We start from the raw sequence: 57,671 nt of genomic DNA on the forward strand, positions 1-57,671 counted from the left end.
AAGATGAAAAAAATAAATACAGTTATGCCGGTACAAAAAGTAATATTGTAACCGTTTACACTGATGAAATGGACCGTGCGGAAAAAGCGAGAAAAATCATGAACGATGAAGGAGCAATTAACGTCAACGAATTTACAAAAGAAAGATATCCCGAAACCGCTCAAAAACATAATGATCTAAGTGAAGCGGAGCGCGCCAGAATAATTACCAAAGCAAAAAACAATCTTTATTTTACCGACGCAACCCGGTTTTATGATGCCACAAGCGATGGCATGGAGTCGGATATGGACTCTGAAGGAAGTCGAAATACCTTTTAAAAAAAATTATTTCACAGCAATTTCGTTATTATTGAAATCGTTTTTTTAGCCTGAAAATGATTTCAATGATGAGCCCTAAAAATCCTGCTAAATAAATTTGATGATCAGTTGATGTACTGATTTCTTGCTAACATTGCTTTGATTGATAAACTAAAAAAGAGACTCTAACGAATCTCTTTTTTAGTTAAATACTAATTTATAAAATTTCAGCCTCAGTTATCAAAATCAAAGTGCCAGTTTATCCGTTTCAAAACGTCCCTTTTGGTGTAAATACCGGTATCGCAAACTTATGAGCAATCCGAAAAAAGTCATTCCGACACCGACCAGTGCAGGGTAATTGAATGCATATCCTTTTTCTAACGGAATTCCGCCCAAAAAAGCTCCCAAAGCATTCGCAATATTAAATCCTGCCTGCATAAAAGCGGCTGCCATCATTTCGCTTCTTGGTGCCGCCTTCATCATCATAATATTAATCGGTGCTGCAACAGCCATGGACAGGGCTCCACAAATAAAAGTAAGCACCAGGGAAACACTTTGATATTCTGACAGAAAAAACACTCCCACTAAAGAAAACATCATTGAAAACAATAAAAGGGAGCATGTTTTTTCCGGACCCAACCGGTCAGATAAAAATCCACCGGCCAGGTTTCCGACGACCATTCCTGCACCGGCAAGCACCATTACATAAGCCATGTGAGCACTGTCAATTTTTGACACTTCGGTCATTAAAGGCGTGATATAGCTGAACCACGTAAATAACCCTCCAAATCCGATGGCTGTAATGAGCAAAACCAACCAGGATTGTTTATGTTTTAAAAATTTTAATTCCTCTAAAAAATGAGTCTCTCCTTTTCTTTCTATTTCCGGTAGCCAAAATTTTAAAGACAGAACGGTGGCCACCCCAATGATTCCAACAATCACAAAATACCACCGCCAGTGAAAGATGTGACCAATATAGGTAACGAACGGAACCATCGCGAGATTCGCGACGGTAAGTCCCGTAAACATCAGTGATATATTAAATGCTTCCTTGCCTTTCTGTGCCATTCTTGCAGCAACCACCGTTCCCACTCCGAAGAATGCACCGTGTGGTAAACCTGAAAGAAATCTGATGATCAGCATGGTAGTATAATCGGGCGCAATTGCCGAAAGACCATTAAATAAAGTAAAAATAACCATTAAGGCAATCAATACTTTTTTGGGTGGAAATCTCACTGCATATCCAATGATTAAAGGCGCTCCGATGACCACGCCAAAAGCATACGCCGAGATCAAATGCCCTGCTTGTGGAATGTTGACTTGTAAAGTATCTGCGATGTCCGGCAATAAACCCATTACCGCAAATTCCGTCGTTCCTATTCCTAAACCTCCGATGGCCAGAGGTATTATTCTTTTATCTAACTTCATTCTCCTATTTTCAAGGTGCAAAAATGAGGAAAATATTCAACGATTACTTCAATTTCTGTTATTTAAATCTGATTTGTGTGATTGATGGTATCAGTAAGAAAATTCACAAAATATGTTTTTCCATTTTAATGTTTGCTCTTTCGTAAAGGCCTTCATCCAGCTTAATTTCAGAAAAACCGTATTTACGGTAAAGGTGAATGGCAGATTCTAATTGCGTATTGGAGTATAAAATTAAAGTTTTTAGGTGTTTTTGTTTCGCAAAATCTAAGCAATGCTCCATTAAAAGTGTTCCGATTTTGTAGCCTTGTGCCTTTTCAGAGACGGCCATTTTTCCTAATTCATAAACACTTTCTGTTTTCTTTAACAGGGAAACGGTGCCCACAATTTTATCATTGAGTTTTGCATAAAAAATAAATCCACCTTTATCAATGATCTCTTCTCTTGGATTGGAGAGCGATTTTATATCACTTTCTTCCACCCGAAAGTATTTTTCCAGCCATTCGTAATTAAGGAGTTTGATGGCTTCTTTCAGGTCGTCAGAATATTCTATTATTTCAATTTTATTTTGGATCATGGTTTTTATAAATCGGTTTTTATAAAGGACTGTAAAGCTTCCAACAAAAATAATTTAAAAATGCGGAACGTTAAATATCGGCAGAATCTTTTGGAATTAAAACTGTTCTGCGGAATCGGCGGTTATTTCCGACAGAGATTGCAGCGAGCAAATTACCGGAAATAAAGTTAATGATGTTTTCGGATTAAAGTAGTAGAATTTGCAAGGGAGGAAATGGAAACTGCCAAAGTGGGATATTTAAATTAAAACAAAAATATGGCTAAAATCCTTGTTGCAGATAGATAGATTTTCGAACGTTTTTATTTTATCCCAAATTGTTTAACCATCCAATGATTAGTATGATTATCCACTAAATCTTTTTTAATTTTCTCATCTTTTGTATCTAAATATTTATAGACTTTTAGCGGAACAGAGTTTGGATATTGAATTAAGCTATTTGAAATTATTTCAGCAGACTCTTTCGTTGCTCCAGCAGAGTTTAAAGCTTCCGCTTTATAAATATTAATAATTATAGGAACACTTCCGTAAGTGTTTTTCAATTCGCTTTCTAAATCTTTGATCAAATTAATCTGAAAATTTGGATCAGGCTGTTTTCCAACTGCAGCGGTTTCAGTAATATGGTTTTGGTATAGCAAAAACATAGTTAGTATCTGCAAATTTTTTGCTTTTTTATCAGAATATAACTTTTGAATTCTTTGGGAAATGTCTTCGCTTAATTCCCCTTGATCAGATTGTAATCCTTGTTCGTAGAAATCATTGAAAAGATGATATACTGTTTTGTCAGCTTTGTCAGTTTTTGAATCTTTTTTTATTTTTTCAATAAATGTTTTATAATCTTCAGAATTTTGGGAAAATAAATTGAGGGAAATTAAGAGTAAAAAGAATAGTATTAAATTTTTCATTTTTTAATAAGTTTTACTTGGTGGCGTTCATCTAAAACTACGGGCAACAAAACCATTACCCGGACAAGTCGGACATCTTCGTCATTCATTATCATCTCAAATATAAAGAATAATTCCCACAAAAGATCTAAATTTCATCAACGATAATCATATCGGCACACAAAATCTTCTAATTAACAAAACGCTCCCGCGTGAGGGATCGCAGCGGTTACCCCGGAATAAGCGGTGGGAAAGCTTTGGCATGAGGAGTATGAGCGGAGAGCCCGACCTGAAGGAGGGAATGGTTCCGTCGTCAGACGGGATAATGACCGACTGAAGGGCACGCCCAATTCTGAACTCAGGAACAAATTAACCTGCGAGAACCTTTATTGATATTCGGTCATAATATGTTTTTGTAATTCACTGAAATTTCGTACTTTTGCAGTCTGAAAAATGTGTAGAATACTGTAAAGTGGGTGCACATGACAAGAAAATGACATTGATAACAAATAGATAAAATTAAGCAAAATGCCAAAATTAAAAACTAAATCAGGTGCTAAGAAGCGTTTTAAGCTGACCGGAACCGGAAAGATTAAAAGAAAAGGTGCTTTCAAAAGCCACATCCTGACCAAAAAAGAAACGAAGCAAAAGAGAAATCTTACGCAAACTTCTTATGTTGCAGAAGTGGACAAAAAGAGCGTTTTACGTCAATTAGCTTTAAAATAGTTTTTATAAATCAACCGGTTTATAAGAATTAACAAATTCAGAAAATTTAACCCTGAAACGGTGCAAACAAGTGTAATGAAATAATTTGCCGCCCTTTTCAAAAAAACAAATTTAATTATGCCAAGATCAGTAAATGCAGTAGCTTCAAGAGCTCGCAGAAAAAAAGTAATTAAGCTGGCGAAAGGTTTTTTCGGTAGAAGAAAAAACGTTTGGACCGTCGCTAAAAATGCCGTACAAAAAGCAATGCAATATGCTTACCGCGGTAGAAAAGAAAAGAAAAGAAATTTCAGATCTCTTTGGATCATGCGTATCAACGCTGGTGCAAGAGAACACGGAATGTCTTACTCCCAGTTTATGGGCGCTCTTAAAACGAACAACATCGAATTGAACAGAAAAGTTTTAGCTGATTTAGCAATGAATCACCCTGAAGCGTTCAAAGCAATCGTTGATCAAGTAAAATAAATGTAGAATTATTTGTTATCAATTATAAATCTCATACCACCAGGTATGAGATTTTTTTATGAGATATGCTCAGTTTTATATAAATTTTAAAAACTAAAGGTTGTTGACAAAAAAACACGCTTAAAAACAAATTGACAAAAGCTCTAAATGATGATGTTTTTTTTATAACGCAACGGCGCAACGGTTAGCTGACAATCATGCTGTTTTGCGTGTGTTTTTTAGGACGCAAGGACGTTACACTTAGCAAATGCGCAAGAAGAAACAAAATTAGATCGCTTATTAATCTGTGAGATCTGTGGAATCTGTGAGAAGTAAAAGCCCTTATATTACTTTCTATTTCTTTCCAGCAACACCTCTTCGATCTCAGTTAGAGAAAAAGATTTTGCTTTCAGCAAGATTAAAAAGTGATACAGCAAATCTGCCGCTTCATTTTTAAAAAGATCGGCATTATCATCTTTCGCTTCAATGACCAGTTCTACCGCTTCCTCCCCTACTTTCTGCGCCATTTTATTGATGCCTCTCTGGTACAATTGGTAGGTGTAAGAGTTTTCAACTTTGTCATCAATTCGTTCTGAAACCGTTTCCTCTAATTCATACAAAAATCCACTCGATTTTTTTCCGCCAAAACAACTGAAACTTCCGGTGTGACAAACATTCCCTGCTGGTTTTGCCTGAATTAAAAGCGCATCGGAATCGCAGTCTTCTTTAATGCTTTTTACATAAAGGTAATTTTCAGAGGTTTCTCCTTTTAGCCAAATCCTGTTTTTGGTGCGGCTGAAGAAATGAACCCGTCCGTCTTTCTGAGTTAATTCCAGCGCTTCTGCATTCATATAACCCAACATTAAAACCTGTTGTGTGCGGGAATCCTGAATAACTGCGGGAACCAAACCGTTCCCTTTTTCAAAATCTATATTCATCTGTAATTTTTTATTGTTTTTAAATTAAATGTCATAAGCAAGCATCAGACTTTATTTGTGTTTATTGGTAAACTTGTTAATAACGATTTCACCGTATGGCGAGTTTATTTTGTTTTAAATGCCGTTTAAGGTCAGAAATATTGACTTCATTGAAATGAAAAATACTCGCAGCCAAAGCACCGGTCACTTTTGTTTGGGTGAAAACTTCGGTAAAATCCTCCATTTTTCCTGCGCCGCCGGAAGCGATGACCGGAAGTTGACAAACCCCGGCAACATTCTGCAACATTCGGATATCGAAACCGTTTTTCGTACCGTCAAAATCCATGGAAGTCAGCAATATTTCTCCGGCTCCGAGATCAGTAACGGTTTTCACCCAATCCAGCGTTTTCAGTTCCGTCTGAATTTTTCCACCATTAATGAAAACATAATCTTCACGATTAATATTCTTCGTATCAATCGCCACCACGACACACTGATTCCCGAATTGCTGTGCGAGTTCCCGAACGAGTTCCGGTCTCCGAACTGCCGCAGAATTGATGGAGACTTTATCCGCGCCGGCTTTTAATAAAGCTTCAACATCTTCTACAGAAGAAATTCCGCCACCAATCGTAAAAGGAATATTGATCTCTGAACTCAGTTTTTCAACGAGTTGAATCAAAGTTTTCCTGTTTTCTAAAGTCGCCGTAATATCCAGAAAAACCAATTCATCAGCACCGTCTTTGACATACTTCTTGGCAAGTTCCACAGGATCGCCGGCAATCCGTAAATCTTCAAACTGAATTCCTTTCACCGTTTTTCCGTCTTTGATATCCAGACACGGGATTATTCTCTTTTTCAACATTTAATTAAATTTTTGAAGTTCTTTTAAACTGATTTTTCCCTCGTATAAAGCTTTTCCGATGATCGCTCCGGAACAGCCGATCTGTTTTAAATCCTGCAAATCCTGTATTGAAGAAATTCCGCCGCTTGCAATTAATGAAATTTTGCATTGACTTAAAATCTCTTTATACAATTCAAATGAAGGCCCTTCCAACATTCCGTCTTTTGAAATATCGGTGCAGATGACTTCTTTCAATCCTTTCGTTTCATAAGATTGAATAAAATCCAGAACATCCAGATCAGAATCGGTTAACCAACCGGACGTTTTTATTTTCCGGTCTAAACAGTCTGCGCCTAAAATTAATTTTTCGGCACCAAATTCACTAATCCATTCTTGGCAAAGTCCCAGATTTTCAACGGCAATACTTCCGATTGTCACTTGATTCGCTCCGGCATTGAAAGCACTTTGCAAACTTTCTCGCGTTTTTATGCCACCTCCAAAATCAATAATTAAATTCGTTTGAACTGCGAGCATTTCTAAAGTTTTTAGATTTTGAATGGTTTTCGCTTTCGCCCCATCCAGATCGACCAAATGTAGATATTGGATTCCGTGCTCTTCATATTCTTTGGCGATATCCAAAGGATTTTCATGATAGATTTTTTTGGTGTCGTAATCGCCTTTCGAGAGACGTACGCATTTCCCGTCGATGATATCTATGGCTGGAATGAGTTTCATTTTTATTTTAGTTTTAAAACCACAAAAAGAACAAAAATTTTTTACTCCTTAAAGCAACTCAAAAATCTATAAAAGAATGAGAATAAATACATTCCTTTTGTCAACTTTAGGAGATAAAATGTAAACTTTTACTTCTGTGACTTTGTGGTTAAAGTCTTTTATTTTAATTTTAAAAAATTTTCAAGAATCTTAGAACCAACATCGCCAGATTTTTCAGGGTGAAACTGCGTTCCATAAAAATTGTCTTTTTGCAAAGCCGCAGAGAAAGGTAAAATATAATCGCACTCGGAAGTCGTATTCTCTCCCACTTCACAATAGTAGCTGTGGACAAAATAGAAATTATCTTCTGCGGAAATTCCTTCTAAAAGTTTACCTTCTATCGCCTGTAAATTATTCCAACCCATGTGCGGAACAATATCGGTGGCGGGAAATTCCTTTACTTTCAGATCAAAAATCCCCAGACATTTGGTATTACCTTCTTCCGAAAAATTGCACAACAACTGTTGTCCCAAACAGATTCCCAAAAACGGTTGTTTCAAAGTCGGAATCAACGTATCTAAATTTCTCTGTTTTAAATAATTCATCGCTGTCGAAGCTTCACCAACTCCTGGAAAAATTACTTTTTCAGCATTTCTGATTTCCTCAGAATCTGAAGTGATGATGGTTTCAAAACCTAACTTTCTTACGGCATTTTCCACGGATTTTACATTTCCGGCGCCGTAATCGATGATTGCTATCATAGTATACCTTTGGTACTTGGGATGGAAAAATTGTTTTGATCCTGCTTTACGGCATCGCGTAAAACTTTGGCAAAAGCTTTGAAAATAGATTCAATTTTGTGGTGTTCATTCTCGCCCTCACACTGAATATTGAGATTGCATTTTCCGGTATCCGTAAATGATTTGAAAAAGTGATAAAATAATTCCGTCGGAACATCGCCAATTTTTTCTCTTTTAAAATCTACATTCCAAACGAGCCAGTTTCTACCTCCGAAATCCAGTGCAATCTGCGCCAAACAATCGTCCATCGGCAAAGCAAACGCGTATCTTTCTATTCCTTTTTTGGATCCCAAAGCCTGTTCAAAACAGGTTCCCAGAACCAAAGCCGTATCTTCGATGGTGTGATGTTCATCGACCTGCAGATCGCCATTGACCAAAATTTCCAAATCAAAATTTCCGTGTTTGGAGATCTGTTCCAACATGTGATCAAAGAACGCCAAACCTGTATTAATATTCGATTTTCCGCTTCCATCCAGATTCAGTTCGATGGTAATTTCGGTTTCTTTTGTTTTTCGGCTGATCTTTGCTTTGCGCGGAATCTGTTTTAAATATTGATAAATTTCATCCCAGCTTTCCGTGGTCAAAGTGGCGTCTTCCAAATTTTCCTTTCCAATAAAAATAGATTGTGTGCCTAAATTTTTCGCCAGTTCTACATCCGTTTTTCGGTCGCCAATGACGAAAGAGTTTTTCAGATCGTAATTTCCGTAAATGTATTTCTGCAGTAATCCGGTTCGCGGTTTTCTGTTGGGCGAATTTTCTGTTTCAAAACTGTTGTCAATAAGGAGATCAGCAAAAACAATATTTTCATTGGCTAAAATGGTCAGCATTTTCTCCTGAGGAATTCTGAAATCTTCTTCAGGAAAAGAATCCGTTCCCAAACCGTCCTGATTGGTCACCATGACCAATTCATAGTCGAGTTCGTTGACAATTTTGGCTAAATTCTGAATCACTTTCGGATAAAATTCCAGTTTTTCTAAAGAATCTACCTGTAAATTTATCGGCGGTTCTATAATTAAAGTTCCGTCACGGTCGATGAATAATACTTTTTTCATGATTTATATTTCTGATAATACGTTTAAAACTTTTAAATTCTCTTCAGGTTTCCCGACACTCAGCCGGAGACAATTTTTTAACTGCGGGTGGCGAAGACTTGTATAAATATTGGCTTCATGTAATTTCTGATAAACCTTTTCGGCATCTTTAAATTCCACCAGAAAAAAATTAGCATGTGACGGATATATTTTGACAACCTCTTTATTTTCTGCCAAACCTTTCTTCAATTTTTCTTTCTCTGCTAAAATGGTCTGAATGTTTTCAGCCTGTTCATCTTCTTTTTCCAATTGTTCCAAAGCCAGCCGCTGACTTTCTGAACTGATATTATACGGAGGCTTAAACCGGTTAAAAAACGCAGCAATTTCTACCGATGAAATCCCAACTCCAATTCTTAATCCCGCCATTCCATAAGCTTTAGACAACGTTTTTAAAACAATTAAATTCGGATATTGATTCAGTAAACTGACTGTTGATTCCAGAGGCGAAAACTCGATATATGCTTCGTCCACAACCACGATTCCATTAAAACTTTGAATAAAATACTCCAAATCATCAACCGAATTTCCTGTCGGATTATTGGGCGAACACAGGAACAAAATTTTAGCCTGAGTTTTTGAAATAGCATTTTCAAACTCCTTTTTATCCAACTGAAATTCTGAATTCAGCTGCAGTTTTTCAACTTGCACATTATTCATTTTCGCATAAATTTCGTACATGACAAAACTGGGATTGAAAACCATTACCGAATCTTTCCCCGGATCACAAAATACTCTCATGATCAAATCGATCAGTTCATCACTTCCGTTTCCCAAAAACAAATTTCCGGTTTCAACCTTATTGATTTCCGCCAGTTTTTGTTTTAACCGAACATTTTCAGCATCCGGATAGCGGTTGAAATTTCCGAAAGGATTTTCGTTGGCATCCAGTAAAATGAACTGGTTTTTGTTTTCAACCGGTCGCGAAGTCGAGTAGGATTTCATTCCCACCAAATGCGGTCTGATTGTCTTTTCTAAATTAAATTCCATTTTCTAAAGATTTTAAGCGAAGTGAAACTGCATTTTTGTGGGCCATCAAACCTTCTGCGGCAGCCATAATTTCTATTGTTTTTCCAATATTCTGAATCCCGGTTTTTGATATTTCCTGGATGGTTATTTTCTTGACAAAACTGTCGAGCGAAACACCGCTGTAATTCCTGGCAAAACCGTTGGTCGGCAAAGTGTGATTGGTTCCGCTGGCATAATCTCCGGCAGATTCCGGCGTATAATTTCCGAGGAAAACAGAACCGGCACTGGTGATTTTTGAAACAGAATTTCTGGGATTGTCAACCGCTAAAATTAAATGCTCCGGAGCATAAAAGTTACTCATTTCAATGGATTTATCAAGATTTTCCATTAAGATAAAAGAGCTTTTTTCCAAGGCAGATTTTGCGATTTCGTTTCGCGGAAGATCGGATAACTGTTTTTTAATTTCCTTTAAAGTTTCATTAAAAACAGTTTCATCTGTCGCAATAAAAATCACCTGAGAATCGGTGCCGTGTTCGGCTTGTGACAATAGATCTGCCGCGCAAAATTCCGGATTTGCAGTTTGATCGGCAATCACCAGAACCTCACTGGGACCCGCCGGCAAATCGATTGCCACATTATATTCCATGGCCAATTGTTTCGCCTGCGTAACATACTGATTTCCGGGACCGAAAATTTTATCTGCTTTAGAAATACTTTCTGTTCCAAAAGTTAAAGCTGCGATCGCCTGGGCACCGCCAACTTTAAATATTTTGGAAATTCCACACAGATTTGCCGTGTACAAAATCGCGGGATTGACCGAACCGTCGTTTTGCGGTGGCGTACACAAAATAATTTCTTTACAACCCGCAATCTGAGCCGGAATGGCCAACATTAAAACGGTAGAAAAAAGCGGCGCCGTTCCGCCCGGAATGTACAACCCCACTTTTTCAATCGCTCTGGATTCGCGCCAACAGACGACGCCTTCTGTGGTTTCAATTTCATCGGATTTCTCTTTCTGAGCAAAGTGAAATTGGTAAATATTCTCCTTTGCCTGAGAAACCGCCTCTTTTAATTCCGGTGAAACCTGATTAATTGCCAATTCTATTTCCTCTTTCGCAACCAATAAATTATCGATGTTTACCCGATCGAATTTTTCCGAGAATTTTTTTAATGCTGAATCACCTTCATTTCTAACTTCAATGAAAATTTCCTGAACGGTATTTCTCAAATTAGTTTTTTCAAGAACCGGCCTCTGTAAAAGAGTTTCCCAGGTATTCTGCGCTGGATATTTAATAATATTTTTCATATCTAATCATCTAATGTCTAATATCTAATCGTCTCCTTTCTAATTTTTCACAAAACCATTTTTTCGATTGGGATGACCAGAATTCCTTCGGCTCCACATTTTTTTAATTCATCGATAATTTTCCAGAATTCATTTTCGCGAACTACCGAGTGAATACTGCTCCATCCAGATGCCGCCAGCGGCAAAACGGTTGGAGATTTCATTCCGGGTAAAATTTCAATAATTCTGTCAATAGCATCGTTCGGGGCATTCAGCAAAATGTATTTATTTTCCCGCGAATTGATAACCGCCTGAATTCGGAACAGGAAAGATTCCAATATAACGGAAATATCTTCGGGAAGATTTTGACTGGAAATCAAAACGGCTTCACTCTTTAAAACCTGCTCCACTTCTTTCAAACCATTGTGCAAAAGTGTACTTCCGGAACTCACCAAATCCGCTATCGTGTCTGCTAAACCAATACTTGGCGCAATTTCAACACTTCCTGAAATCTCAACAATTTCTGCCTCAATATTATTTTTTTCGAAATAATTTTTAACAATGTTTGGATAAGAAGTCGCGATTTTCTTTTGGTTGAAAAAGCTGAGATCAGAATAGTCCTGCTCTTTTGGAATAGCCAATGACAACCGGCAGTTGGCAAAACCCAGCTTTCTCACTACCTCTACATTTTTGCCTTGTTCTAGCACTTCATTTTCCCCAATGATCCCGATATCGACGATGCCCTGTTCTACATATTTTGGAATATCATCATCGCGGAGGAAAAGAATTTCCAGCGGAAAATTAGTAGCTGAGTTTTTGAGTTTGCTTTTAAAATCCGGGATTTTTATACCGCATTCTTTTAATAGTTCAAGAGATTTTTCGCTTAACCGTCCGGTTTTCTGGATGGCGATCTTTAATTTGTTCATCTTCAGTTTTGGGATTGGGTCTGAACAAATGTCTTAATTTTTTAAACAAAAAAAACCGTCTTTGCTCAGACGGTTTATTATTATTTTAGCCACTTTGGACCACATTAAATCAACTCGTCTTTAGATGAGATGATAATGATGGAATAAAGCGGTTGTATTTTTCATGTTATTTTAACTGTGCAAATATAGCTGATAAATTTCCGAATGTGCAAGATATATTTTTTATAAAAACATAAACACCTGATAAACAGATACTAAATTTGATAATAATTTATTTCTTCAACTTATTATAAAAATTTTGAAGGGTTTTTAATTCGACTTCATTTTCCACCAATTTCTTCTTTAACTTATCGATATCAAGATGGAGTTCCGATATTTTTTCTTTAAACTTTTCCTTTTCTGCATCTGATTTAGCCTGCATTAATTTCTCATTCGCGTCTGTTTTCTTTTGCAGCAATAATTTCAACCTGGTTTCATATTTTGCTTTTTTACTGAAGTTCAGTTCGAACTGTTCGTCCATCTGTTTTATTTTATCTTTAGTACTCTTGTCCGCACTGCTCTGCATTTCGTTCAGAGCGCTGTTATAACCGGCATTGGAAACCAGTTCTTTGGTTTGCGTTTGTTCGAATCTTTGTTTCTCATCCTGCGAATACAGGAACGTGGACACTATAAAAAAAGCAAATAGTAAAATATTTTTCATCCTGTTTTGTTGATTGTAAAATAATTTCTGTTTTGAATACTTCTTTTGGTTACCTAAAGAATCTGCCGGTAAACACTCATCAAATCCTGCGCAATATTTTCATCATTAAATTTTTGAACGAATACCAAACTTTTTTCTGCCCGACGTTTTCTTTCGGATTCGTTATTCCAGAGAAACAGAATTTTTGCTTTGATATCTTCAACATCATGAGGGTTAATATAAACTGAATCTTTTCCTCCAGCTTCCGGAAGACAACTTACATTACTTGTAATAACCGGTGTTTCAGAGAAAAGAGCTTCGATCACAGGAATCCCGAAACCTTCAAAAAAACTGGAATAAACGAAAATATCTGCGAGTTTAAAAATTGCCGCAAGTTCTTCCATTGAAACATTTTCCAGAAAGATAATCTGGCTCTTCAATTGATGCTTGAGGATATACTTTTCTATTTTCTTAAAGTATTTCGTTTTCTTACCGACGACGACCAAAGGAATTTTTGTTCCGTTAACCGCTTTCACCACATTTAGTAAATTTTTACGTTCTTCGATGGTTCCAACATTCAGGATGAATCTTTCAGGTAAAAGATATTTTTCCTTAACTGAAATTAAAAATTCTTCACTTTGATTTTCCTTGAAAGCGTGATGACAACCTTGGTAAACAACTCGGATTTTTTCTTCCGGAACTTTTAAGAATTTAATAATATCTCTTTTCGTCTGTTCAGAAATGGCAATAATAACATCCGCCTGAACGGAGGCTCTTTTAAATTTCCAGAAATGAATCATCCGGTCGAAAAAAGAATAATACTGCGGATATCTCATGAAAATCAAATCATGAATGGTGACTATTTTTTTAATCGGTTGATCCGTCCATTTTAAAGGCAGTTCACCGGAAAGGCCGTGGAAAATACCGGCGTTTGTTTTTTGCGCGTCTATTCCCATTTTAAATTGCCGCGACATCGTTCCTTTGGAAGTTTCGACAAAAAAAACATTGGGTAAATTTAAAATATCTTTTCCTTTCTCAGATTGATTTTCATTGAAAAGAACATAGTCATTTTCAGGAAAAGAGGTCGCCAAAATCCTTACCAAATCGCGGGAATAGTTTCCTAAACCCGAACTGTTATTAAAGAAACGTTTCCCGTCAAAAGCAATTTTCATGATGAAATATTTTTTTGAAATTCCTGAAAAGTTCCGAACTGACAGCCGGAATTCTTTAGCCAAAATAGAAACTGATCAAACCTTTCGATCATTTCTTTTCCTGAATTTTTGGTTGCAAATCCGGGAAGTTTAAATTTCCCGTCTTTAATTTCTGCAAACTCCCAAGGATGAAAATAAATATTCAGATAGTTGTCTTTTTTCAAAACATCTTTCGCCAGTTTTTTATAGAAACTTAAAGGGAAATTATGGAAACTCAGCCAAAATAACGGAATCCTGAAATTCGGAGAAACAGAAGCCGGAATCTGTAGAACGTCGCTTTCTTTAAAATAGGTTCGCGATACTTTTAAATTATTGTATCTTCCGGGAAGAAAGGTCGGGTTGACCGATGAATTGTAGGAATAACCGGCTTTTTCAACTTCTTTTTCATCCACTTTCATCATTCTCGGCATTCGAAGTCCGGTAATCTCGGTATTAAAAAGTTCCATTAATCTTTCACGGGATTTTTTCAGATCTTCAATTTCAAATTTTGAATGAAACCAAGTATGAGAAGCCAATTCGTGACCTTCTTCTAAAAGCTGCTTTATTAAATCTTTATTATTTTCCGCAAAAACAACCGTTGAAAAAAAAGTAGCTTTCGCGCCATATTTTTTCAGAAGTTCCAATATATTCTGTAGTCCTTTTCTCGAAATTGAAAGCTGTTCCTCAAAGGAAATATCGCCTTTATACTCAAACGGCATATCAAATTCTTCAATATCAAAACTGAGTAAAACCATTGTTAAAAATTTTTGGAACGGATGATATAATTCGGTCTTTCTTTTACCTGTTTGAAGATTTTGCCCAGATAAATGCCGATGATTCCCATAATGATTAACTGTAAACCGCCAAAAAAGACAACGGTCATAATCAAAGAAGCCCAGCCGGAAATTTCAGTTTTCGTAATAAAAGAATGAACCACATAAATTCCGTATCCGAAAATAGAAAAAACAGAGAAAATGAATCCAAGATACGCCGCCAAATACAATGGTTTCACACTAAATGCTGTAATTCCTGTAAAAGCAAACTTCATCATTTTTTTAAGATCATAACTGCTTTCACCAAACGTCCGCTCACCTGCGGTAAAACGAATTCCGGCTCGCCTGAAACCCATCCAGTTCGATAATCCCCGGAGAAAAATATCCGCTTCATTCATATTCCGCACAACACCGACCACCGAAGCATCCATTAATCGAAAGTCAGAACCGCCCCCTTCAGAAAGATTAACATCGGATATTGCGGATAAAAACTTATAATAGATCGTAGACGTTTTTCTTTTAAAAGCAGAAATTTGTTTAGGATAAGTTCGTATCGTGTAAATGATATCAAATCCTTCTTCCCATTTTTTTATCATGTCGGGAATGAGTTCCGGCGGATGTTGCAAATCGGCATCCATTGATATTACAGCGTTTCCGGTAGAGAGATCCATTCCAGCTTTTACGGCGGGTTGATGTCCGAAGTTCCGGGAAAATTCAATAAACTTTACTTCTTCAAAATTCCTGGCCAGTTGTTCGAGTTTTGCCTGAGTCTGGTCGCGGCTTCCATCATTTACAAAGATGATTTCGAAAGTGTAATTTTTAAGTTTAGCAAAAACTTCTTTGACTCTTTGATGAATCAAGACGACATTATCTTCTTCGTTATGAGCGGGAATGACGATGGAAATCTTCTTCACAGCTGAAATTTAATTAATCTAATTGATAATCTTTTTCGAAATCTTTGGTCAGCAATTCGTAAATAATCCGGAACCAAACGATGCAACAAGGTAATGCTTTTAAGGAATATTTCATAATATAATTATCCTTAATGAATTGGGGGAATAAATCCGAAAATGAAAAACAGGTTAAGATGATGACAAAGATTAATAAACCAATTATTAATAGTGATCTTTCTTTTTGCATGATGAACCAAATCATCACTCCCGCAACGGCGATAATAAAAGTCGGCGATTCTGAACCGGAACTGAAGAGAACAATGAACAAAAGGGTCGATGCTAAAATCATCAACTGAAACGAAAGATTTTTATATTGTTTTATCCGTAAATAAGGCAGGGCGAAAACGGCCATTCCAGGAAGGAGAAAAACCAGATTGGAAATATCGGCATGTCCGGAAATCCGTCTGACGATTCCCATCAGAGAATAGTCCTGTCTGTTTCCTAAAACCTGATTCGCTGCATTTTTCTCTGACAGTGACTGAAACCAGTCTGCATAAGACTGAAGCCCAAAATGGGGACTTGAAATCAACATCGGCAATATCAAAAATAAAATACCGAATCCTAAAAAAGATAAGATGAATTTCCATTTATTCTTAATAAAGAAGAAAGAAGAAAGCCCGGCAATTCCGTAGAGTTTGACAAAAAATCCTATTAAAATGGAAATCGCTGACTGGGTTTCTTTCCGTTCGTAAATATAAACCGCCGACAACATTAATAAACCCGTCAAAGCAATATTAAACTGAAGACTCACCGCAGCAGTAATGAATTCCTGCAAACATAACCAGGCAAAAAATGCTTTTTTCGGATTAGAGAACGGCAGTTTATGAATGGCATAAACAAAAACGAAAGTATTGGCAATATTCCATAAGATAATTCCCAACCAATCCGGTAATATGGCGAAAGGCGCAATTAATAGGCTGAATAAAATACCGTAATGATTGGAATCAAAATGGACATCAGGATATAAAAGATAGATGTTTTTCTGTGCCAAAGTATTGGTAAAAACATTTTTGAAGATCATGTAATTATTATACTTTTCCGGTCCGCCGCGGTATTTTGCGATGGCAGATAAAGCAGAAACAAGAAAATAAATCCCAAAAATATATTTGGGATTTGATATGAATTTTAGGAATTTATCTTTCAATTTTAAGCAGTATATAAAGTTTAAACCGCTACATTATTTTCTCTCAAAGCATCGTTAAGAGAGGTTTTTTTATCAGTCGATTCTTTTCTTTGTCCGATGATTAAAGCGCATGGAACCTGAAATTCCCCAGCAGGGAACTGTTTCGTATAACTTCCGGGAATCACTACCGAACGGGCAGGAACTCTTCCTTTAATTTCTACCGGCGTATCACCGGTTACATCGATAATTTTTGTGGATGCCGTTAAAACAACATTTGCGCCCAGAACCGCTTCTCTTTCTACATGAACTCCTTCTACAACGATACATCTTGAACCCACGAAAACATTATCTTCGATAATTACCGGAGCAGCCTGCAAAGGTTCTAAAACCCCACCAATTCCTACTCCACCACTCAAATGAACGTCTTTTCCGATTTGTGCACAGCTGCCAACCGTTGCCCAGGTATCCACCATGGTTCCCGAATCTACATAAGCACCGATATTCACATAAGACGGCATTAAAATAACACCGGGCGCAATATAAGCGCCTTCTCTCGCTACAGCGTGCGGAACGACGCGAACCCCTTTTTCGGCATAGCCTCTTTTCAAAGGCATTTTGTCGTGAAATTCAAACGGACCTACTTCAATGGTTTCCATTTTTTGGATTGGGAAATACATGACCACAGCTTTCTTCACCCATTCGTTCACTTTCCAGCCATTGTCCGTAGGTTCGGCAACTCTGAGTTCGCCTAAATCTAATTGTCGGATTACTTCACGGATTGATGCTTTACTGTCATCATTTTGTAACAGTTCCCGGTTGTCCCAAATATTTTCTATCGTTTGTTGTAACATATTTATTGTTGAATTTTTAATTTTTGAATAAGGGCAAATTTACAAAACTCTTCTGGCGAAAAGGTAAGCATTGTTCCAGTATTTTTCGTTAAGTGAAGAAATAATAACTCCTTTCGAAGTGGAGGAATGAATGAACTTAACCTCGCCATCATTTCCGATATCGTGAACGATTCCGACATGGTTAACTCTATTTCCGCCTGAGGTTGCAAAAAAGACTAAATCACCGGGTTTTGCTTCATTGATTTTAATAGAAATTCCCTGGTTTGACTGTTCTTCAGATCTTCTGGGGAGTTTGTAACTGTTTTCATCAAAAACTTTGGTCACTAATCCCGAGCAATCGAAACCGGCGGAGGTATTCCCTGCATATTTATAGGGTGCACCCAAATATTTTTCAGCATCTTTTAAAATTTTCTTAATTTCAGCATTGACTTTCCCCGAATAATTAGACTCCAAAGTTTTCAAATTATCTGCCTTTTTCACCGTCTTTGTAGGGATTTCTCTTTTTACCACCACATTCCTGGAAGAACCGCAGGAAATGATTACTAATGCGGAAAAAGTAAGCATCAAATATTTCTTCATTTTCTTAATATCACAATTTTCCCAAAAATAGTGAAAATATTCAAATCTTTCTTTTAATTTAAAGACATTTTCCTTTTTGGCAGCCGTTTTCTCATTTTTTTTAAAGAGTCTATCTTTGCATTTGAAAAAAAGGATTTATATTTTTAAAATTCCGAAAAACCTACAATGACTCTAAAGGACTACAAAATCTATTTTAAAGAGCAGGTTTCTGAACTGTACAGCGGTTCTGAAAGTTCAGTTTTGTTCGGTATTTTCGTGCAAAAACTGATGGACCTGAATCAGATTGAACTGCGAAAGGCGATGAATAATGAGGTTCAGGAGAAACAGTCAGAAGATTTTCAAAGGATCATTGATGAATTAAAATCGGGAAAACCTTATCAGCAGATTTTGGGTGAAACCGAATTTTACGGTCTGACATTTTTCGTAGATGAACACGTTCTCATTCCAAGACCTGAAACCGAAGAACTTCTGGAATTGGCGATTGCGAAGATTAAAAGTTCAGGTTTAAATAAGAAAGATTTCAAAATTTTGGATATTGGAACAGGTTCCGGGATTATTCCGATTGTTTTAAAGAAACATTTTCCCAAAGCGGAAGTTTCGGCTATTGATTATTCTGAAAAAGCTTTGAAAACGGCCAGGAGAAATGCAGATTTTCATCAGGCTGAAATTCATTTTATCCATCAGGATTATCTGACCGGAAATTTGACTGAAAATTATGACGTTATTATTTCGAATCCGCCTTATATCGGGATGGAGGAAGAAGATGAAATCGCAGATTCGGTAAAAGAGTTTGAGCCGAAAATGGCGTTATTTTCTCCAACTTCAAACGCATTAATTTTCTATGAAAAAATCGCTGAAGACTGCAAAAATCACCTCGCAGAAAATGGTTTGGTTTTTCTGGAAATCAATCAGAAATTAGGAAAAGAGACGCTGGAACTTTTTACTGATGTTTTGTCGGAAGTGGAGTTGATGAAAGATCTGTCTGGGAATGAGCGGTTTATCTGGGGGATTTCTTGAGTGATTGGGTGATTGGGTATTTGAGTTGTCGAGTCATTGGGTTTTTGAGTTATTGAACAAGTCAATTAACTAATTTTTAATTTAATTTTTTATAAATATTCTATCTTATAATTCAACTCAATGGGATTGTTATTTTCCCTCATCTGCTTTTAAATATTTTCCGTTAACTGTTTTAAATTCATGCCAACAGGATTGCCGTTTTCGTCACCTACTTTGTACTTCATTCCTTTGCTCTTAATTCAGAAAACGGATGTGAATAATAATCTTTTTGTAACTTATTGTAGTTCTCCCAACTTATTTCTTTTCCTTTTCTCAGATTGAGCATTGTATTACCATTATGAATAGGGTCCCGTCTTGAACCGGTATTTTGGGATCAAACCAGGCAATCCAATTTCTACCTCCATATTTCACAGTCGCTTTATAAGACACCATCGCGCCAATTTTTACTTTCACAAATATTTTTAACGCTCTTTATTTTCTTTTTATTTCTATTGGTAAAGCAACAATATCAATTACATTTTCTCCTTGTTTATTTTTTCCTGCCATCCATTTTTTTTGTTGTGTAATATTCTGAATTGTTTTCTTCAATTCTTTATTAAAATTTTCATCACTTCCATAAATTGAAATATTTAGAACTTCTCCATCGTTTTCAATCTTTAAAATTATTTTGGCTTTATAAGTTTTGTTTGTTTCTAAACCAGTCCTATCAATGTTAGCTTTTATTTCCTCAATGAATTTCTTATTTCCTGTCGGATATTGTGCCGGAAATGTAATATTTGGTGGTGGTGGAACATTTAAATCTTGCGGCTGTTTAGACTCAAATTCATTCCTTATTGTTTGCGATATTCCAAAGTGAAAGGATAGAAGTGAGATAATGATAATAATTTTTTGCATATCGTTAGTTTTTAGACGGTTTTTCACCAATTATTTATAGTTTTTCCAAATTTGGAAGTAATGATTTAATCCTTTTTTATCACTATTATATCATAATTCCTATGTCTGGAAACTAAAAAATATTCTGTTCCATATAGCAGCAATTACTTTAACAAATCAATTTCTATTATATTATTATCTCTTCTGATTCTTTCAAGTAGATTTTTCTCTATTTCCCGTATGATTTCTGTGCCTGTTCGAAATTTACCGTCTGCATTTCTTTGATCCGGTATTCTTCCAATTAAGTTCGCGGGGTTCTTTCTATAATTTTGATATACTTTTACATATTGGGGGAAAGTGACATTAACTTCCCTATAATTTTTTACATCTGGATAAATAAAAGCAGTTTCATTATTTTTAATTCCCTTCAATTCGAAAATATGATTTTGCTTTTCATCCTCCACTTTGAAAATCAGTCCAGGTAAATCCTTAAACTTATAGGGTCCATCCTGAATGGGTATATCCGGCGAAAACCAGGCAATCCATTTTCGTCCGCCAAATTCAGAGGTTGCTTTCTGAACTTTGTGATCTAAAATATTTGAAAACTCGTTGATGAGTTCCCACTTAAAGTTAATTTCCTGTTTTATATTGTATCGATCATAGACAAGTCTCTTGATATGCATGATTTGATTCGAATTAGGAGTTTTGATAATCCGATCATAAATCATCTCTTTATTGGGAGGCATCGTCATAAGCCCTTTTTTGCTGTCTGCTAAAAGGGTAGAATCAGAATTATATTGGGCAAAACTAAAATATTCTGATCGATCTTTTCCAATATCCAGAATCATCATTTCAGTTATTACATTTTCCGCAATTGTAGAATCCGGTATAAATTTATATTCGTATACAAACTGTTTTGATTGAGAGGAATACAAAAGGCAAAGAAATAGAAATATTAAGGGGAATTTGTTCATTTTTTTTTCAATTGTTTTGCAATTATTGTCATTTTAAAACTACAAATAATACTTGGATAAAAATGAAAATATCGAAATTGATAAAACTTTAAAAAATGTGCTTTCCACTTATTTTCAAACCAATTAAAATCGATGTTATGTAAAATGTATCATTGTGAAAAAACTGCTTAAAAATACGAAAATTTTATACCGGCAATAAACTTAATAAAGCGGAAAAACATTCTACAAGCCCAGAATAACATTGCCATTCCTGCAAAATAATAACATTGATTGCGGGAAATTACTTTGTTGTTTTTTCTTTTTCCTCAAATAACAAACCACCTGAAATGATAGCCCCGATGGGAGCGGCATCCTATTGTGGAGCGTAGCGGGAACAATAGATATAGCGGACAGTGGGACGGGTTTCTATAAAAAATCGAAATTCCGGTGCTCCTGAAAATTCTAGTTAATTCTCTTCTTTACGAAAACCATATACGACATATACAGCAACGGAAGTGCCATGATTCCTAAGTAAAATGCGTTCTCGATAGCCCGCTCCGGCTGCAAAGCTACGGCATAAATCAAACCGAAAAATGCGCCGCCTAGATGCGCAGCATGTCCGACATTGTCATGCTGTTTCGGATTCAGCATCATGTAAACGGAATAGGCGAAATAGGCGAATCCGAAAATATAGCCCGGAATGGCAATCGGTATAAAGAAAAAGTAAATCCCTAAATCGGGAATCATCGCAATGGAGGCAAATAAAATCCCTGAAACTCCACCACTCGCGCCAATCGCAGAATACCAGGACTGATTCTTGTACAGATAAAGCGAGAAAATATTTCCCAAAAGAATGGAGCCAAAATAAACAAGCAGAAAGCCGAACGCTCCAAATGCCTGAACCACAATTGGGCCGAAGAAATACAGCGTCATCATGTTGAACAGCAAATGCATCAGATCGGCGTGCAGAAAACCTGCAGAAATCAAACGCACATATTCTTTGTTGCGAAGGATGGCCCCGACATTGAATTTGTATTTTTCGAAAAGCGCCTGATTGCTAAAGGCGATATAACTGAAAATCGCGGTGCCTGCAATAATAATCAAAAGAACTGGACTCATATTTTTTTATAAAATAAAAGTTTCGAAATCCGAAACTTTGGTTTAAACAATTTCTGAAGTTAAACTTCTTGCTAATAATTTTTCGTGCATGGGTTTCAGCTTTTCTAAATCCCCGGTTTTTACGGTGCATTTGCCTTTGTAATGAACAAGCATGGTACACTGCTCGGCCTGTTCCAGGGTATGACCACAAATTTCGATCAGTGCTTCAATGACGTAATCAAAAGTATTGATATCGTCATTCCACAAAATCAGTTTATAAACTTCGTCTTCTCTTTCCAGAACCGCAATATCTTCTTCGGTTTCCCGTTTCGGATTTTCGTAATCCTTTATATTGGCCGGAATATTATAATGTAAACCCATTTCTTTAATTTTAAAAATCACTATTCTTTACATTAAATTTCTCCTATTTCATTAGACAAATCATTCATGATGCGTGGTTCGTTGTAGGTTAATTCCACCAGATCCACACTTTTATTCTGCATTTTCAGAATTTTAACATGGTAGTTATTGATATTAAATTCCTCATTTTCAGCTGGAATATCTTCCAGTTCATGCAGGATAAACCCGGCCAACGTGTTGTATTCGCCGTCATCTGACAACGGGAACATTTTGGGTAATTTTTCATTGATTTCATCTAAAGGCTGTGTTGCCTTAACCCAGAAAACATTCTCTCCCACTTTGTCAACAATTCTTTCTTCATCGTCTTCTTCATCCTGTATTTCGCCGACCAATTCCTCTAAAATGTCTTCCAAAGTAACAATTCCTTCGGTACCTCCAAATTCGTCAATAACTACGGCTAAATGCTGCTTTTTCTGCTGGAAGACTTTCAGCAGGTCAGAAATCTTTTTACTCCCGACCACAAAGAATGCATCCCGCATCAAATCTTTTAAATCATCATGATCGATTTCACCTTTTCTCTTCACATATTCACGGATAATTTCTTTGGCGTAAAATATCCCGATGATATTGTCAATAGAATCCTGATAAACCGGAAGTCTGGAATACCCGCCTTCCATAATGATATTAATGATATCCTCGATCGGCAGTTCGATATCAATCGACGAGATATTCTGTCTGGGAATCATGATTTGCTTTGCGGAGTGATCTGTAAAATCGAACGCATTTTTAATGATTTCGTAATTCTCTTCTTCGATTTCCCCTGAGTCAGCAGATTGTTTTACAAGCAACTGCAATTCTTCAGTGGAGTGAATTTCCTGTTCTGAAGCAGGGTGAATTTTCACCAAACGCAGAAAAGCATTCGACATGTGATTCATCGACCAGATAAACGGTTTGAACACGGTATAGAAAACCCGTAAAGGAACCGCAATAAACATAGCGGTCTGCTCAGATTTTCGGATTGCAATTGACTTAGGAATTAATTCACCAAACACGATATGCATGATCGTAATAATCAGGAAGCTCAGAATAAGTGAAATGGTGGTAATCGTACTGTCTGCAACTGCTACATTAAAATAGTGGAAGAGATTTTCGATCACGTGATGCATCGCACTTTCACCCACCCAACCTAAAGCAAGGGATGCTAAGGTAATTCCTAACTGTGTAGCAGAAAGGTATTCATCCAGATGCTTTATCAGATGCTCCGCCTGCTTTGCCATGGCGTTCCCCTCGGCGGCTTTTAATTGAATCTGAGAGTACCGGACTTTAACGATTGAGAATTCTGCGGCTACAAAAAAACCATTCAGTACTACTAAAAATACAGCTAAAAAAAGCTTAATTATGTCAGAATCCATTTAGAAATTTAAAAATATTGCGACAAAGATACGTAAATAAAATAATTAATATTAACTATTCTGAGAATAGGAACTGAAGTTTACTCCAAATAAAAAGCACCGATCAATGATGGTGCTTTTCAGTTTTATAAAAGAAAACTATTGTTTTCTTAAAATTTATGAATTTTTCAATGCTTCTGCACCTCCTACAATTTCCAAAATCTCGTTGGTAATTGCAGCCTGACGGGCCTTATTATAGAATATTTTAAGATCATTTCTCAATGCTTCTGCGTTGTCGGTCGCTTTGTGCATCGCAGTCATTCTGGCACCGTGCTCTGAAGCTACCGAATCCAAAATCGCTTTGTAAACCTGAGTTTTTATCGACTTCGGCATTAATACTTCTAAAATTTCTTTCGCCGTAGGCTCAAAGATATAATCGGTATTGGAAACTTCGGTTTTTTCCGGTAATGCGATCGGCAACAACTGTTCTTTAATAACTTCCTGTGTAGCCGCATTGATGAACTTATTGTAAATCAAATATACTTTGTCAAAACTTCCTTCACGGAAATCTTTCATTACGTTTTCTACAAAATTGGAAACGACCTCGAAGCTCATGCCATCGAAAATAGCACTTTGATTATCGTACACTTTTCTGCTTCTGCGAACCGCGTCATATACTTTTTTACCAACGGTAAGAATTTCGATCTCATGCGCTGCATTTGCAACCGAGAGATTCAATTCTTTGATTACCGCAGAGTTAAATGCGCCGGCAAGACCTTTATTAGAAGTGACAACGATGTAAAGAACTTTGTTCACTTCTCTTTCTTCGGTGTAGCCCGACACGCCTTCTAAATCTACCGTGGAACTTACATTCTCTATAATTTCCTGTAATTTTTCTGAGTAAGGTCTCAACATGACAATTGCATCGGTTGCTTTCTTCAGTTTCGCTGCCGAAACCATTTTCATCGCACTCGTAATCTGCATTGTCGAAGAGATTGAAGTAATTCTTCCTCGTATTTCTTTTAAGTTTGCCATTCTATGAAGTCAATGTTTAAAATTCAGTATTCAAGAATAAAATCCTGAATACTGAAAATTGAATATTTTTTAGTTGTATTTCGATGCTAATTCTACAGCGGCCTGTTTCAGAATATCTGTAATCGAGTTGTCAATTTTTCCGGATTTAATGGCTGCCATTGTTTCAGGATATTTTGATCTCAGGAACGCTACATATTCTATCTGGAATTCTTTCACTTTATTGATTGGGATATTTCTCAACAGGTTTTCTGTTCCAGCATAAATCATCGCAACTTGGCTATCCACAGGAAGTGGAGAGTTTACCGGTTGTTTCAGGATTTCTACGTTTCTTTCCCCTTTAGAAATAACTGCCTGCGTGGAAGCATCTAAGTCTGAACCAAATTTAGCAAATGCTTCCAGTTCTTTATATTGTGCCTGATCCAGTTTCAAAGTTCCGGAAACTTTTTTCATTGATTTAATCTGAGCATTACCTCCAACACGCGATACAGAAATACCTACGTTAATTGCCGGACGGACTCCTGAGTTAAACAAATCGGTTTCAAGGAAAATCTGACCGTCTGTAATCGAAATTACGTTGGTAGGAATATACGCTGAAACGTCCCCTGCCTGAGTTTCGATAATCGGAAGTGCGGTTAAAGAACCTCCTCCTTTTACCAAAGGTCTCAATGAATCCGGTAAATCATTCATCTGTGCTGCAATCGTATCATCTTTGATGATTTTTGCTGCTCTCTCCAATAATCTGGAGTGAAGGTAGAAAACGTCTCCCGGATAAGCTTCACGGCCCGGTGGTCTTCTCAACAAAAGAGAAAGTTCACGGTAAGCCACCGCCTGTTTGGATAAATCATCATAGATAATCAATGCCGGACGACCGGTATCGCGGAAAAACTCACCGATTGCTGCTCCTGCCATTGGTGCATAAACCTGCATCGGTGCCGGATCAGAAGCGTTTGCTGCTACGATTACCGTATATGCTAAAGCGCCTTTATCTTCTAATGTTTTAACAATCTGAGCAACGGTTGAACCTTTTTGTCCAATCGCTACATATATACAGAATACAGGTTCACCTGCATCATAAAATTCTCTTTGATTAATAATCGTGTCAATCGCTACCACAGTTTTCCCTGTCTGACGGTCACCGATGATTAATTCTCTTTGTCCTCTTCCTACAGGAATCATCGAGTCAATCGCAACGATACCGGTTTGTAACGGTTCAGTTACCGGCTGACGGAAAATTACTCCCGGAGCTTTTCTTTCCAATGGCAATTCATACGTTTCACCAGTGATTGGTCCTTTACCGTCAATAGGATTTCCTAAGGTATCTACTACTCTTCCCAACATTCCCTCACCAACTTTGATCGATGAAATTCTTTGAGTTCTGTTAACCGTGTCACCTTCTTTTACTAATTTGGATTCCCCCAAAAGAGCGACCCCAACGTTGTCTTCAGCAAGGTTAAGAACGATTCCTTCAACACCGCTTTGGAATTTTACCAATTCACCGTACTGAACATTTTCTAAACCGTACACTAAAGCGATACCATCACCGATGGTTAATACCGTTCCTACTTCTTCTACATTCGACTGCGTCTCGAAGTTGGCTAGCTGCTGTTTAAGAATTGCAGATACTTCTGCCGGATTTATTTCTGCCATTTTATGGTTGTTTTTGTCTTAATTTAATTGAAATTCTTTTTTCAGTCGGCTTAATTTTGATTTCACCGATGCGTCTACCTGCTGATCGCCCACCCGTAAAATATATCCTCCTAAGATCTCAGGATTGATGATAGATTTTACATCGAACTGGTTATTATGATTAACAAGGCTGGTAGATTTCAGAATATTTTTAATATTTTCATCAGAAAGTGCGGTTGCAGAAGTCAGCGTAATTCTCTGTACTCCATTCATATCATCCACTTTATTAATAAATTCCTGTCCGATATTGATCAACTGTGCTTCCCGGCCATGCTTGATAACCAATTGGATTAAATTTCTGGTCACTGGAGAAAAGCTCTTGAAAATCTCTTCGGAAACACTTATTTTTTTCTTCACCTCGATAATCGGCGAATGGAAAAAGCTCTGCAACTCTTTTGATTTTTCGATGGTATTCACCAAGTCCTTCATGTCACCAAAAACAGAAGCTGTACTTCCTGCTTCCTGGGTGAAATTCAGTAAACCCTGTGCATACCTTTTTGCAACTTTACTTGTACGCATACTAGTTTAAGTTAGAAGTATTAAGGATATTCGCTACCAATGCATCCTGTGCACCATCGTTATCCAGTTTCTGTTTCAAAATAGATTCTGCAATGTTTACAGACAAGGTACCGATTTGGCTTTTGATGTCTGCCATTGCAGCAGATTTCTCAGCCTGAATAGTTTGTCTGGCAGCGTCAATCATTTTATCGCCTTCTGCTTTTGCAATACCTTTGGCTTCCCCTACAATTCTGTCTCTGATATCTCTGGCTTCTTTTAAAATCTGATCACGTTCAACTTTCGCCTCACGGATGATGATTTCGTTTTCAGCTTTCAGGTTTTCAACTTCCTGTCTGGCCAATTTAGCCTGGTTCAAAGAATCTACAATGGTAACTTCTCTTTCGTTAATTGCAGTTAAAATTGGTTTCCATGCAAACTTTGCCAATAAAAACAAAAGGATCAAAAAGGTTAAAGTCATCCAAAACAATAAGCCAATTCCCGGTTCTATCATAATTGTAATTTTTTGTAATTTTTTTTCTATATGGAATTTAAAAAACTCTTAGCAGAGCCAACCGCGCTGCTAAGAATTAGTTTCTGAGGTTTCTTATTTTACGAACGCTCCAAAGATGATCGCGATCAAACCAGCACCCTCGATAAGTCCTGCAGCAATAAGCATTGCTCCCTGGATTTTACCTGCCTGCTCTGGTTGTCTTGCAATAGCATCCATTGCATGTCCACCGATTTTACCAATACCTAGACCAACGCCTAATACTGCTAATCCGATTCCAACGTAAATAAGTCCAGTTCCTTGTGAAATGATTTCCATAATAAAAAAATATATAGGTTAAAAATATTCTAAATTAAATACTAATGCGCTCCTTCGTGTTCGTGCTCCTGTACTGCAATCCCAATAAACAAAGCAGAAAGAACGGTAAAAATATACGCCTGTAAAGCTGCTACCAATAGTTCCAATACTCCGATGAATAAACCAAGTGGAACAGAAGCAAAACCTAAAAGCGGTGTTTTAAAGATAAAGATCAATGACATAATCGCCAACACCATAATGTGACCTGCAGTGATGTTTGCAAAGAGACGCATCATCAAGGCAAATGGTTTGGTGAAAATCCCGATGATTTCAATCGGCACCATAATCGGATATAATAATAATGGCACCGGTGGCATAAAAATATGTTTCCAGTAATCTTTGTTGGCACTGAAGATGGTAATTAATAAAGTAATAATAGCCAAAACCGCAGTGGTCGCAATGTTTCCGGTCAGGTTATAACCAAACGGCGCGAAAGGAATCAAACCAAACATATTATTAAACCAGATAAAGAAAAATACGGTTAATAAATAAGGCATGTATTTTTTATACTTTTTCGCACCAATATTGGGAATCGCCACTTCATCTCTGATAAAAAGAATAACCGGCTCCATAAATCTGCCAAATCCGCTCGGAACTAGAGATTTCCCATACCCTCTTGCCATTCCTATAAAGACAAGCAACATGAAAAAGATGGAAATAAAAATCGCAGCTACATTTTTCGTAATCGAGAAATCATAAAAAGCATTTGCTTCAGTTTGCTTTCCGCTCATTACCGAAAATAATTTGGCCTGTTCCAACCCCTGTGTTGATTTTACAATACCGTTTTCTAAAGTATAACCTTCATGCTCGTGACCATGTGCAATCGCACTCGACATGAACATGTGAAGCCCGTTTTTATCTTTGATAATAACAGGTAAAGGAATAGAAATATGTTTTTCCTCCGCAGTTCCTTCGTTCAAAGTTAAGATATGCCACTCATTAGCGTCGCTAATGTGACTCATAATCATCTCCTTCGCATCGAATTTTTGATTATCCTCTACGATTGTCTGTTCTAAACTCTCAGGGGTCTTGGCTTCAACTTCTTGCTGTGCATAAGTGAAAACACTTGAAAGCGTTAGAAATAAAACGAAAAATAAAGAAGAAATTCTCTTGTTCATAGGTCAAATTTATCGGTTTGCAAATATATTGATTTTATTAAAACCCACCAATATTAAAAATTGATTTTTATCAGTTATTTTCAGGAACGATTTAATAATCGGATTACTTTGAAATATAAGGCAAAAGAAGTCACCAAAAAGATTCCAATAAGAACTAAGAAATTGGTTTGATCGGTCTCTAGATTAATGAGCCAATACCCTACCCAAATAATGTCTTTAAAAATATTGATCATTAAAAATAACATGGCAGGATTTTCTGTTTTCATCAGATATTTTTTGAAAACGTAGAACATAATTACATTTAAGCAAGCTGCTGAAAGGAATAATAAAGCGATAGTCAGGATATTCATTTGGCAAAAATAAGCAACTTTACGATAATTCTACGAAATCCGATATTACGAAATGTGTGATGTCAATAAATTAGTAACAAAAACGAAACTGACATTCACCCTGTCTCCCTGCTGGCAAAGTCCCCGACTTTGAGCAATAATAACAAAACCTACAGGAGCAATTCAATCTAACACCGCTGCCGCACACATCCTCATTTTTATAATAGATCAATTGGATCCAAGGTTTATGGAGAAAACAGTGAGATTTTTATGCGTTGGACCTGTGAATTTGTGAGTTCTTTCACGATTATTATTTATATTTGTAAGTGATATTTCGATTTACTGATCTGTATCGTTCTCCCGACAGCTCACATTCCACTCTCCAAGTGCGCTACTCCATAGCGAGTCCATAGCAACTCCATAACCACACCAGTAATTTTATAGTTAAACCATTAACTTACAGTATATTAATTTAAGGCTTAGATACTCTGTAAGGTCAAGAATCCCAGTCATTACCTACCACTAACAAGCGGGGATGATGGCAGGAACCTCAAAAAACGGTAATCTAAGCGGAGTTTAAGGAAGCCTGGGAATCAGTTTCCTTATTTGCTCTTTTGAAAGACTTAAAAGAAATATCCCTTTTTTGCCCTTTGTGGTTTTTGTGGTTTTTGTGGTTTTTAAAACAAATTTAAACAGACACTAAAAATTAAGATCTAATTAAATTTTTTAAACTAATTTTTGGACACGAAAATCCTTCTTTCTGTAATTTTATTGTCATGAACTCCTCATGAACTATCCATGAAGTATCCATGAAGTATCCATGAAGCATCCATGAAGCATCTCAGGAAGAACTATGGAGTATCGCGAAAAGACATTTTCTCGCTAACCCCTCTTGGTAGCACGTCCGAAATAACAGCAAGAATTGCGCAAATAATCATGCTTTAATCGGATCTATAATCCTATCGATTTCCATTGGGTAAAAATCTGGTAACTCTTCTACTTCTCCTTGCTAAAATTTCAATTTCAATTCCGCAAATATTTATGTATTTTTGCAACTCTTAAAGAAAAATTATGTTCAACAGCTTACAGGATAAATTAGACAAAGCGCTTCAGAATATTTCAGGGCGCGGGAAAATTTCAGAAATCAACGTTGCAGAAACGGTAAAGGAAATCCGCCGCGCGTTGGTGGATGCCGACGTTAATTACAAAGTAGCGAAAGACCTCACCAAGAGAGTTCAGGACAAAGCACTCGGGCAAAATGTACTGACCAGTTTAACGCCGGGACAGTTAATGACCAAAATCGTTCATGACGAACTGGTAGAATTAATGGGAAGCACCCACGAAGGAATTAATCTTTCGGGGAAACCAAGTGTGATCTTAATCGCCGGTTTACAGGGATCGGGTAAAACCACCTTTTCCGGAAAATTAGCGAACTATTTAAAACTGAAAAAAAATAAAAAACCGCTTTTGGTGGCTTGTGACGTTTACCGTCCGGCCGCAATTGAGCAGTTGAAAATATTGGGCTCCCAAACCGGCATTCCTGTTTATACAGAAGAAGGTGCACTGAATCCTTCCTCGATTGCAGAAAATGCGGTGAAGTTTGCGAAAGAAAATGGCCACGATGTCGTCATTGTGGATACGGCAGGCCGTTTGGCGATTGATGAGCAGATGATGAACGAAATAAAATCTGTTCACTATTTCATTAAACCTGATGAGACGCTTTTCGTAGTAGATTCCATGACCGGTCAGGATGCGGTGAATACGGCAAAAGCCTTTAACGAAGCTTTAAACTTTGACGGTGTTGTTTTGACCAAATTAGATGGTGATACGCGTGGTGGTGCCGCTTTGACAATCCGGTCCGTCGTAGAGAAACCGATTAAGTTTATCTCTACCGGAGAAAAAATGGAAGCGCTGGATATTTTCTATCCGGAAAGAATGGCCGACAGAATCCTGGGAATGGGTGACGTGGTTTCATTAGTAGAAAGAGCGCAAGAACAGTTTGACGAAGAAGAAGCCAAAAAACTTCATAAAAAAATTGCCAAGAATGAATTTGGTTTCGATGATTTCTTAAAACAAATCAATCAGATCAAAAAAATGGGGAATATGAAAGATTTGATGGGGATGATTCCTGGCGTGGGCAAAGCCATCAAAGATGTCGATATTCAGGATGACGCCTTTAAACATATTGAAGCGATCATTCATTCGATGACGCCGGAAGAAAGAAGAAGACCTTCTATTATTAATACCCAGAGAAAAAACAGAATTGCCAAAGGAGCAGGAAGAAAAATCGAGGATGTGAATGCTTTGATGAAACAGTTCGACCAAATGGGCAAAATGATGAAGATGATGCAGGGACCACAGGGAAAACAAATGATGGAAATGATGAGCAAAGGAATGCCGAAAGTCCCGGGAATGGGCGGCGGTAATTTATTTGGAAGATAATTTAAACTTTACCTATAAAAAAATCCTGTGTGTTAATAACGTACAGGATTTTTTTTGCATTACAGTCCATATAATGACAAAAGATATTTCTTCTTTAAAAAACTGAACCGGTCTCGGACTTCACAAGGTAATGAAACAAGAAAACGGTCTCACAACGTCAAAACAGTTTTTCTACTTTTAAATGAATTTTATTCAGATTTGTAATCTTTCAGCGACTTGCCTGGTGGCAAGAAAATATTTAAACCTAATCTAAAGTCTATCGCAGAAGTAGTTCCTCTATTTCCAAAACCTAAATTCCCGTTCAGTTTCAGCGAGGCATCCAAGCCGATATCAGAGGTAAGAAAGTAAGTATATCCCGGACCAATTCCTAAGTCTAAACCATTTGCCGAAGCTCCGCCATCTGAAACCGTAGTTCCTCCTATTCCCGCATTGCCTTCCACGAAGAACCTGCCGTGTCTCACTAAACTGTCCACTCCTTCTTCTCCTGAAGAAAAATAATACCTGGACAGCGCTCCTACTCCGTAAGTAAACGTAGTCGGCGACGATTTTGCTCCGGAAACCCCTAATCTAACGTATGGGCCGACTGCCCAATTATCCTTGACAAAAAAAGCAACTTGCGGCGTCACCTGAAAGCTGTAACCCGCTCCCTTATTGAGTCCGAAATTTGCGGCGGCCACTTCACCACCGACCATCCAATTGGCTTTTTGTAACTGTGCATGAGCAGGATTTCCTAAAAAAGCAAACATCCCTGCCATTAAAATTTTTTTCATAATAATTTTTTTTATGATTTAAATTTCCGTTAATAAAATTATGCTTACCTCAATTATGCTGCAAGAATCAAGCCCTGCACTATCATTTTACACATGGATTTTTGCGGGTTTATAATGAATCATATTATTAAAGCAAGATCATATTCTTTGGATTTAAACCAGCTATAAAAAGAAGCCGTCTCATAACTCAATGAAACGGCTTTTTTTGTAGTTTTCTCACGGACTCCTGTCCGAGCTTGGGTTGCGAATATCAAAATCTCAGAGCGCTATTTGAGGTATTGAGACACTTTCCATACTTTCAAAAGAAGTATCAGAATTTATATCCTAATCCTAAATTAAGATAGTTTGCTTTTACCGTATAACCGCTCGGCGCATTTTTCAAATGATTATTTAACTGGAATGAATATCTCGCTTCAACAAAAAGTTTCTGAGTAAATTCATAAGCTCCGCCTAAAGCTAAACCGAAATTGGTAGAATTGTAAAAATCAGGCATCGGGTTTTCTTCCAAATCAAAAAGAAATTGGGGACCGAACTGTAAATTGAACTTTGGATCCACATAATATTTCACCATAACCGGAATCTGCAAAGCACTTGAATTACCAATATTCGCATAATTTACAGCCGGTTGAATTTTGAAATTATTCCCTGCGCTGAATTCCGCAAAAAAACCTGCATAGAAACCAGTCTGAGAATCTGTTTCTGTTACCCCCGGAGTTTTGACTTTTGCAAAAGCAGTCAGCATCCCTGCGTTGGCACCGAAAGTTGTTTGTTGAGCGTTAAGCCCTGTAAAAAGTGCAACTGCACCTGCTAAAAATAATTTTTTCATAGTTTTTTCTAAAGTTAATATGCAAAATTAAAATAATTCCGGAATTCGCAAAATTATTCTATCATAAAAAAGCCACTCAACAGAGTGGCTGGTGTTATAAAATTAAAAGAAATTACTGGCCAAAAGAGTATGCATATCCTAAATTAATAGCGCCCGCATTATATCCGGTTTTAGAAACCCCCAAATATCCTACATACACTTCACTTGGCCCGAAATGGTAAGCCGCTTTTGGCTGGAAGTAAAATCCACCTGTACTGTCTCCATTTGAAAAGAGAAAACCATAACCAAGATCAACACCCAAACTGAACTGCGGTGAGATTTTGTATTCTGCTGCTGCCGCAAGTGGAATCATACTTAGAGTATCATAACCACTTTTACCAATCCAGGCAGAATATCCTGTGGCAAGTCCCAAATTAAATTCCGATGCAACCGGCCAAAGGTAAGCTGCATCTGCGCCGATTAATACACTACTCGAAGAACTGGAATCACCAACAGGCAACCCGATATGGGCACCCAATTTAAAATTTCCTGCTGTCTGAGCATTTACTGCTCCAAAAAGTGCAATAGCACCCACTAACAATACTTTTTTCATGGTTTTTAATTTTAATTGTTTAGTAAATGTAAAACTATTTTTTAAAAATAACAAAGCTTTAACAAATATTTTATACCGTAAACAATATTCTGATTAAAATAATTTTATCTCGAAAAAACGCAATCACTGTATTCCAAAGGAATTTTTTATTGTATTTAAACAAGCATTTCAGTTTTTTCTATTCGTAGAGTATTTTTTAATGTTGCCAAATTAAAAATAGAACTCACAGCGATTTTATTGAGATCTTCCCTGATTTTACTTTTTTTAAAGTAAGAAAGAGATTGATCTGGAAAATATTCCCTATTCTTCACGCTGTCTTATTTCCTCTTTTACGTACGCATTGATGATTTTACGTACGACCGGATGTCTCACCACATCTTCGTCCGTAAGATGCACGAAGCCAATTTCGCCTACATCTTTCAGGATTCGCATGGCTTCCTTTAAACCGGATTTTTGCCGCATCGGTAAGTCAATCTGCGTTGGATCACCCGTGATGATGAATTTAGCATTCATGCCCATCCTGGTAAGAAACATCTTCATTTGGGAATGGGTCGTGTTCTGTGCCTCATCCAGAATAACGAACGCTTCGTCCAGCGTCCGTCCTCTCATGAAAGCGAGCGGCGCTACTTCAATAATGTTTTTTTCGATAAAACCCTCCAGCTTTTCATGCGGAATCATATCGCGAAGGGCATCATAAAGCGGCTGCAAATAAGGATCTAATTTTTCTTTTAAATCCCCGGGCAGAAAACCAAGACTTTCACCGGCTTCTACGGCGGGTCTGGTCAAAATTATCCTCTTCACTTCTTTATCCCGCAAAGCCCGTACGGCCAGTGCAACGCTGGTATATGTTTTTCCTGTTCCGGCCGGACCGATTGCAAATACCATATCTTTTGTCTGAGAGGCTCTTACCAATTTTTTCAGATTGGTGGTTTTTGCCTTTATGATTTTACCGTTCACTCCTTTTACAATAATATCCTGATCGAAAACAATTTCCTTTTCGGCTTCATCTTTCAGACTCAAGATGTTTTCAAAATCCTGTAACGTAATTGAATTGTATTTCGAAATAAAACTCACTACATCATCCAGCTTCGTTTTCAGCACATCGAGTGCATCCCGAGTTCCCAACGCGGAGATCGACTGGTCTCTTCCGGTAATTTTCAGGGTCGGAAATTTTGATTTTAATAAATTAAAATATTGGTTATTGACTCCATAAAAAGTTTTGGCATCGATGCCTTCAATCTCGTATTTCAGTTCAAACATTGATTAGCAGTTTTAATTTTTATTTTTATTAAAAGTATTATTTTTTATTCAAATATCGGGCTAACTTTTCCACAATAAGGCGTTAAATATTTTTTTTAGACTAAATTTGTGCTTTCCTAAAAATAAACATGTCAGTTATCACCTTCACTTCAGATTACGGATTGGTCGATCACAGAGTTGCTGCTGTGAAAGGCACAATTTTGAATTTAAAGGAAGACGTCACCATTGTCGACATTACCCATCAGATACAGGCATACAATCTATTGCAGACCGCGTATATTGTGAGAAATGCCTACTCTTATTTTCCAAAAGGTACGGTACACATTATCTCGGTGGACAGTTTCTACACCAAAGAAAGAAAATGCATTCTTTATAAAGCAGATGATCATTATTTCATCGCTGCGGATAATGGCGTTTTGAGTTTGATTTTCTATGACATCAATCCAGAAGCGGTATATGAGATCACCTTTAATAACCGTTTTGATGATGAAGTCTCATTTACCTCAACCGATATTTTTGCGCCGGTTGCGGTGCATCTTCAAAATGGCGGTTTGCCCGAAGTTATTGGGCGACCTTATAAAAATCCAAAGCAACTATCCTTTCCGCGTGCGGTCTTTATTGAAAGTGAAAAAATGCTGATTGGTGAAATTATGTATATCGATAATTTCGGAAATGTAGTCTCAAATATTACTAAAAAATTCTTTGAGAAAAGCGGAATCGGTTATGAAAACTTTATTTTAAAGTTCAGAAATTTAGCGCTGTCCAGAATACATAATCAATACACGGATCTGGTACACGACTGGACGAAGGAGCAGGAATTTCACGGGAAAGCGGCTGCGGTATTTAACGACGCCGGCTTACTGGAATTGACCATCTATAAAGGAAATGGCGAAAGCGGTGCCAGAACGCTTTTCGGTTTGCAGGTCGGTGAAAGCATTTATATCGAATATCAATAGAAAACCGGTGGTTGCTCCAGACACAGAAAATTCACTTTTTTAAAACCTATTAAAACCGGATTTCCAGTTTATAAGATAATTCCTTTATCTTTGTCTCTAAATTTTTCAGATGCTTTATACCGTTATCAAAGCTGTTCACATCATTTTTATGGTCAGTTATTTTGCAGGGATTTTTTATCTCGCCCGCATTTTCGTTTATTATAAAGATACCGATGATTTTGAGGAAAATAAAAAACAGGTTCTTCGTGAACAATATGTTTTTATGGCGCGCAGATTATGGAATATCATCACCGTTCCGGCCGGAATTATTATGCTGGTAACAGGTTTAACAATGATTTTCCTCAACTTTGGTTTAATGAAAACTCCGTGGTTTCATCTGAAACTGACTTTCTTAGTCGGACTTGCAGTTTATCATTACTGGTGCTGGAAAAAAGTTTTACAAATCAAAAATCTTCAAGGCAATATTCTACCGATTGAAAATATTAAACTTCGGCAGGCGAATGAAATTGCTACTTTTATATTATTTTTAGTGGTCTTCACCGTAATTTTAAAATCAATGGTCATCGAATATTGGTGGCAATTAATTGCCGGATTTACCGTTCTGGTATTTTTGATTATGACGACGGTGAAGTTGGTGAATAAAAAGAATAAACAACGGTGAATGGTGAGTAGTCAATCAATAGTGAATGGTCAATCGTGAATGGTGAACTTTTAAAGCCTCGAACCTCGCATCACGCAACTCAACCTCAAACTTAGCAATAACCTCAACGTAATACATGATTGCAATATTTAAAAAAGAACTTTGGACTTATTTCGGAAACTGGAGCGCCTGGTTAATTATTGGTGCTTTCAGTTTAATCGGCACGCTTTTCTTATTTTTCTTTGATAATGATTCCAATATTTTCGAGATTGGGTCGGCGACTTTACAGAGTTATTTTGTGCTCGTTCCCTGGCTTTTGATGTTCATTATTCCGGCAATTTCTATGAAGACGCTGGCAGAAGAGCAGCAATCCGGAACGCTGAACTGGCTTTTTTCGCAACCTCTTGCAATATCGGATATCGTCATCGGTAAATTTCTGTCGGTTTGGTTGGTCGGCATTTTATGTTTGCTTCCTTCGCTGGTTTATTTATACACCGTTTATGTTTTAGGAGTTCCGGAAGGGAATATCGATTTAGGAGCCGCTTTCGGAAGTTATTTTGGTTTAATCATTTTAATTGCCGCTTTTTCCGCAGTGGGAATCTTAGCTTCATCGCTCTCGCAAAACCAAATTATGGCTTACCTGCTCGGCGTTTTCCTGTCCTTCTTTTTGTATTTCGGGATTGAGCAGTTGGCCAGTTATAAAATATTGGGTGGCGCTGATTATTTCCTTTCTAATATTGGCTTTTATCAACATTTTCTGGCCTTTACCAGAGGGTTGATCGATACGAGAGATTTATTTTACTTCCTTCTGGTGATTGCGGGTTGTCTGTTTCTCGCTAAAATTTTTGTAGAAAAGAAAAAGTAACTGAAAGTATTTACCGCTTTTAAAAATGAACAAAAAAAACCTCCTCTACAGTATAATTGCTCTGTTTTTATTAATGGGAACTTTCGGGATTTTTTCGAAACGTTTCGATTTAACCCAGGAGAAAAGATACACGCTTTCTGCTTCTACCATTAAAGTTTTGAAGTCTGTTGCCAAACCTTTGACATTTGAAGTCTATCTGGAAGGTGATTTTCCGGCGAGTTTCCGTCAGTTACAGAACGAAACAAAATTCATTCTGGAAGAATTCCGAAAAGTGAATCCAAAAATAGATTACCGGTTCATCGATCCCATTAAGACGAAAATGTCGAAAGATACTTTGGCAGCCATGGGAATGCAACCTTCCATCTTACCGGATATGAAAGAAGGCAGGATTTCTGAAATTGTCATGTTTCCCTATGCGGTCCTTAAATATGATTCGCACGGAACCTCAATTCCGTTAATCGTGAATTTAACCGGAATTGATGCTTCAGAACAGTTGAGTAAATCGATTGAAAACCTGGAATATAATTTTGTTTCGAATATTAAAAACATCACTCAGGATCATAAAAAAAACATTGGTATTCTCATCAATCAGGATGAACTTCGTCCTGAAGAATTCCGTGGGTTTATGGAAATGGCTTTGGAAAATTATAATGCCGGACCGATTATTCCAAAAAATCAAATGGAATTGACTTACGCTGATGTTCCGCAACTTCAGCACATGGATGCTTTGGTCATCGCAAAACCAAGAAAAGCTTTTACCGAAAATGAAAAGGTAATTCTGGATCAATACATCATGAACGGTGGAAAAACCCTCTGGATGATCGATGCCGTGAATGCTGAAATGGACACCCTTTTTCACGCCAAAAAAATCATGGCTTATCCCATGGATGTCAACTTAACCGATTTCTTTTTTAATTATGGAATTCGGCTTAATGCAGGTTTGGTAAAGGATATGAAAAAATCTGCACTTTTGCGGGTTCAATCTGGTGAAGTTGCCGGGAATCCACAATACAGCAGTTTTCTGTGGCCTTACTTTCCTTTAGGAATTGCAGAAAATAAAAACCCGGTTACCAAAAATATCAATCCTGTTAAATTTGAATTTCCGACTTCGATTGATACCTTAGGACGCAAAAATATTAAGACAAAAGTTTTGTTTGAATCAAGCGAAAGAACGAATATCAAACAGGTTCCCAATTATGTGGCGCTTGCAGAAATCGTCCGGACCGATTCCCTGAGCGAAGTTGATAAAACAGCTCAACCCAAAATATATGCGGTTAGTTTAGAAGGTAAATTCAGTTCCGCTTATGCAACACGAAGCGAAAGAAAAATTTATCCTAATTTCAAAGCACAAAGTCCGGAAAACAAGATGATTATTATTGCCGACGGTGATGTTGGAAGAAATCAAATCTACAAAGGAAAACCGCTCCCACTGGGTGAAGATTTACTCACCAAACAATCGTATGGCAACGAACAGTTTCTGAGAAATGCCCTCGATTTCCTTTTAGACGATTCTAATTTAATGGAATTAAGAAACAGAAACATCGAAGCAAGATTACTCGACCGGCAAAGAATTGACGAAGAAAAAACCGACTGGCAATGGTTCAATTTATTGCTTCCATTGGCAATTATTGGATTGTTGGGCGGATTCTTTTACTGGTGGAGAAAAAGAAAATTTGGATAAATAAAAACCTTCAAGAATAAATATTGAAGGTTTTTGGCTAAAATATACCGCAAATTACAGATGACGCCGTCTTTAACAACTTCTTAAAACCAAGAAGTCATTTAAAATTAGTAATTCTTGGCAACCTTAAATATCTTTAATAAAATCCTCATATTCATAAAACACCCGCTCGAATCCATCCATTTTTTCGACAAAAAACTCGAAAATCTCCTGCCAGGTATTTTTATTATAAATCGAAACATTTTCTTTGGTGATCCAAAACCGGGAAATCACTTTTCCGTTTTCCAAAGTGTAAAATTCATCTTTTTGAACTGAACCTAATTCCTCTTCCAGAATAGATTCCAGTGACCACATTTTTTCGAAATAAGCATTGCGAAAGAGTTCGTCGTTTATTTCTATATCCAGTGAAACTTCGGCTTTCTTTGGATCAGCATTAAATTTAAAGGCGAAATCTTTAATTTTGGTATTATACAAAATCCACTTTCTGGGAAAACTTTTCCCAAAGGCGATCCAGAATTCTTTTCTAAGTTGCTGTGCTTCTTCTTTACTAAACATTGAAATAATTTAAGAACTGCGAAACTAATCAAAATATCATATTGTATCGAGTTACAGTGTATTATTTTTTTTGGAGCGTACCAATTACACGGATTTACAAAGATTTTTCTGTTTAAAAAATATTTCAGTTCAGTTTTGCCGGCAAATTATTCGTGCATTCGTGGCCGAAAAGTTTCCTAATATTTGACAATATATTGTAAGAATTTAGACGACTGATTGTAAGTCTTTTATCTTTCATCTATATTCTTCGATCTACTTATATTTGATCTGTTCCTCTTTAAGGCTTCTAAAAACTTTTTACTTATTTTTGCGTTATGCTTTCCAAAAAATCACAGTACGCGCTAAGAGCCCTTTCCTACCTCGTCGGCAAAAACGATGAAGGTCCGGTCTTGATTTCAGATATTGCCACCGCGAAAAAAATCCCGTTAAAATTTCTGGAAAACATTCTGCTGGAGCTGAAAAAAGCCGATATCCTTGACAGTAAAAAAGGAAAAGGCGGCGGTTATTTTTTTAGTGCAAATCCGGCTGAAATATCGCTTGCGACGGTAATCCGGTTGGTTAACGGTCCGATCTCGATGATTCCGTGTGTGAGCATTCATTTTCATGAACAGTGTCTTAACTGCAATCAGGAACACTGCGGTTTGCACGATGTTTTGATCGAAGTCCGCGACGCTTCTCTGGCTATTTTAGAAAAGAAAACACTGCTGGATATCGTGGATTAAAGCTTTAGCTTTTTATTTGCCTTATTAGTCCACTAATTTGGTGGAATAATAAATTTGTCGCAAATTTGTTGACATTAATGAATGAAATAATGTTTACAGCAGAAGAAATTCAACATTTAGAAGCGCTAGATCTCCAACAAAGTCTTTTCAAACTGTGCGAAATTATTCCAGACGGAATCATCTTTTCAACTTCTTTAGGGCAGGAAGATCAGATCATTACCGATGTCATTTTTAAAAATAAATTACCGGTTAAGGTTTTCACGCTGGATACAGGAAGATTATTTTATGAACATTATGACCTTCTTTCCAACAACAATTCCAAATACAAAATCAAAACGGAAGTCTATTTTCCCGAAGCCACTGATGTTGAAAATTATGTGAACGAGAAAGGAATTAACGGCTTTTTTCATTCTGTAGAAAACAGAAAAGAATGCTGCTACATCCGAAAAGTAAAACCGCTGAACCGTGCGCTGGAAGGCGCCAAAGTATGGATTACCGGTCTTAGAAGCGAACAGTCTGAAAACCGACAAACTTTAAAAATGCTGGATTGGGACGAATCCCGACAACTCTATAAATTCAATCCTCTTCTTCACTGGAATTATGATGCTGTTTTAAAATATATCGAAGACCATCAAATTATGGATTTACCGCTTCATAAAAAAGGCTTCGTCAGCGTGGGCTGCAAACCGTGTACGCGGGCAATCGAGCCGGGTGAAAATCCGCGTGCCGGAAGATGGTGGTGGGAAGAATCTCAGAAAGAATGCGGTCTGCATTCAGAAAAATAAAAATTGTAAAATACGATGAAGGCAAAATATCAATTAAATGATTTGGAGCAGTTAGAAGCAGAAAGCATTTACATCATGCGGGAAGTTGCGGCCCAATTTGAAAAACCCGCTTTATTATTCAGCGGTGGAAAAGATTCGATTACGTTGGTTCATTTGGCAATGAAAGCTTTTGCTCCGATGAAAATCCCTTTTCCTTTGGTTCATATCGATACGGGACATAACTTCCCTGAAGCACTGGCTTACCGAGATTTTTTAGCCAAAGAAATCGGTGCCGAATTGATTGTCAGGAAAGTGGAAGATACCATTCACAAACAGAAACTGACGGAACCTAAAGGAAAATTTGCTTCCAGAAACTGGCTGCAAACCCATACTTTACTGGAAACCATTGAAGAATTTCAATTTGATGCCTGCATTGGTGGCGCACGACGCGATGAAGAAAAAGCCCGAGCCAAAGAACGGTTTTTCTCTGTTCGTGATGATTTCGGACAATGGGATCCCAAACTGCAAAGACCCGAATTATGGAAAATCTACAACGGACGAATTCATAAAGGCGAAAATGTGCGGGTCTTCCCAATTTCGAACTGGACCGAACTCGATGTCTGGAATTATATTAAAAAAGAAAAGATTCAACTTCCTTCTATTTACTTTTCCCACGAAAGAGAAGTTTTGGAATATGAAGGTCAGTTAATTGCAGTTTCCGATTTTATTCAAATTGATGAAGATGATGTTATTTCTACAAAAACGGTTCGATACAGAACTGTTGGTGATATGACCTGTACGGCAGCCGTAGAAAGCAATGCTTCTACTTTGGATGAAGTGGTTCAGGAAATTACCGCGTCAAGAATTTCGGAAAGAGGCGAAACCAGAATCGATGATAAAGTCACCGAAGCCGCCATGGAAGACCGGAAAAAAGGAGGATACTTTTAATAAACAATGAGTAATAGGCAATAAGCAATGTATTTATTACTGATTACCAATTGCTTAGTACTGATAAAAACAAAACATGGATATATTAAGATTAATGACCGCCGGAAGCGTTGATGATGGCAAAAGTACCTTAATTGGCCGACTTTTATACGACAGCAAAAGTATTCTCGTGGATCAGCTGGAAGCACTGGAAAAACAGTCAAAAAATAAAAATTCCGATGGAATCGATTTGGCAATTCTTACCGACGGTTTGCGGGCCGAACGGGAACAGGGAATCACCATCGACGTGGCGTACCGCTATTTCTCGACGCCGAACAGAAAATTCATTATTGCTGATGCTCCGGGACACGTTCAATACACTCGAAATATGATTACCGGCGCGTCGAATTCCGATTTGATGATTATTTTAATTGATGCAAGACAAGGCGTGATCGAGCAAACCAGAAGACACAGTATCATCGCTTCTTTGTTGCAAATCAAACACATTGTAATCGCAGTGAATAAAATGGATCTGGTGGATTATTCGGAAGAAGTTTTTGAAAATATTAAAACCGGTTACATTGAAATTGCCCAGAAACTCAACCTCATCAATATTCAGTTCTTTCCTATTTCGGCTTTAGATGGCGACAATATTGTGGATCGCTCCAGCAAAATGACTTGGTTTAAGGAAAATTCGCTGTTAGAATATCTGGAACAGGTAGAAATTAACAAAGAAATTAATCTGAAAGATACCCGGTTTCAAGTTCAGTTTGTCATTCGTCCGCAAACCGATGAACTCCACGATTACCGGGGTTACGCGGGAGAAGTCGTTAGCGGAATTTATAAAAAAGGAGACCGCATAAAAATCCTGCCGCAAAATATAGAAACCACCATTTCTAAAGTGGAAACCGGCGGAAAAGAAGTGGATGAAGTTTTTGCACCACAACCTGCGGTGATCCATATCGAAGATGATATTGATATTTCGCGGGGCGATTATTTTGTTCATACCGATCAGATTCCCACTGTTGACAATGAATTTCAGGCTTTGGTTTGCTGGATGGATCATAAAGAATTGGTTCCGGGGAATAAATATTTTCTTCAGCACCGAAGCAAACTGGTCAAAGCGATCGTTAAAGAAATCGACTATCAATTAGACGTTAATACTTTAGAAAAAACACCAGTCAACGATTCGGTAAAACTCAATGAAGTGGTTCGGGTGACCATCAAAACAGCAAGTCCATTGGTTTTTGATTCTTTTGAAAAAAACAAAGGAACCGGAAGTGCCATTTTGATCGACGAAACCAGCAATGCAACCGTAGGAGGCGTAATGATTCTGTAACCCGTGAGCGAAGTTCAACCCAATAATATGAATCCTCTGTTTCTGAATCTGGAACGGATTCCGGTGTTATTGGTGGGACACGACGATTTAATTTTTCGGGCTGTAAAGCAGATTTGCCGAAATGCTGCTCATTGTAAAATCAAAATTTATGATGAAGAAATGTCAGAGGAAATCATCAGATTTTCGGCGGAAAAATCCAATATCAAACTTTTTTATCAAAAAATTAAAGAAGAGGATTTAGAGAACTTTGGATTATTAATAATTTCGACCGAAGATCACGAATACGAAGAACAACTTATTCATCTTTCTCAAAATAAAAACATTTTAATTGATGTCATCGGCAAACCAAAAATCAGTGATTTTTCGTTGGTTTCCGTTATTAAAAAGGAGAACATAAAACTCGGAATTTCTTCAAATGATTATTCGCCGGAAGTTCAAAAAAGAATCAATAAAATTATCGAACACAGCATTCCTTCCGATATCGAAGAGTTTATCGGTAAACTGAAATTCGCCCACAAGCACCCTTTAATGAACCGAGAAGAAGAACTGAAAACACTCGACAATATTACCGCGGAATATCTGGATCAAAAACAAAAACATCCTCTTGCTGATTCTGAATTTGAAAATTTAGAAAAAATAACGAAAGCGGTTCGGCGCCGTGCCAATATTTATCTGGGAATCATCGGCGTGATGGTTTTAATTGGAGTTTTGTCTTATATTCTTGTCGAATTCCAATTGTTTCCGGACATCAATGAATTCCTGAATCGCGACAACCATATTTTCTATAAAATGCTGGCGGTCGGTTTTGTAGCAGAATTGGTGGTAGGAAGTACCGGAATGGGTTATGGGATTATCTGTACCACGATTCTTTTGATGCTCAATATTGCGCCACCGATCATCAGTGCGAGTATTCACTCTGCCGAAACATTTACCTCAGCCGCGGGAAGCATCAGTCATTACCGATTGAAAAACGTAAACATGAAACTGGTAAAAGCATTGGCTATTCCGGCAATTATCGGGGCAATTATTGGAGCGTTATCGCTAACTTATTTTGGGGAACATTATGCCCACATTGTAAAACCGTTGATTTCCTGCTATACTTTATATCTTGGAATTAATATCTTGCGAAATGCCTTCAAAAAAAACAAAAAAAACACTCAAAAATCCGGTCGAAATATCAGCATTTTAGGATTGACCGGTGGATTTATCGATTCTTTTACGGGCGGTGGTTGGGGACCAATGGTTACGGGAAGTTTACTAAAAGACGGACGAACTCCAAGATATGTGATTGGAAGTTCTACCCTATCGAAATTCATTCTAACGATTACCAGTGCGATTACCTTCGTAGTGACCATCGGAATTCAGCATTGGAATATTGTACTCGGATTATTGATTGGCGGAATTGTTACCGCGCCATTTGCTGCTTTGTTAACGAGCAGAATTCCCATTAAAAAAATGTTCGTGGTGATTGGGATTCTTATTATTGTTTTGAGTTTAATTTCGATTGTAAAATCACTTTTTTAAATATTACTTCGGAAGACATTCATTATTTAGTACCCGTCACACAACGCGTTATCAAACTGAAATCAGACCAGGGCGCAAATCTTATTTTGTAGAATACACGCAGATACCACTGGGAAAACACCAAAAAACAAGAATTGACACATTGCAAAAATCAATTTATCAGTTCCATCCGATAAAATAAATAACTTTCCCAAAGAGAAACCTAAACTAAATATTTTATAACTTTGAACATAATAAATATGATTAAAGTAATGGACACTACAATAGATATCCGAAAAAAAATCCACGAATTTATCGATCATGCAGACGAAAGAATACTCCGTATTTTTCACGCAATTATTACTATGGAAGAAGTTGAAGAACACGTATTGAGTGCAGAATACAAAGAAATTTTGGATGAACGCCTGAAAGAACACCACGAAAATCCAACTTCGGGAAAACCTTGGGAAAAAGTAAAACAGGAACTGAAAAAAGAATATGGAATATGATCTGATTATAAAGCCAAAAGCCCAGAATGATATAAAAAAAGCACTTGATTGGTATAAAGCAGAAGGCGGAAATTTACCGGAAAAATTGCTTGATAAAATCGATGAAAGCTTAGAGAAAATACAGCAAAACCCGGAACATTATCAGAAAAGATATCACGAAATAAGAATCATTTTTACAAAGAAATTTTCTTAAGGAATTTATTACACCGTTGAAGAAAATACAATTTATATCCACGCAATTTTACACACGAAACAAAATCCAAAAACAGCTGAAAAGCGTGTAAAATAAAAAGTCTACCGCCTGAATTTTCCAATAACATTCTGCCTCCGCCTCTAAAAAAAGACTTTAGGCAGCAAGAAAAAAGCGGGCTAAGCCCGCCCGCTGTATTTATCATTTTATTTTAGTCAATGCAATGCTGTCGGTTTTATTTCCTTTATCATACTTTTTAATGTAAATCAATTTTCCTTTTTCATTATAGTATTTCCAGTCGCCATGATAGTACCAGTGTATAAAATTATCGGCAACTTCGGTAGTAGATTGTCCTTTGATCTTGATTTTTCCGTTTGGATAAAAAAATTGTGTCTTAATTTTATCTTTGCGGTAAACCTCCTTCTGATCTATTTTATCATCAATAAAAGTACGCCAGATACCAACCTTGTCTCCCTTTCTGTATTTTCCTTTTGAAACAAAATCTCCCTGTTCGGTAGAATTGGTTTCTACCCATTTGCCATTTCTTTTCTGAATCTTAGCTTCCTTTATATATTGATTACTTTTACCCGGAACGCAGGATACCAGAGAAACCGTAATTAATAAAAGAAAATAATTGATTTTCATAGCATCAGATCACTCCCAAATCTTTTCCTACCTTTTCAAAAGCTGCAATCGCTTTGTCTAAGTGTTCTCTGGTATGGGAAGCAGAAAGTTGCACACGGATTCTCGCTTTTCCTTTTGGTACCACGGGATAGAAAAATCCGATGACATAAATTCCTTCATCCATTAATTTTTCGGCCATTTTTTGGGCCAAAGGGGCATCGTACAGCATCACCGGGACAATCGCCGCATCACCGTTGGGAATATCAAAACCTTTGGTTTTCATTTCTTTTCTGAAATATTCGGCATTTTCCATTACCTGATCTCTCAACGAAGTGTCGTCGGAAATCATATCCAAAACTTTAATCGCAGCACCAACGATTCCCGGAGCCAAAGAATTTGAGAACAAATAAGGTCTTGAACGCTGTCTCAGCATATCGATAATTTCTTTTTTACCGGAAGTAAATCCTCCAAGCGCGCCGCCTAAAGCTTTTCCTAAAGTTGAAGTAATGATGTCAACTCTTCCCATCACTTCATTGGCTTCGTGCGTTCCACGTCCAGTTTTACCGATGAATCCGGTGGCGTGTGAATCGTCAACCATTACCAAAGCATCGTATTTATCTGCCAAATCACATACTCCCTTTAAATCGGCCACAATTCCGTCCATTGAGAAAACACCATCGGTCACGATGATTTTGAAACGGTGATTCTTTTTGGAAGCCTCAATTAACTGCTCTTCCAAATCGGCCATATTGTTATTTTTGTAACGGTATCTCGCTGCTTTACAAAGTCGAACACCATCTATAATTGAAGCGTGATTCAGTTCATCAGAAATAATGGCATCCTGATCGGTAAACAAAGGTTCGAAAACGCCGCCGTTGGCATCAAAACACGCTGCATATAAAATGGTATCTTCCAATCCCAAAAACGCTGAAATCTTTGCTTCCAATTCTTTATGAATATCCTGAGTTCCACAGATGAAACGCACCGAAGACATTCCGTAGCCGTGACTTTCGATCATATCCTGGGAAGCTTTCATCACTTCTTTATTGTTTGACAATCCCAAATAGTTATTGGCACAGAAATTCAGGAGTGTTTTCCCGTTGGCTTCAATCACCGCAGATTGCTGTGAGGTTATGATCCTTTCGGTTTTAAACAAGCCGTCATTTTTAATATTTTGAAGTTCGTTCTGTAAATTTTCCAGATAATTTTTAGAAATCATATTTAATTATTTTGAAATGCTAAAATACGAAAAAAAGCCCTCCTGCGAGTGCTTTTATCATTTTGTTATTAATAACATAAAGTTAAATGGACCTTGATTATTCTTTAATAAATTTCAAATTCTTTTCAGCAATTTTTAAAAGATAAACTCCTTTCGGAAGGGCGTTTACACCAATTGATTTTTTTGAACTAAGTATTCCTGATTTCACCCATTTCCCATCGAGGCTGAAAATTTCATACGATTCATCTTTGGTAATTCCCGCTACTGAAAGTTGGTCTTTCGCCGGATTTGGATAAATTCTGATTTCATTTATGGCCGTATCATTTATGGAAAGAATCGAAGTATCTTTTGTTACTGTGGAACCTTTGGTAATAATCTGATTTTCATAATTAAATTGTACTGAAGCCACATTGAAAGTAAGCGCTTCTGCAAAACTTTGATTATTTGAATCGTTATTTAAAACCAAATAAGCAATTTCCCCACCAGTTCCGGTCACTTTAATCGGCAAAGGCATTTCAAAGAAACTGCCCGACGAATGACTTTGCGTCTGGCCCACTTTAAAACGAATGATTTTATCCGCAGTTTGATTCCATTTTATTTGATAGGAAGGATATCCCTGGCCGTAAATCCAGTCGTTGAAAAATTCGGAAAAATCTTTTCCGGTAGATTGTAATAATGAATTCTTTAAATCATCTGTTCTCACATAATTATAGGCGAGATTTGGACGGGAATGATACTCTTTTAAAGCTTGATAAAAAGCGGAATCACCTAGAATCCACTTCATCATTCTTAAAACATATCCGCCTTTTGAATAACTCAACCGACTGTCAAAAACTGCGTTGGTATTTCCTAAATTACCGTCAGCAACATAAACACTTCCGCCTGATGACTGGGTAATATAATCCATTTGCGACTGCAAATAATTCATAAATTCAGTGTTAGTCATTAATAATTTTTCGTTGGCGAGATGTTCACCGTAAGTCGCAAAACCTTCATTAAGCCAGATATCGTTCCAGGCGCCGCAAGTTACTTTATCTCCAAACCATTGGTGGGCTAATTCATGAGCGATAATTCCCTTGCCGAAAGATCCCATTGACGACATGGTAGAATGCTCCATTCCGCCTCCCCAGCCGAATTGCATGTGCCCGTATTTCTCATTCCTGTAAGGATAAGGTCCAAAAAATTCTTCGAACGTATTCATGATATTTTTGGTCCAGTTGATATTGGCCATTGCGGTGTTATTATTCGCTGTAGAAGGATAAACGTAATTCACAAACGGGAAAGGCGGTATTCCCATCGTATCATTTATCTTGGTATAATTCGTAATTCCCAAAGCAACTAAATACGCCGGAATCGGATAATTCGTTTGCCAGAAAGTTAGTTTTTTATTACCGGCTACCATTGTTTCGGAAAACAATTTACCATTCGAAGCGACATTATATTGCGCCGGAGTTGTAATTCTGATATCAACTTTCTCTATTTTATCATTCATACTCTGCTTAGTGGGAAACCATTCCTGTGCGCCGTAAGGCTCAGAAAGCGTGTAGAGCACCGGAGTTCCAGATTGCGTAGAAATTGTAAAAGCATCACCAGCACTTCCAATAGTATCTGGAGTGCCGGAATATTTAATCGATAAAGAATCTAAAGTAGCCGAGCTGAGTGCGGCTGGAAAATCGATTTTTACTTCCTTCGTTGGCAATTGAGTAAAGGCCAAGTTTGTACCGTGGTATTTCACTTCAGAAACCGTCAACACATTAGAAAAATCAAAATAAATACTGGTAATGTTTTGATTGGGAACAAAATGACTGGTCACCGTTCCACTTATAAAATATTGAGCAGGATCAAGATCCAAATCCAGTCTTTGATATTTCAAATCATAATTCAAAGTGTTTGGGTTCACGTTGTAATTAATCATTTTCGAATAGCGCTGCGTTTCATTTCGGATCATGCTTTTTCTTTCTGCCTCTTCGTTTTGCGCAAAAAGGTGTGCAAAACATAACATTAACGCAATTATATAAAATTGTTTCACTGATTAAATTATTTACCGATAAAGGTAAAAAAAACCTTTCAATAATTATTGAAAGGCTGCTATTTTAGTCAAATAAACAATCAGAGATTCAAAGTCGGCTCCAGGATTTGCTCCATTTTACTTTTAACCTGATCTACAGAACCTCCATAATTATTAATGAGCAGTGAAAACACCAGTGTTTTACCGGAATTTGTTTTCATATATCCGGCTAAGGTTTTTACTTTATTTAAAGTGCCTGTTTTGGCAAAGATCTGTCCGTTTCCGGTAGTGTTGAACATTCTTTTCAAAGTTCCCGTCTGTCCGCCGATTGGCAAGGTTTCCTGGAAGGTTTTGTAATATTTTTCGTTCATCAAATTCGCTAAAAACTTCACCTGAGAAATTGGAGTTACCACATTTGCTCTTGAAAGTCCGCTTCCATCGAAGTAATTTAAACCATCCGTTTCGAAACCGACTGATTTTAAATGGTTATTCACCACCATTCTTCCCGCTTCCAAAGTCTGATCACCCAGTTTCTGAAAACCCACCATTCTCAACGTTGCTTCTGCCAATGCATTATCGCTGTGCTGATTGGTATACATGATGATTTCTGCTAAAGTTGGCGATTGATAAGAAGTGATTACTTCCCGTTTCTCAGGATTTGGATCTGTACTTTTTGTGACCACTTTTCCCGCCACCGACAAGCCACTTTTCAGCATGGCTGCACGCAGGCTGTTCGCCAGATAAGCCGGAGCATCCGGTAATTTGGTCGTCAGATAGCCGCCATCAAATTTATCGGCATACACCATTTGACCGATGTATGGCGAGATATAATAATAGTTTTTGTTTTCTGAAAAAGGATTTGATTTTTTGGCAATCAGTTTTTCATTTTGGGGATTGATTTCGTGGGTCGTTCCAACGGGTAAATAATAATTTCCGTTTTCAAGCCAAACAATATTTTCCGGTAATGACTGGGATTTATTTAATTTAAAAACACCGGTCTGAATGATAATATCGCCATTGATTTTCTTAATTCCTTTTTCTCTGGCAGCCGAAATAAATTCAGAAATAATCTGACTATAGGAACTAGCGCCCGCTTTATTGGTTCCCAGCGAAGGATCGCCGCTTCCTACGATGTACAAATTACCTTTAAGAACTCCGTCTTCGATTTCACCGGAATATTCCAGCTGAGTGATCCACCTGAAGTTTTCACCCAAAAGATTCATCGCCGTTTCTGTGGTCAGCAATTTAGTAGTAGAAGCAGGAATCAGAGAAGCGTTCTCATTATAAGAACTGATAATTTTCTTTGTTTTGGGATCATACACTACAAAACCCCAGTTTGCGTTTCGCAAAACAGGATCATTCATCATCGAATTCAGCTTGATATCTACGAGTTCTTTTGCGCTGAGAAGTTTTTCAGCGGACTCTTTAGAAATATTCGAATTTTGACTGTCGTAAGATTGAGGATAATTGGTAGAAGCGAAGGTTCCCTGCCCAAATGCAAATGCAGAAACTGCGATTGCAGAAGAAACCAGAATTTTTTTGATGTTAATCATTTAATTTTATTATTTGATTATCTATGAATGCTTTTGCATGAAAGAATACGATTCTGCCGCAAAACATTTCTTTAACGTTCAAAAGTATAAAATATTGTTGAAGCACAGTGATTTAACGGTACTAAAAAGGTGGTAACTACTGTTAAACTTTGTTAAAAGTCAACAAAAATCACCTTTTTTATAGAATGGTAAGCGGAAATCTCATCAAACTCCGCCAAACTTTTGCTGACCAAATCTTTATACTCCGCATATTTTTTACCGCGCGGTAATTTTAGTAAAAGTTGGTATTGATACATTAAATTCAGTTTTCCAATGGGTGATTTTTCAGGACCCAGAATGCATTCTTCCGGTAAATATTTCCTGAGAATTGATCCTAAAAACTGAGAAGCACGATTGACCTTATCTTCACGGCGGTGCTTCAGTTCAATCATAATTAATTTGACGAAAGGCGGATACAGAAACTTCTTTCGCTCCGTCAACAAATGTTTATAAATATTGGGCGAATCGTGCTCTTTTAATAACTGAAAAATCGAATGTTGCGGATTATAGGTTTGAATTAAAACCTTACCGTTTCCTGAAAGCCGACCTGCTCTTCCCGAAACCTGAGTGATCAGCTGAAATGCCCTTTCTTCTGCGCGAAAATCCTGTACATATAATAAGGAGTCTGCTTTTGGGATTGCGACCAGTTCAATATTCTCAAAATCTAACCCTTTGGAAATCATCTGCGTACCGACAATAATATCCGTTTCGCCTTCTTCTATTTTTTCGTATAATTTCTCGTAAGCAAATTTCTTGCGCATGGAATCCACATCCATCCGATCAACTTCTGCGTCGGGAAAAATTTTCGAAACTTCTTCGTGAATCTGTTCTACCCCAACTCCTCTTACATTCAATTTCTCAGAATGGCATTTCGGACAGGCTTTCGGTTTCGCCGCTTTTTGCCCGCAATAATGACATTTCATTTCATTATTATATTTGTGATAGGTCATCACGACATCACAATTTGAACAGTAATTTACATAACCACAGGTTTCACATTCCACCACATTGGCGTAACCACGGCGATTGTGGAGAATCATGGTTTGCTTTTTATGATCGAGTTCTTTTCTTATTTCATCAATTAAATGAAGAGAAAAACTTCCGACTAATTTTTTAGTATCCTGCGCTTCTTTAAAATTAATCAGTTCAAATTCCGGAATTTTCACATTCCCAAAACGTTCGCCTAAATAAATATAAGTCAGTTTTTCTTTTTTTGCGGCGTAATACGATTCTACAGATGGCGTCGCAGAACCTAATATTACGTTGGCACTGTAAAATTTCGCTAAAACCTGAGCAGCATCTTTTGCATTAAAAAAAGGAGAAATTTCCCGTGGTTTATAACTCGAATCATGTTCTTCATCCACCACAATTAATCCTAAATTGTGATAAGGCAAAAACAGAGCATTCCTCGTTCCGATAAGGATTTTAATATCATTATTTTTAATTCTGCGCCATACTTCTACCTTTTCGAAATCGGTCAGTTTCTGATGGTAATACCCCAACTGCCTTCCATATTTCTTCTCTAAACGCTGAACAATCTGTTTGGTCAGAGAAATCTCTGGAAGCAGAAATAAAACGTTTTTCCCATCATCCACCGTTTCTTCAATTTTTTCTAAATAAACGTGGGTTTTCCCGGAGGAAGTAACGCCATGAAGCAAAACATTTTTTCCCTGTTCAAAGGCCTCATCAATTTCAGATTTTGCCTGAAGTTGAATATTACTCAGTTTTTCTAAATCTTCGGTTTCACCTTCGTAACTTTCCAGACGGTCTTTCTGTAGGTAATATTCCTGAACTAAATCTTTTTCAATCAACGATTTTAATTGAGCGTTGGCAAAGTTTCCTTCATGGAAAACTTCCGATTTTTTAATGGGTTTTTCAGGATGTTCTGTTTGTTTTTCTAAAATTAAAAGAAATAATTCCTGTTGTTTACCCGACCGTCTCAGTGATAAAAGAATTTCGGGAAGATTTGCATTTTTTACTGTTTCTTCATTAATCTTTAAATAAGCAACTTCTTTGGCTTTATATTTTTCCGCAATTTTCTCATCGATTTCGATATACTGTAAATCGATTAATGATTTAATGGTTTTTACAATATCCCTTTTGGGAATAAAAGCTTCAATTTCCGTCAAATTTATGAGTTGCCGAACTTCCAAAGCCTGAATAAGATACATTTCATTCACATCTAAATTCTCGAAATCAATGGTGACATTCGGTTTTAATTTCAGATACGTTTCACTTTCCAATTTTAAAGAACCCGGAAATGAAAAACGATAAATTTCGCCAAGATTACAGAGGTAATAACCCGATAGCCAATCCCAAAACTGGATTTGTTCTTTCGGTAAAATCGGGGAATCATCTAAAATATTGATAATTTCTTTGGGCACAAATGTTTCTGGTTCCTGATCATGAAGATCGAAAACAATCCCTGTATAGATTTTTTTTCCGCCAAAAGCAACCAAAACCCGCATTCCAATCTGAATGGAAGATACAAGTTCATCGGGAACTTTGTAAGTAAAAGTTCCTTTTAAATTTAAGGGAAGGATGACTTGGGCGAAAGTTGGTGTGATGATTTTGGTGAGGTGTTGATTTGGTGATGTGACGATGTAATAATTTTCCTACAATTCGATTTACAAATTTAGAAATAAATTTCGGCTAAAACCAATGGGTTTTATTTAATAAAAAAGGACCGGAATAAATTCCAATCCTTTTATTAGTAACGTTGACGCGGATTCCAACGTTTTTTTTGGAGTTGCATCGGAACGAATTCGAATTTTTTTTTCAGCTGCACCGGAATAAGTTACGACGCTGGAATATCGGCCGTTCCTACGGAACTCTGAATTTATTTTCCTTTTCTTCGGTCTAATTCTTTTTGAATCAAACCTAATTCTCTACCTGTTTGTCCGGCAACGGAAGTATTTTCCTGCGCTCTTCTCGTTAAATATGGAACCACATCTTTTACGGGTCCGTACGGAAGATATTTGCACACATTGTATTTTTCTGCACCTAAGTAATAGGTAATATTGTCACTCATTCCGTACAACTGTCCGAAATATATCTGTGGATGATCGTGAGGCAAGCCCATCGCTTTCATTTTATCCATCACGAGTTCTGTTGATTTCTCGTTGTGCGTTCCGAAAAACGCAGAAACTTTATTCAGATTATTTAAAACAAAATCGACCGCTGCATTATAATTTTCGTCAGAAGCCTGTTTGGTAGGCTGAATCGGATCAGGATATTTCATGGCTGCGGCACGTGCTCTTTCTTTCTCCATATAAGCGCCGCGTACAAATTTGTAGCCCAGGAAATAATTTTTCTCTTTGGCTCTTTCCAAATCTTTGGCCAGATATTCTAATCTTCCGGTTCGGTACATTTGAACGGTATTCCAGATAATGGCTTTTTCTTTATTGAATTTTTCCATCATTTCATTCACCAAAGCGTCGGTAGCATCCTGCATCCAGGTTTCTTCGGCATCGATCATCAATATTACATTTCTGTCAAAAGCCATTTGACAGACTTCGTCATATCTTTTGACGACTCTCGCCCACTCTTCTTTTTGTGAAGTCGTTAATTCTACTTTTTTCCCTACTTCTTCGTAAATTTCAATGCGGCCAAAACCTGTTGGTTTAAAAACCACGAACGGAATCGCTGGGTTTCCTTCAGCAAATTTGATATTCTGCTTGATTTCGGTACATGTATCATTAAAAACTTTTTCTTCTGCTTTTCCTTCAATGGCATAATCAAAAATACTTCCCACATGATGCTTAAACATCTGCTTCACTACTTTCATGCTTTCTTCGTGGGTTTCGCCACCACAAAACTGCTCGAACAAAGTCTGCTTCACAATATCGGTTACGAACGGAAAATTATTCTTGACTGTAAAATTCAGCGCAGAAATTCCAATATTTGTAATTACCGGTTGTTCAATGGCCTTGAACATCCAATACGCTTTTTTCAGCTGAGAATCTGTTTTGTCTGCAAACGCAATTTGGGTATTGTTGAAAATGCTCATCATATTTTTTTAAATTAGAGCAAATTTAATAATACTGAATGGATTGATAAAACTAAATTAAAGTTTAATTTTGTGATAAATTTCAGTATCAATGATTTCAATTTTAGATCACGATTTCTCGCAACTCAACAATTTTCTCACTATCTTACAACCTACTCAACTTTTAATTTTAGTGGATGAAAATACCCACGAATATTGTCTCCCAACGCTTCTTGGCAATCTGGAAACCGAAATTCCTTTTGAAATCATTGAAATCGAAGCGGGTGAAGAACTGAAAACGTTGGAAACGGCAGCCCAGCTTTGGGAAATCTTGACCGAATTTGAAACCGACCGGAAAGCATTGATGATCAATTTGGGCGGCGGCGTAATCACCGATATGGGTGGATTTATCGCCTCAACTTACAAAAGAGGAATTCCCTTCATCAATATTCCGACGACGCTTTTAGGAATGTGCGATGCTTCAATTGGTGGAAAAACAGGAATTGACCACCAGTTCCTGAAAAACATTATCGGAACGTTCGCTCATCCGGAACATATTTTTGTCTTTCCGGAATTTCTGAACACCTTACCTTTTGAGCAACTGAGAAGCGGTTTTGCCGAAATGCTGAAACATGGATTGATTGCAGATCAAAATCATTGGAAAGATTTAATTTCGATTAAAGATCTAACGGCAGAAAATATATTTCCTTTCATTGAAAGGTCGATGAATATTAAGCAGAATGTAGTGGGACAGGATTTCAGGGAACAAAACATCCGGAAAACGCTGAATTTCGGTCATACCATAGGTCATGCGGTTGAAAGTTTATTTCTCTTAAAAGGAAAACCCATCACGCATGGTGAGGCCGTTGCAATGGGCATGATCTGCGAAACGAGAATTTCAAAACTTCAAGATTTAATTTCAGAGGAAACCGAAACTCAGATTATTTCTTCTCTAAGAAAGTTTTATCCTCATTTGGATATCACTGAATTTTCACCGGAAGAAATTTTAAATTTAATGAAAAATGACAAAAAGAATTCTTTTGGAAATATTAATTTTTCTTTAATTAAAAGAATCGGAAATGCAACTTTTGATTGTTCTATTCCTATCGAAAACATAAAAGAGGCTTTAATTTATTATCAAAAATTAGATTAATTAGTAAATTTCGCTAAATTAGATCCCTAACCTCAATGAGATTGGGGATCTTTTATTTTAATTTTAAACTGTTAATCAACAATCACTTACGATAAATACGATTTAAACCATCGTTTAATTTATATAAATTCATTCTGATTTTGGCACACCATTTGAAAGTACTGACTCGTAAAACAAAATTTAAAATGTAATGATAATCAGGATTTACTTATTTTAGAAATTAAAACATTAATTTTTTGAACAAAATAAAATCCTATTATCAAAAACGTAAAATTAATCAGAAAAATTTAACATTATGAAAAAGTTAGTATTAAGTGCAGCAATTGCAATAAGTTCATTGACATTCGCACAACAGTTTGGTATTAAAGCAGGCATGAACGTATCATCACTTTCTACTGAAGAAGGTTTAAGCGATCAAGGTTCTAAAATTGGATTCAATGCAGGGGTATTCATGAACGCTCCTTTAGCAGAAAACTTCAGTATTCAGCCAGAGCTTTTGTATTCACAAATGGGTGAAAAATACAATCAAACCATTTCAGGAACTACATACGCCAGATCAAAACATTTAGATTATGTTACTTTACCGGTAATGTTCCAGTACAATGCAACACCTTCGTTTTATTTAGAGGCAGGCCCGGAATTCGGTTTGTTGGTAAGTGCTAAAAACAAATTCACAAACGAATCAGCCAACACCACTATTGGGGAATCTGCAAACTACAAAGATGATTTGAATGCATTTAACTTCGGTGTAGGTCTTGGTGCAGGTTACTACTTCACTCCGAATGTAGGTTTAACTGCAAGATATGTCGCTGGTGTAACAGATATTGCAAAAGAAAGACCTAGTGGGTCAAGCGCAGTTAGAAACAACGTATTCCAAGTAGGTTTGGCTTATAAATTCTAAGAACACATTTTATACATATTATTAAGAAAGGTTGGGAAATAATTCCCAACCTTTTTTTATTCATCTTTAAAATCTGGATTTGGCCCTACCGGAACGGGATATTTTTCAGTGAAGCAACCAAAACAATGGTCGGAACTGCCGAGGATATCTTTGAGATTAGCCATGCTCAAAAATTCGAGGGAATCAACTCCCAGATATTTCCGTAATTCTTCTACACTCATATTGGCCGAAATCAAATCGTCTTTTGTTGGCGTATCTATTCCTAGATAGCACGGTGCAATAATCGGCGGCGAAACACTTCGGAAGTGAATTTCCCTTACACCCGCATCTTTCAGAATTTTTACCAACCGCTTGGAAGTCGTGCCGCGAACAATTGAATCATCGATGA

General features: G+C 37.1%; 60 protein-coding genes (2 of these 60 cut by a window edge). 18 read left to right on the forward strand and 42 right to left on the reverse strand.

Annotation, left to right across the window (positions count from 1 at the left end; translation table 11 throughout):
• Positions 1–317, forward strand: the 3' portion of a protein-coding gene (locus tag NBC122_RS12835; protein WP_133440757.1) for a hypothetical protein. 208 nt of this gene lie to the left of the window's left edge; 317 of the gene's 525 nt are visible here — the last part of the coding sequence; its start codon lies beyond the left edge, outside the window; the stop codon is at positions 315–317.
• 225 nt (positions 318–542) lie between these two features.
• On the opposite strand, the gene NBC122_RS12840 is transcribed toward NBC122_RS12835, so the two are convergent.
• The 3 genes from NBC122_RS12840 to NBC122_RS12850 all read right to left on the reverse strand — a co-directional run bounded on the left by NBC122_RS12840 (position 543) and on the right by NBC122_RS12850 (position 3,200).
• Complete coding sequence (locus tag NBC122_RS12840) at positions 543–1,724, reverse strand: MFS transporter (RefSeq protein WP_133440758.1); 1,182 nt, start codon at positions 1,722–1,724, stop codon at positions 543–545.
• 103 nt (positions 1,725–1,827) lie between these two features.
• Positions 1,828–2,298 carry a GNAT family N-acetyltransferase gene (locus NBC122_RS12845; protein WP_133440759.1) on the reverse strand — a complete coding sequence of 157 codons (471 nt, stop codon included), beginning with the start codon at positions 2,296–2,298 and terminating at the stop codon, positions 1,828–1,830.
• Between the two features lie 299 nt (positions 2,299–2,597).
• Positions 2,598–3,200 carry a hypothetical protein gene (locus tag NBC122_RS12850; RefSeq protein ID WP_133440760.1) on the reverse strand — a complete coding sequence of 201 codons (603 nt, stop codon included), beginning with the start codon at positions 3,198–3,200 and terminating at the stop codon, positions 2,598–2,600.
• Between the two features lie 507 nt (positions 3,201–3,707).
• On the opposite strand from NBC122_RS12850, the gene rpmI reads away from it, so the two are divergent.
• On the forward strand, positions 3,708–3,905 hold the full coding sequence (gene rpmI / locus NBC122_RS12855) for a 50S ribosomal protein L35 (RefSeq protein ID WP_027377392.1): 198 nt from the start codon (positions 3,708–3,710) through the stop codon (positions 3,903–3,905).
• Between the two features lie 117 nt (positions 3,906–4,022).
• Positions 4,023–4,367 (forward strand): 50S ribosomal protein L20, encoded by a 345-nt coding sequence (rplT, locus tag NBC122_RS12860; RefSeq protein ID WP_133440761.1) that lies wholly within the window; start codon positions 4,023–4,025, stop codon positions 4,365–4,367.
• 326 nt (positions 4,368–4,693) lie between these two features.
• On the opposite strand, the gene hisIE is transcribed toward rplT, so the two are convergent.
• From hisIE to NBC122_RS12935, 15 genes are all read right to left on the reverse strand, one after another.
• On the reverse strand, positions 4,694–5,284 hold the full coding sequence (hisIE, locus tag NBC122_RS12865; RefSeq protein ID WP_133440762.1) for a bifunctional phosphoribosyl-AMP cyclohydrolase/phosphoribosyl-ATP diphosphatase HisIE: 591 nt from the start codon (positions 5,282–5,284) through the stop codon (positions 4,694–4,696).
• Positions 5,285–5,372: 88 nt separating this feature from the next.
• Entirely contained in the window at positions 5,373–6,125 is a 753-nt protein-coding gene (gene hisF, locus NBC122_RS12870; RefSeq protein WP_133440763.1) for an imidazole glycerol phosphate synthase subunit HisF, read from the reverse strand.
• Positions 6,126–6,839 (reverse strand): 1-(5-phosphoribosyl)-5-[(5-phosphoribosylamino)methylideneamino]imidazole-4-carboxamide isomerase, encoded by a 714-nt coding sequence (gene hisA, locus NBC122_RS12875; RefSeq protein ID WP_133440764.1) that lies wholly within the window; start codon positions 6,837–6,839, stop codon positions 6,126–6,128.
• Positions 6,840–6,997: 158 nt separating this feature from the next.
• Entirely contained in the window at positions 6,998–7,579 is a 582-nt protein-coding gene (hisH, locus tag NBC122_RS12880; RefSeq protein ID WP_133440765.1) for an imidazole glycerol phosphate synthase subunit HisH, read from the reverse strand.
• The gene (gene hisB / locus NBC122_RS12885) at positions 7,576–8,670 is read right to left on the reverse strand and encodes a bifunctional histidinol-phosphatase/imidazoleglycerol-phosphate dehydratase HisB (protein ID WP_133440766.1); all 1,095 of its coding nucleotides are present in this window, start codon (positions 8,668–8,670) and stop codon (positions 7,576–7,578) included. Before hisB ends, hisH begins: the two co-directional genes overlap by 4 nt.
• Positions 8,671–8,673: 3 nt before the next feature.
• Positions 8,674–9,696, reverse strand: a complete 1,023-nt coding sequence (gene hisC / locus NBC122_RS12890; RefSeq protein WP_133440767.1) for a histidinol-phosphate transaminase — start codon at positions 9,694–9,696, stop codon at positions 8,674–8,676.
• Entirely contained in the window at positions 9,686–10,981 is a 1,296-nt protein-coding gene (gene hisD, locus NBC122_RS12895; RefSeq protein ID WP_133440768.1) for a histidinol dehydrogenase, read from the reverse strand. The genes hisC and hisD overlap by 11 nt, the downstream gene beginning before the upstream one ends.
• A 47-nt stretch (positions 10,982–11,028) precedes the next feature.
• Positions 11,029–11,886 carry an ATP phosphoribosyltransferase gene (gene hisG, locus NBC122_RS12900; protein WP_133440769.1) on the reverse strand — a complete coding sequence of 286 codons (858 nt, stop codon included), beginning with the start codon at positions 11,884–11,886 and terminating at the stop codon, positions 11,029–11,031.
• A gap of 271 nt (positions 11,887–12,157) precedes the next feature.
• Positions 12,158–12,586 carry a hypothetical protein gene (locus tag NBC122_RS12905; RefSeq protein ID WP_133440770.1) on the reverse strand — a complete coding sequence of 143 codons (429 nt, stop codon included), beginning with the start codon at positions 12,584–12,586 and terminating at the stop codon, positions 12,158–12,160.
• Between the two features lie 53 nt (positions 12,587–12,639).
• Complete coding sequence (locus NBC122_RS12910) at positions 12,640–13,737, reverse strand: glycosyltransferase family 4 protein (RefSeq protein ID WP_133440771.1); 1,098 nt, start codon at positions 13,735–13,737, stop codon at positions 12,640–12,642.
• Positions 13,734–14,510, reverse strand: coding sequence for a polysaccharide deacetylase family protein (locus NBC122_RS12915; protein WP_133440772.1), 777 nt, complete (start codon positions 14,508–14,510; stop codon positions 13,734–13,736). The genes NBC122_RS12910 and NBC122_RS12915 overlap by 4 nt, the downstream gene beginning before the upstream one ends.
• A gap of 2 nt (positions 14,511–14,512) precedes the next feature.
• On the reverse strand, positions 14,513–15,442 hold the full coding sequence (locus NBC122_RS12920) for a glycosyltransferase family 2 protein (RefSeq protein ID WP_133440773.1): 930 nt from the start codon (positions 15,440–15,442) through the stop codon (positions 14,513–14,515).
• 13 nt (positions 15,443–15,455) lie between these two features.
• Complete coding sequence (locus tag NBC122_RS12925; protein ID WP_133440774.1) at positions 15,456–16,625, reverse strand: glycosyltransferase family 87 protein; 1,170 nt, start codon at positions 16,623–16,625, stop codon at positions 15,456–15,458.
• Between the two features lie 20 nt (positions 16,626–16,645).
• Positions 16,646–17,455 (reverse strand): 2,3,4,5-tetrahydropyridine-2,6-dicarboxylate N-succinyltransferase, encoded by an 810-nt coding sequence (locus NBC122_RS12930; RefSeq protein ID WP_133440775.1) that lies wholly within the window; start codon positions 17,453–17,455, stop codon positions 16,646–16,648.
• 39 nt (positions 17,456–17,494) lie between these two features.
• A complete protein-coding gene (locus tag NBC122_RS12935; RefSeq protein ID WP_133440776.1) occupies positions 17,495–18,034 on the reverse strand; it encodes a C40 family peptidase in 540 nt (179 codons plus the stop codon).
• Between the two features lie 165 nt (positions 18,035–18,199).
• Between NBC122_RS12935 and prmC the strand changes: the two genes are divergently transcribed.
• Positions 18,200–19,051 carry a peptide chain release factor N(5)-glutamine methyltransferase gene (prmC, locus tag NBC122_RS12940; RefSeq protein ID WP_133440777.1) on the forward strand — a complete coding sequence of 284 codons (852 nt, stop codon included), beginning with the start codon at positions 18,200–18,202 and terminating at the stop codon, positions 19,049–19,051.
• A 471-nt stretch (positions 19,052–19,522) separates the two neighbouring features.
• Here prmC and NBC122_RS12945 read toward each other — a convergent pair whose 3' ends face one another.
• The 12 genes from NBC122_RS12945 to NBC122_RS13000 form a co-directional block, all read right to left on the reverse strand.
• Positions 19,523–19,945 (reverse strand): hypothetical protein, encoded by a 423-nt coding sequence (locus NBC122_RS12945; RefSeq protein ID WP_133440778.1) that lies wholly within the window; start codon positions 19,943–19,945, stop codon positions 19,523–19,525.
• A 143-nt stretch (positions 19,946–20,088) separates the two neighbouring features.
• Positions 20,089–20,898, reverse strand: coding sequence for a GLPGLI family protein (locus NBC122_RS12950; RefSeq protein ID WP_133440779.1), 810 nt, complete (start codon positions 20,896–20,898; stop codon positions 20,089–20,091).
• A 441-nt stretch (positions 20,899–21,339) separates the two neighbouring features.
• Positions 21,340–21,996 carry a rhomboid family intramembrane serine protease gene (locus NBC122_RS12955; protein WP_133440780.1) on the reverse strand — a complete coding sequence of 219 codons (657 nt, stop codon included), beginning with the start codon at positions 21,994–21,996 and terminating at the stop codon, positions 21,340–21,342.
• Positions 21,997–22,038: 42 nt separating this feature from the next.
• A complete protein-coding gene (locus NBC122_RS12960) occupies positions 22,039–22,356 on the reverse strand; it encodes an ATP-dependent Clp protease adaptor ClpS (RefSeq protein WP_133440781.1) in 318 nt (105 codons plus the stop codon).
• 32 nt (positions 22,357–22,388) lie between these two features.
• On the reverse strand, positions 22,389–23,747 hold the full coding sequence (locus NBC122_RS12965) for a hemolysin family protein (protein WP_133440782.1): 1,359 nt from the start codon (positions 23,745–23,747) through the stop codon (positions 22,389–22,391).
• Positions 23,748–23,903: 156 nt separating this feature from the next.
• Positions 23,904–24,761 carry an ATP synthase F1 subunit gamma gene (gene atpG / locus NBC122_RS12970; RefSeq protein ID WP_133440783.1) on the reverse strand — a complete coding sequence of 286 codons (858 nt, stop codon included), beginning with the start codon at positions 24,759–24,761 and terminating at the stop codon, positions 23,904–23,906.
• Between the two features lie 69 nt (positions 24,762–24,830).
• Complete coding sequence (gene atpA, locus NBC122_RS12975) at positions 24,831–26,408, reverse strand: F0F1 ATP synthase subunit alpha (RefSeq protein WP_133440784.1); 1,578 nt, start codon at positions 26,406–26,408, stop codon at positions 24,831–24,833.
• An 18-nt stretch (positions 26,409–26,426) separates the two neighbouring features.
• On the reverse strand, positions 26,427–26,966 hold the full coding sequence (gene atpH / locus NBC122_RS12980) for an ATP synthase F1 subunit delta (RefSeq protein WP_133440785.1): 540 nt from the start codon (positions 26,964–26,966) through the stop codon (positions 26,427–26,429).
• A 1-nt stretch (position 26,967) separates the two neighbouring features.
• A complete protein-coding gene (gene atpF / locus NBC122_RS12985) occupies positions 26,968–27,456 on the reverse strand; it encodes a F0F1 ATP synthase subunit B (RefSeq protein WP_133440786.1) in 489 nt (162 codons plus the stop codon).
• A 93-nt stretch (positions 27,457–27,549) separates the two neighbouring features.
• Entirely contained in the window at positions 27,550–27,771 is a 222-nt protein-coding gene (locus NBC122_RS12990; RefSeq protein WP_034716508.1) for an ATP synthase F0 subunit C, read from the reverse strand.
• A gap of 41 nt (positions 27,772–27,812) precedes the next feature.
• A complete protein-coding gene (atpB, locus tag NBC122_RS12995) occupies positions 27,813–28,928 on the reverse strand; it encodes a F0F1 ATP synthase subunit A (protein WP_133440787.1) in 1,116 nt (371 codons plus the stop codon).
• An 80-nt stretch (positions 28,929–29,008) separates the two neighbouring features.
• Positions 29,009–29,278, reverse strand: a complete 270-nt coding sequence (locus tag NBC122_RS13000) for a hypothetical protein (RefSeq protein WP_133440788.1) — start codon at positions 29,276–29,278, stop codon at positions 29,009–29,011.
• Positions 29,279–30,328: 1,050 nt separating this feature from the next.
• Here NBC122_RS13000 and ffh point away from each other — a divergent pair.
• Positions 30,329–31,699: a signal recognition particle protein gene (ffh, locus tag NBC122_RS13005; protein ID WP_133440789.1), complete on the forward strand. Its 1,371-nt coding sequence runs from the start codon at positions 30,329–30,331 to the stop codon at positions 31,697–31,699.
• Between the two features lie 188 nt (positions 31,700–31,887).
• Here ffh and NBC122_RS13010 read toward each other — a convergent pair whose 3' ends face one another.
• From NBC122_RS13010 to NBC122_RS13025, 4 genes are all read right to left on the reverse strand, one after another.
• Entirely contained in the window at positions 31,888–32,469 is a 582-nt protein-coding gene (locus tag NBC122_RS13010) for a hypothetical protein (protein ID WP_246012375.1), read from the reverse strand.
• Positions 32,470–32,779: 310 nt separating this feature from the next.
• Complete coding sequence (locus NBC122_RS13015) at positions 32,780–33,295, reverse strand: porin family protein (RefSeq protein WP_133440791.1); 516 nt, start codon at positions 33,293–33,295, stop codon at positions 32,780–32,782.
• A 112-nt stretch (positions 33,296–33,407) separates the two neighbouring features.
• Positions 33,408–33,887: a hypothetical protein gene (locus tag NBC122_RS13020; RefSeq protein WP_133440792.1), complete on the reverse strand. Its 480-nt coding sequence runs from the start codon at positions 33,885–33,887 to the stop codon at positions 33,408–33,410.
• Positions 33,888–34,187: 300 nt separating this feature from the next.
• On the reverse strand, positions 34,188–35,147 hold the full coding sequence (locus NBC122_RS13025; protein WP_133440793.1) for a PhoH family protein: 960 nt from the start codon (positions 35,145–35,147) through the stop codon (positions 34,188–34,190).
• Between the two features lie 128 nt (positions 35,148–35,275).
• On the opposite strand from NBC122_RS13025, the gene NBC122_RS13030 reads away from it, so the two are divergent.
• The 4 genes from NBC122_RS13030 (at position 35,276) to gldG (ending at position 39,289) form a co-directional block, all read left to right on the forward strand.
• Positions 35,276–36,103, forward strand: a complete 828-nt coding sequence (locus tag NBC122_RS13030) for an SAM hydrolase/SAM-dependent halogenase family protein (RefSeq protein ID WP_133440794.1) — start codon at positions 35,276–35,278, stop codon at positions 36,101–36,103.
• A gap of 109 nt (positions 36,104–36,212) precedes the next feature.
• Positions 36,213–36,764 (forward strand): CopD family protein, encoded by a 552-nt coding sequence (locus tag NBC122_RS13035; protein WP_133440795.1) that lies wholly within the window; start codon positions 36,213–36,215, stop codon positions 36,762–36,764.
• 115 nt (positions 36,765–36,879) lie between these two features.
• Entirely contained in the window at positions 36,880–37,608 is a 729-nt protein-coding gene (locus tag NBC122_RS13040) for an ABC transporter permease subunit (RefSeq protein ID WP_133440796.1), read from the forward strand.
• A 25-nt stretch (positions 37,609–37,633) separates the two neighbouring features.
• A complete protein-coding gene (gene gldG / locus NBC122_RS13045; RefSeq protein ID WP_133440797.1) occupies positions 37,634–39,289 on the forward strand; it encodes a gliding motility-associated ABC transporter substrate-binding protein GldG in 1,656 nt (551 codons plus the stop codon).
• A gap of 126 nt (positions 39,290–39,415) precedes the next feature.
• Here the strand turns inward: gldG and NBC122_RS13050 are convergent, their stop codons facing one another.
• On the reverse strand, positions 39,416–39,844 hold the full coding sequence (locus NBC122_RS13050; RefSeq protein WP_133440798.1) for a DUF4268 domain-containing protein: 429 nt from the start codon (positions 39,842–39,844) through the stop codon (positions 39,416–39,418).
• 314 nt (positions 39,845–40,158) lie between these two features.
• Between NBC122_RS13050 and NBC122_RS13055 the strand changes: the two genes are divergently transcribed.
• From NBC122_RS13055 to NBC122_RS13085, 7 genes are all read left to right on the forward strand, one after another.
• Positions 40,159–40,566 carry an RrF2 family transcriptional regulator gene (locus tag NBC122_RS13055; RefSeq protein ID WP_133440799.1) on the forward strand — a complete coding sequence of 136 codons (408 nt, stop codon included), beginning with the start codon at positions 40,159–40,161 and terminating at the stop codon, positions 40,564–40,566.
• Between the two features lie 77 nt (positions 40,567–40,643).
• Positions 40,644–41,351, forward strand: a complete 708-nt coding sequence (locus tag NBC122_RS13060; RefSeq protein WP_221343579.1) for a phosphoadenylyl-sulfate reductase — start codon at positions 40,644–40,646, stop codon at positions 41,349–41,351.
• Positions 41,352–41,366: 15 nt separating this feature from the next.
• Positions 41,367–42,278, forward strand: coding sequence for a sulfate adenylyltransferase subunit CysD (gene cysD, locus NBC122_RS13065; RefSeq protein ID WP_133440800.1), 912 nt, complete (start codon positions 41,367–41,369; stop codon positions 42,276–42,278).
• A 76-nt stretch (positions 42,279–42,354) separates the two neighbouring features.
• A complete protein-coding gene (locus NBC122_RS13070) occupies positions 42,355–43,596 on the forward strand; it encodes a sulfate adenylyltransferase subunit 1 (RefSeq protein WP_133440801.1) in 1,242 nt (413 codons plus the stop codon).
• A 27-nt stretch (positions 43,597–43,623) separates the two neighbouring features.
• Entirely contained in the window at positions 43,624–45,120 is a 1,497-nt protein-coding gene (locus NBC122_RS13075; RefSeq protein ID WP_133440802.1) for a TSUP family transporter, read from the forward strand.
• 251 nt (positions 45,121–45,371) lie between these two features.
• The gene (locus NBC122_RS13080) at positions 45,372–45,608 is read left to right on the forward strand and encodes an addiction module protein (RefSeq protein WP_133440803.1); all 237 of its coding nucleotides are present in this window, start codon (positions 45,372–45,374) and stop codon (positions 45,606–45,608) included.
• Positions 45,598–45,801, forward strand: coding sequence for a type II toxin-antitoxin system RelE/ParE family toxin (locus NBC122_RS13085; protein ID WP_246012377.1), 204 nt, complete (start codon positions 45,598–45,600; stop codon positions 45,799–45,801). The genes NBC122_RS13080 and NBC122_RS13085 overlap by 11 nt, the downstream gene beginning before the upstream one ends.
• Positions 45,802–45,999: 198 nt before the next feature.
• Here NBC122_RS13085 and NBC122_RS13090 read toward each other — a convergent pair whose 3' ends face one another.
• The 6 genes from NBC122_RS13090 to NBC122_RS13115 all read right to left on the reverse strand — a co-directional run bounded on the left by NBC122_RS13090 (position 46,000) and on the right by NBC122_RS13115 (position 55,250).
• Complete coding sequence (locus NBC122_RS13090) at positions 46,000–46,443, reverse strand: toxin-antitoxin system YwqK family antitoxin (protein WP_133440804.1); 444 nt, start codon at positions 46,441–46,443, stop codon at positions 46,000–46,002.
• 4 nt (positions 46,444–46,447) lie between these two features.
• Positions 46,448–47,641, reverse strand: coding sequence for a glycine C-acetyltransferase (gene kbl / locus NBC122_RS13095; RefSeq protein WP_133440805.1), 1,194 nt, complete (start codon positions 47,639–47,641; stop codon positions 46,448–46,450).
• 97 nt (positions 47,642–47,738) lie between these two features.
• Entirely contained in the window at positions 47,739–49,643 is a 1,905-nt protein-coding gene (locus NBC122_RS13100; protein ID WP_246012378.1) for a M1 family aminopeptidase, read from the reverse strand.
• 107 nt (positions 49,644–49,750) lie between these two features.
• The gene (gene dacB, locus NBC122_RS13105; protein WP_133440807.1) at positions 49,751–51,202 is read right to left on the reverse strand and encodes a D-alanyl-D-alanine carboxypeptidase/D-alanyl-D-alanine endopeptidase; all 1,452 of its coding nucleotides are present in this window, start codon (positions 51,200–51,202) and stop codon (positions 49,751–49,753) included.
• A gap of 152 nt (positions 51,203–51,354) precedes the next feature.
• A complete protein-coding gene (gene priA / locus NBC122_RS13110) occupies positions 51,355–53,808 on the reverse strand; it encodes a replication restart helicase PriA (protein ID WP_165983244.1) in 2,454 nt (817 codons plus the stop codon).
• Between the two features lie 272 nt (positions 53,809–54,080).
• Positions 54,081–55,250: a proline dehydrogenase family protein gene (locus NBC122_RS13115; RefSeq protein WP_133441130.1), complete on the reverse strand. Its 1,170-nt coding sequence runs from the start codon at positions 55,248–55,250 to the stop codon at positions 54,081–54,083.
• Between the two features lie 91 nt (positions 55,251–55,341).
• Between NBC122_RS13115 and aroB the strand changes: the two genes are divergently transcribed.
• Complete coding sequence (aroB, locus tag NBC122_RS13120; RefSeq protein WP_133440809.1) at positions 55,342–56,382, forward strand: 3-dehydroquinate synthase; 1,041 nt, start codon at positions 55,342–55,344, stop codon at positions 56,380–56,382.
• A 295-nt stretch (positions 56,383–56,677) separates the two neighbouring features.
• Positions 56,678–57,283, forward strand: coding sequence for a porin family protein (locus NBC122_RS13125; RefSeq protein WP_133440810.1), 606 nt, complete (start codon positions 56,678–56,680; stop codon positions 57,281–57,283).
• A gap of 56 nt (positions 57,284–57,339) precedes the next feature.
• On the opposite strand, the gene purF is transcribed toward NBC122_RS13125, so the two are convergent.
• Positions 57,340–57,671 carry the 3' portion of an amidophosphoribosyltransferase gene (gene purF, locus NBC122_RS13130; protein WP_133440811.1) on the reverse strand. It continues 1,159 nt past the right edge of the window, so 332 of the gene's 1,491 nt are visible here — the last part of the coding sequence; its start codon lies off the right edge, out of view; the stop codon is at positions 57,340–57,342.

This window comes from Chryseobacterium salivictor, assembly GCF_004359195.1.
Classification (GTDB): domain Bacteria; phylum Bacteroidota; class Bacteroidia; order Flavobacteriales; family Weeksellaceae; genus Kaistella; species Kaistella salivictor.

What these genes read in the sequence shown, in the direction of transcription:
- rpmI (WP_027377392.1), top strand. Translation starts at nt 3,708, where the DNA reads ATGCCAAAATTAAAAACTAAATCAGGTGCTAAGAAGCGTTTTAAGCTG.
- kbl (WP_133440805.1), bottom strand. Translation starts at nt 47,641, where the DNA reads ATGATTTCTAAAAATTATCTGGAAAATTTACAGAACGAACTTCAAAAT.
- NBC122_RS13050 (WP_133440798.1), bottom strand. Translation starts at nt 39,844, where the DNA reads ATGTTTAGTAAAGAAGAAGCACAGCAACTTAGAAAAGAATTCTGGATC.
- hisF (WP_133440763.1), bottom strand. Translation starts at nt 6,125, where the DNA reads ATGTTGAAAAAGAGAATAATCCCGTGTCTGGATATCAAAGACGGAAAA.
- NBC122_RS12840 (WP_133440758.1), bottom strand. Translation starts at nt 1,724, where the DNA reads ATGAAGTTAGATAAAAGAATAATACCTCTGGCCATCGGAGGTTTAGGA.
- atpB (WP_133440787.1), bottom strand. Translation starts at nt 28,928, where the DNA reads ATGAACAAGAGAATTTCTTCTTTATTTTTCGTTTTATTTCTAACGCTT.
- NBC122_RS13080 (WP_133440803.1), top strand. Translation starts at nt 45,372, where the DNA reads ATGGACACTACAATAGATATCCGAAAAAAAATCCACGAATTTATCGAT.
- hisB (WP_133440766.1), bottom strand. Translation starts at nt 8,670, where the DNA reads ATGAAAAAAGTATTATTCATCGACCGTGACGGAACTTTAATTATAGAA.
- NBC122_RS12935 (WP_133440776.1), bottom strand. Translation starts at nt 18,034, where the DNA reads ATGAAGAAATATTTGATGCTTACTTTTTCCGCATTAGTAATCATTTCC.
- NBC122_RS13085 (WP_246012377.1), top strand. Translation starts at nt 45,598, where the DNA reads ATGGAATATGATCTGATTATAAAGCCAAAAGCCCAGAATGATATAAAA.
- gldG (WP_133440797.1), top strand. Translation starts at nt 37,634, where the DNA reads ATGAACAAAAAAAACCTCCTCTACAGTATAATTGCTCTGTTTTTATTA.
- NBC122_RS12915 (WP_133440772.1), bottom strand. Translation starts at nt 14,510, where the DNA reads ATGGTTTTACTCAGTTTTGATATTGAAGAATTTGATATGCCGTTTGAG.
- NBC122_RS12965 (WP_133440782.1), bottom strand. Translation starts at nt 23,747, where the DNA reads ATGGATTCTGACATAATTAAGCTTTTTTTAGCTGTATTTTTAGTAGTA.
- NBC122_RS12905 (WP_133440770.1), bottom strand. Translation starts at nt 12,586, where the DNA reads ATGAAAAATATTTTACTATTTGCTTTTTTTATAGTGTCCACGTTCCTG.
- prmC (WP_133440777.1), top strand. Translation starts at nt 18,200, where the DNA reads ATGACTCTAAAGGACTACAAAATCTATTTTAAAGAGCAGGTTTCTGAA.
- NBC122_RS12960 (WP_133440781.1), bottom strand. Translation starts at nt 22,356, where the DNA reads ATGGGTTTACATTATAATATTCCGGCCAATATAAAGGATTACGAAAAT.
- NBC122_RS12930 (WP_133440775.1), bottom strand. Translation starts at nt 17,455, where the DNA reads ATGTTACAACAAACGATAGAAAATATTTGGGACAACCGGGAACTGTTA.
- NBC122_RS12950 (WP_133440779.1), bottom strand. Translation starts at nt 20,898, where the DNA reads ATGAACAAATTCCCCTTAATATTTCTATTTCTTTGCCTTTTGTATTCC.
- hisG (WP_133440769.1), bottom strand. Translation starts at nt 11,886, where the DNA reads ATGAACAAATTAAAGATCGCCATCCAGAAAACCGGACGGTTAAGCGAA.
- hisH (WP_133440765.1), bottom strand. Translation starts at nt 7,579, where the DNA reads ATGATAGCAATCATCGATTACGGCGCCGGAAATGTAAAATCCGTGGAA.
- NBC122_RS13070 (WP_133440801.1), top strand. Translation starts at nt 42,355, where the DNA reads ATGGATATATTAAGATTAATGACCGCCGGAAGCGTTGATGATGGCAAA.
- NBC122_RS13100 (WP_246012378.1), bottom strand. Translation starts at nt 49,643, where the DNA reads ATGTTATGTTTTGCACACCTTTTTGCGCAAAACGAAGAGGCAGAAAGA.
- NBC122_RS13040 (WP_133440796.1), top strand. Translation starts at nt 36,880, where the DNA reads ATGATTGCAATATTTAAAAAAGAACTTTGGACTTATTTCGGAAACTGG.
- NBC122_RS13055 (WP_133440799.1), top strand. Translation starts at nt 40,159, where the DNA reads ATGCTTTCCAAAAAATCACAGTACGCGCTAAGAGCCCTTTCCTACCTC.
- NBC122_RS12990 (WP_034716508.1), bottom strand. Translation starts at nt 27,771, where the DNA reads ATGGAAATCATTTCACAAGGAACTGGACTTATTTACGTTGGAATCGGA.
- atpF (WP_133440786.1), bottom strand. Translation starts at nt 27,456, where the DNA reads ATGATAGAACCGGGAATTGGCTTATTGTTTTGGATGACTTTAACCTTT.
- NBC122_RS12955 (WP_133440780.1), bottom strand. Translation starts at nt 21,996, where the DNA reads ATGAGTCCAGTTCTTTTGATTATTATTGCAGGCACCGCGATTTTCAGT.
- dacB (WP_133440807.1), bottom strand. Translation starts at nt 51,202, where the DNA reads ATGATTAACATCAAAAAAATTCTGGTTTCTTCTGCAATCGCAGTTTCT.
- NBC122_RS12945 (WP_133440778.1), bottom strand. Translation starts at nt 19,945, where the DNA reads ATGCAAAAAATTATTATCATTATCTCACTTCTATCCTTTCACTTTGGA.
- NBC122_RS12850 (WP_133440760.1), bottom strand. Translation starts at nt 3,200, where the DNA reads ATGAAAAATTTAATACTATTCTTTTTACTCTTAATTTCCCTCAATTTA.
- hisA (WP_133440764.1), bottom strand. Translation starts at nt 6,839, where the DNA reads ATGAAACTCATTCCAGCCATAGATATCATCGACGGGAAATGCGTACGT.
- atpA (WP_133440784.1), bottom strand. Translation starts at nt 26,408, where the DNA reads ATGGCAGAAATAAATCCGGCAGAAGTATCTGCAATTCTTAAACAGCAG.
- NBC122_RS13020 (WP_133440792.1), bottom strand. Translation starts at nt 33,887, where the DNA reads ATGAAAAAAGTATTGTTAGTGGGTGCTATTGCACTTTTTGGAGCAGTA.
- NBC122_RS12910 (WP_133440771.1), bottom strand. Translation starts at nt 13,737, where the DNA reads ATGAAAATTGCTTTTGACGGGAAACGTTTCTTTAATAACAGTTCGGGT.
- NBC122_RS13075 (WP_133440802.1), top strand. Translation starts at nt 43,624, where the DNA reads ATGAATCCTCTGTTTCTGAATCTGGAACGGATTCCGGTGTTATTGGTG.
- atpH (WP_133440785.1), bottom strand. Translation starts at nt 26,966, where the DNA reads ATGCGTACAAGTAAAGTTGCAAAAAGGTATGCACAGGGTTTACTGAAT.
- NBC122_RS12845 (WP_133440759.1), bottom strand. Translation starts at nt 2,298, where the DNA reads ATGATCCAAAATAAAATTGAAATAATAGAATATTCTGACGACCTGAAA.
- NBC122_RS13015 (WP_133440791.1), bottom strand. Translation starts at nt 33,295, where the DNA reads ATGAAAAAATTATTTTTAGCAGGTGCAGTTGCACTTTTTACAGGGCTT.
- NBC122_RS13000 (WP_133440788.1), bottom strand. Translation starts at nt 29,278, where the DNA reads ATGAATATCCTGACTATCGCTTTATTATTCCTTTCAGCAGCTTGCTTA.
- hisIE (WP_133440762.1), bottom strand. Translation starts at nt 5,284, where the DNA reads ATGAATATAGATTTTGAAAAAGGGAACGGTTTGGTTCCCGCAGTTATT.
- ffh (WP_133440789.1), top strand. Translation starts at nt 30,329, where the DNA reads ATGTTCAACAGCTTACAGGATAAATTAGACAAAGCGCTTCAGAATATT.
- atpG (WP_133440783.1), bottom strand. Translation starts at nt 24,761, where the DNA reads ATGGCAAACTTAAAAGAAATACGAGGAAGAATTACTTCAATCTCTTCG.
- NBC122_RS13030 (WP_133440794.1), top strand. Translation starts at nt 35,276, where the DNA reads ATGTCAGTTATCACCTTCACTTCAGATTACGGATTGGTCGATCACAGA.
- NBC122_RS13115 (WP_133441130.1), bottom strand. Translation starts at nt 55,250, where the DNA reads ATGAGCATTTTCAACAATACCCAAATTGCGTTTGCAGACAAAACAGAT.
- NBC122_RS13090 (WP_133440804.1), bottom strand. Translation starts at nt 46,443, where the DNA reads ATGAAAATCAATTATTTTCTTTTATTAATTACGGTTTCTCTGGTATCC.
- NBC122_RS13025 (WP_133440793.1), bottom strand. Translation starts at nt 35,147, where the DNA reads ATGTTTGAACTGAAATACGAGATTGAAGGCATCGATGCCAAAACTTTT.
- hisD (WP_133440768.1), bottom strand. Translation starts at nt 10,981, where the DNA reads ATGAAAAATATTATTAAATATCCAGCGCAGAATACCTGGGAAACTCTT.
- NBC122_RS13035 (WP_133440795.1), top strand. Translation starts at nt 36,213, where the DNA reads ATGCTTTATACCGTTATCAAAGCTGTTCACATCATTTTTATGGTCAGT.
- cysD (WP_133440800.1), top strand. Translation starts at nt 41,367, where the DNA reads ATGAAGGCAAAATATCAATTAAATGATTTGGAGCAGTTAGAAGCAGAA.
- hisC (WP_133440767.1), bottom strand. Translation starts at nt 9,696, where the DNA reads ATGGAATTTAATTTAGAAAAGACAATCAGACCGCATTTGGTGGGAATG.
- NBC122_RS13010 (WP_246012375.1), bottom strand. Translation starts at nt 32,469, where the DNA reads ATGAAAAAAATTTTAATGGCAGGGATGTTTGCTTTTTTAGGAAATCCT.
- aroB (WP_133440809.1), top strand. Translation starts at nt 55,342, where the DNA reads ATGATTTCAATTTTAGATCACGATTTCTCGCAACTCAACAATTTTCTC.
- NBC122_RS13125 (WP_133440810.1), top strand. Translation starts at nt 56,678, where the DNA reads ATGAAAAAGTTAGTATTAAGTGCAGCAATTGCAATAAGTTCATTGACA.
- NBC122_RS13060 (WP_221343579.1), top strand. Translation starts at nt 40,644, where the DNA reads ATGAATGAAATAATGTTTACAGCAGAAGAAATTCAACATTTAGAAGCG.
- rplT (WP_133440761.1), top strand. Translation starts at nt 4,023, where the DNA reads ATGCCAAGATCAGTAAATGCAGTAGCTTCAAGAGCTCGCAGAAAAAAA.